Raw genomic sequence first — 57,671 nt, forward strand, 5'->3', positions numbered from 1 at the left:
TCACTCATGTTGTGCTTGCCATCTCAAAGAAACTGACTGGTACGGTTTTTATTTACGGCGCTGTTGTGATGTTTTCGCCGCTATCGTTTTGACGTCTGAATGGGTACTATGACGACCTTTCTATAAGGAGCTCACTATGTCCCAAACACTGAATGCCGATCAGGAACTGCTCTCGGACGTTGTTGCCTGCCAGTTGGTTATCAAACAAATTCTGGATGTCATTGATGTTATTGCCCCGGTAGAAGTTCGGGAGAAAATGTCCAGCCAACTGAAAAGCATCGATTTCTCCAGTCATCCTGCAGGTGCCGATCCGGTTACGATGCGTGCAATTCAAAAAGCGGTTGCATTGATCGAACTGAAATTCACTCCGCAGAATGAGTCTCACTAAAATAAACCGTTGTTTCAGATTTGAGAAAGGTTTTTTGTGCCTCCGCAATGAGAGGCGCAGTTTGACGGTGAGTCAGGAGTGGACCAGATAGCGATGTGCTGCATCGCTATCTGGTCTAAAGCAAGGGGAAATCGCCGATCAATGCTGCTGGTAATTCACCACGTTTAACAGATGTTTATCCATTTGCACCATACATAATCCAGCGCGTTTGGCGCTGCGCACTTCATCAAGGATCGTTTGTAACAGCACGCCATCCTGCTGCTGTTCTTTTTCCAGTTCGTGAAGAAAATCAATGGTAGGCGCATCGTTTAATGCTTCTGCTTCGTCTGCTAAGCGCGACAACGTTCTGGAACGCTGCTGATATTCATCCAGCGTTTTCTGAAATAATTCTTCCAGAGACGTCAGTTCATCGCCGGGCACATCAATGGCTTTAACGATAGGGTTTGCCCCCGCGTTTTTCATAAAATTAAAGACGCGCATCATTTGCGTGACGTTACTTTGAGCCTGCGTGCGCAGAAACGTCGCGGTGCCTGTCAGACTGTGCTCGTAGCACCATTCGCTGAGGTGAAGGTAGAGATTCGACGCATAAAACTCGAGGTTCATTTGCGTGTTCAGTTTGTGAACAATTCCAACTGCAGCCATATCAATATCCTTATTTCCAGAAAGGAGGATGTACGTCACTCACGCCAGTACAACGGGCTGTCGTTGCACTTCACATCGACGTACATGTAATACTGTTAGCAGAATAAATCCGTTCCGCCGGTCCTTTATGTGATCCAAGAGGCAATACGTTGCCTGTCGAAAATAAGCATAACGCCAGTATGGGTATAAGAAAATCCTTAAATCTTCGTATTTATGTTTTTTTACATATTGTCATGCCGTTATATTCGTTTTCGCGGTGAGATAAATAATGGGATTTTATTTAATGTGCTGATATTAATGCATTTAATGGTAAATTTCCTGTGCGAAACGTGATTTTAACGTCAGGGTATTAATTTCATTTTTGCGCCAGATCAGTTTTGCAGAATTCCAAAAATCAACCCGCCGTAATAATTTGGTATTTCATGTTGGGTTTATCTGAATAACCCGACGTGTGGTGCTGAGATGAATGTGAGAAAAAGGTGACGGACAGTGAATATGTCAATGTTGCGGAATTCGGGGACAAGGACGCACTGGCTGACCTTATGGATTAATCTGCTATATCCCGTTTTCTGCGCCAAAAAAATGCTGCTTTTTTATGTCATTTCCCACTGAATTTATGTACGCAATTACTGTAATTCTGTGGTGTGATGCCGCTCTCTTATGGAGAATCAATTTCCCGCTACAACTACTCCAGCACTGGCGTTGATCTTATCAATAAAAGGTAATGCCTTGTTTTACGTCCGAATTACAAAAAATAGTCTGATATTACCCTACATAAAAGAACGTTAAAGCTGGAGTTAACCATGCACAAATTCACTAAAGCGTTGGCGGCCATCGGTCTGGCCGCGGTTATGTCACAATCCGCTATTGCTGAATCCATGAAGCTCGGTTTCCTGGTCAAACAACCGGAGGAGCCGTGGTTCCAGACAGAGTGGAAGTTTGCGGATAAAGCGGGCAAAGATCTTGGTTTTGAAGTGATTAAAATTGCGGTGCCGGACGGAGAGAAAACCCTTAATGCCATCGACAGCCTGGCGGCAAGCGGGGCGAAAGGGTTTGTTATCTGTACGCCGGATCCGAAACTCGGGCCTGCCATTATGGCCAAGGCACGTGGCTACGACATGAAGGTTATCGCCGTGGATGACCAGTTCGCCAATGCCAAAGGTAAACCGATGGATACCGTGCCGCTGGTGATGATGGCTGCGACCAAAATTGGTGAGCGCCAGGGACAAGAGCTGTACAACGAAATGCAGAAGCGCGGCTGGGATGTGAAATCCACCGCCGTCATGGCCATCACCGCGAATGAACTGGATACCGCGCGCCGCCGCACGTCAGGTTCAATGGCCGCGCTGAAAGCTGCAGGCTTCCCGGAAAAACAGATCTACCAGGTACCTACCAAATCGAATGACATCCCCGGCGCATTCGACGCCGCAAACTCCATGCTGGTTCAGCATCCTGAAGTGAAACACTGGCTGATTGTCGGCATGAACGACAACACCGTACTGGGTGGCGTTCGCGCGACGGAAGGTCAGGGCTTTAAAGCACCTAACGTGATTGGTATCGGCATTAACGGCGTTGATGCGGTGAGCGAACTGTCGAAAGGTGAAGCGACCGGATTTTATGGTTCATTGTTGCCAAGCCCGGACGTTCACGGCTACAAATCCAGCGAAATGCTCTACAACTGGGTGACCAAAGGCGCGGAACCGCCAGTCTTTACGGAAGTGACGGATGTGGTGTTGATCACCCGCGATAACTTTAAAGAAGAGCTGGCGAAAAAAGGGCTGGGCGGTAAATAACGCCACAGACAGTGAAACGCTTATCCGGTCTGCAATCGTCAGACCGGATAAGGCAACACCGCCATCCGGCTACAGGCCAGAACGATACTGACTCACGGAGACTTTATGCAACAGTCTACCCCGTATCTCTCATTCCGCGGCATTGGAAAAACCTTTCCCGGCGTAAAGGCGCTCACGGATATCAGTTTCGACTGCTATGCCGGTCAGGTGCATGCGCTGATGGGCGAAAATGGCGCCGGGAAATCAACACTATTAAAAATCCTCAGCGGCAACTATGCGCCAACCACGGGGACGCTTGTGATCCGTGGACAGGAAGTCTCCTTCGCGGACACGACCACCGCGTTGAACGCGGGTGTCGCCATTATTTACCAGGAACTGCATCTGGTGCCGGAAATGACCGTCGCCGAGAATATCTATTTAGGCCAGCTTCCGCACAAGGGCGGAATTGTGAATCGCTCGCTGCTGAACTACGAAGCGGGGCTGCAGTTAAAGCATCTGGGGATGGATATCGATCCTGCCACCCCGTTGAAATACCTCTCCATCGGCCAGTGGCAAATGGTGGAGATTGCGAAAGCGCTGGCGAGAAACGCCAAAATTATCGCCTTTGATGAGCCAACCAGCTCCCTTTCTGCAAGGGAGATCGAGAATCTGTTTCGTGTCATCCGCGAACTGCGCAACGAAGGGCGCATCATTCTGTATGTTTCGCACCGTATGGAAGAGATTTTTGCGCTCAGTGATGCCATCACCGTGTTTAAAGATGGTCAGTACGTCAAAACGTTTACGGATATGCAGCAGATTGATCACGATGCGTTGGTGCAGGCGATGGTGGGACGTGATCTCGGCGATATCTACGGCTGGAAACCCAGACCGTACGGCGCGGAACGTTTGCGTTTGCATGAGGTGAAAGCGCCAGGCGTGCGCACGCCGATCAGCTTGTCGGTGTGCAGCGGCGAAATCGTGGGTTTATTCGGGCTGGTGGGCGCCGGGCGTAGCGAACTGATGAAAGGGCTGTTCGGTGGAACGCGGATCACGCAAGGTCAGGTTTTTATTGATGAACAACCGATTGATATCCGCAAACCGAGCCATGCCATTGAAGCCGGTATGATGCTGTGCCCTGAGGATCGCAAAGCGGAAGGGATCATCCCGGTGCATTCGGTACGTAACAACATCAATATCAGCGCTCGCCGTAAGCATGTGCTGGGGGGATGTCTGATCAACAACGGCTGGGAAGAAACCAACGCTGACCACCACATTCGTTCGCTCAATATTAAAACGCCAGGCGCAGAGCAGTTAATCATGAATCTTTCCGGCGGTAATCAGCAGAAGGCCATTCTGGGGCGCTGGTTATCGGAAGATATGAAGGTGATTTTGCTTGATGAACCTACGCGCGGTATCGATGTGGGCGCGAAGCATGAAATTTACAACGTGATTTATGCGCTGGCGGCGCGCGGCGTTGCCGTGCTGTTTGCTTCCAGTGACCTGCCGGAAGTGCTTGGTGTTGCCGACCGCATTGTCGTGATGCGGGAAGGTGAAATCGCCGGCATGTTGCTTCATGAACAGGCGGATGAACGGCAGGCGCTGAGCCTTGCTATGCCTAAAGTCAGCCAGGCTGTAGCCTGAATAAGGAGAGTATGATGTCTTCCGTTTCTACATCGGGTTCTGGCGCAGCGAAGTCGGCGCTAAATCTTGGCAGAATTTGGGATCAGTACGGGATGCTGGTGGTGTTCGCCGCATTGTTCCTGGTGTGCGCCCTCTTTGTGCCAAATTTTGCCACCTTCATTAACATGAAGGGGCTGGGGCTGGCGGTATCCATGTCGGGTATGGTGGCGTGCGGGATGCTGTTTTGTCTGGCATCCGGTGACTTTGACCTGTCGGTCGCCTCCGTCATCGCCTGCGCAGGGGTGACCACCGCAGTGGTTATCAATATGACCGAAAGCCTGTGGATTGGCGTGGCAGCAGGACTCCTGCTGGGCGTGCTGTGCGGTCTGGTCAATGGCTTCGTGATTGCCCGTTTAAAAATTAACGCGCTGATCACTACGCTGGCGACCATGCAGATAGTGCGTGGTCTGGCCTACATTATCTCGGATGGTAAAGCGGTCGGTATTGAAGATGAGCGTTTCTTCACCCTGGGGTATGCCAACTGGTTAGGCCTGCCAGCGCCCATCTGGTTGACCGTCGGCTGCTTCATTATTTTTGGCTTACTGCTCAACAAAACGACCTTTGGTCGTAATACGCTGGCCATCGGTGGTAATGAGGAGGCGGCGCGTCTGGCAGGGGTGCCGGTTGTCCGCACCAAGATTATCATCTTCATTCTTTCTGGCCTGGTCTCGGCAGTCGCAGGGATTATCCTGGCCTCGCGTATGACCAGTGGACAACCGATGACCTCGATCGGTTATGAGCTGATCGTTATTTCGGCGTGCGTATTGGGTGGCGTTTCCCTGAAGGGCGGCATCGGAAAAATCTCATATGTGGTGGCCGGGGTGTTGATTCTGGGCACGGTGGAAAATGCGATGAACCTGCTGAACATCTCCCCATTTGCACAGTATGTCGTTCGCGGCCTCATCCTGCTGGCGGCGGTGATCTTCGACCGTTACAAACAAAAAGCGAAGCGTACGGTGTGATGATAAAACGCCTAACTTTTTAGTCTAGCTTCTCCTTATCGCCAGCCGCTATATCGGCTGGCGATTGTTTTTCCAAATGGCGAGCCTGGTCACACTGTCTATACTTATATCCTCATACATCCACTATACGGCGCGATCCGCGCGTCGCACAGACCATGATGAGGAGGAGTACCGGGTGACAGCATTGCTAACCGTAACCCCCGAGCTATCTGCAAACTGTGCTTATTTTTTCGATCTCGATGGCACCCTCGCTGAGATCAAACCGCATCCCGATCAGGTTGTTATCCCCAGGGACATCCTGCAGTTATTACATCGTCTGGCAACGCGCAATGCGGGCGCGCTGGCATTGATTTCAGGGCGCTCAATGGCTGAGCTTGACGCGCTTACAACCCCATATCGATTTCCGCTTGCCGGCGTTCATGGGGCAGAGCGCCGTGATATCAATGGTCAAACCCACATTGTGACGCTTCCTGAGAACGTCGAGCGAGAAATCAGTGCCCGCCTGCATGCTGCGCTGGCTGAGTTGCCGGGCACGACGCTTGAAGCCAAAGGCATGGCTTTTGCGCTGCACTATCGACAGGCTCCTGAACACGAGGCGGCGCTGCTGGCGCTGGCTGAGCACATCACTCGCACCTGGCCGCAGCTTGCGCTGCAACCCGGAAAATGCGTCATCGAGATCAAACCGAAAGGGACGAATAAAGGGGAAGCCATTGCGGCATTTATGCAGGAAGCGCCCTTTGCCGGACGAATGCCTGTTTTTGTCGGCGATGATCTGACCGATGAAGCCGGATTTGGCGTGGTGAACCGCGCCGAGGGAATTTCTGTGAAGGTGGGAAGCGGCGCGACTCAGGCAACTTGGCGTCTGGCTGGCGTGGCGGAAGTTTGGCACTGGCTGGAGCATATCAACTGTCTGCAGCAAGAACAAAAAGCAACACATGACGGGAGAGATGGCTATGAGTCGTTTAGTCGTAGTATCTAATCGCATTGCCTCGCCGGATGACAAAGGGAGCGCCGGAGGGCTCGCGGTCGGCGTGCTCGGTGCGTTGAAGGCGGCAGGTGGGCTATGGTTTGGCTGGAGCGGCGAGACCGGTAACGAAGATCAACCGTTAAAAAAAATCACCCGCAGCAACATCACCTGGGCCTCGTTTAATCTGAGTGAGCAGGATTACGAAGAATATTACTGCCAGTTTTCGAATGCCGTCTTGTGGCCGGCGTTTCACTATCGGTTGGATTTGGTTCAGTTTCAGCGTTCTGCATGGGAAGGGTATCAGCGGGTGAATGCCTTGCTGGTTGATAAGCTGCTGCCGTTGCTGAGCGATGACGACATCATTTGGGTACATGATTACCATCTGTTGCCGTTTGCCTGCGAATTGCGCAAACGTGGCGTGAATAACCGCATCGGCTTTTTCTTGCATATTCCTTTCCCAACGCCGGAAATTTTCAATGCGCTGCCTCCGCATGACATGCTGCTTGAGCAATTGTGTGATTTCGATTTGCTGGGCTTTCAGACAGAAAACGATCGTCAGGCTTTTCTGGAGTGTCTGAAGGCGCAAACGAAGGTCAGTACGCACGGCGACAAGCATCACCGCGCCTGGGATAAAGCGTTTCGCACTGACGTCTATCCTATCGGTATTGAGCCTGATGAAATTGCGCGGCAGGCATCCGGACCATTGCCGCCGAAAATGGCGCAGATGAAGGCGGAATTAAAAAATGTGAAGAATATTTTTTCCGTTGAGCGTCTGGATTATTCCAAAGGTTTGCCGGAGCGCTTTCAGGCCTATGAGGCGCTGCTGGAGCATTATCCACAGCATCACGGTAAGATTCGGTATACACAAATCGCGCCCACATCGCGTGAGGAAGTACAGGCCTATCAGGACATTCGCCACCAGTTAGAGACTGAAGCAGGGCGGATAAACGGGAAATATGGTCAATTGGGTTGGACGCCGCTCTACTATCTCAACCAGTATTTTGATCGCAAATTGCTGATGAAGATCTTCCGTTACTCCGATGTGGGGCTGGTGACGCCTTTGCGCGATGGCATGAATCTGGTGGCGAAAGAGTTTGTCGCAGCACAGGACCCTGACAATCCCGGCGTGCTGGTGTTATCCCAATTTGCCGGGGCGGCGAATGAGCTGACCTCCGCGCTGATCGTTAACCCGTACGATCGTGATGACGTCGCCAGTGCATTAAACAAGGCATTAACCATGCCGCGTGAGGAGCGAATTTCCCGCCATGCCAGCATGCTGGAGACCATTGTCAAAAATGATATCGACAGCTGGCAGGCGAGTTTTATACGCGATCTAAAGAAGGTCGCGCCACGTAATGCGGAGAATCAGCCGCACGATAACGTGGCTACCTTTCCTAAAGAGGCCTGAGTTGCTGGGCGGCGATTAATCGCCTGCCAGCGGAACCAGCAACACATCCACCTGACTGGTACCGACAACGCTTTTCGCTGAGCAGGATGCTCGCGAAAAGAAGCTCTGATTATGGTTGCCGTAAATCACGAGATCGACGCCATGTTTACGGCAAACATCCAGAATGTGTTCGTTCAGCGCTCCGTAGGTAATAAACGTATTTTCAATGGGATACTGCGCGTCTTTACTGAGCTTATCGATAAAGTTCTGCGTTTCCTCCTGCATCACTTCACGGAGATCTTCCAGCATCGGTGCCGCAAACTGGTTATACAGTTCCGGGTCCGAGACAAGGGTAATCAGGCTAATCCGGGCGTTAACAGGGCGAGCAATAGAAACGGCTTTCGCTAACAGCTGGTGACTTTCAGGGGTGGCAGCAACCGCGACAAGAATGTGCGTGTAGCTCATAACTCGCTCCTTAAATATAAGAATTATGAGAGAACTCTTCGGCTTTCATCGGATTACCACAATACTGCAACGTTTCATAGGGTAATAGTGTGAATGCCATCATGCTTATTCATTAATTATTCTTATAAATAGAATAATCACATTCAATACGCTGAAAAACTGTTCGTGTGACTTAAGCAAAACTCGCCGGTAATGAAAACAATACCTTAACATAAATTAAACATACACTAACATTTTCCCTATCATCACCCTGTGATACTCATTAATTAGCTTTATTTTTTAATTTGTTGTTTATAAAGGTTTTTTAAAAATAACGTTTCATTTTGAATATGTGATCAAGCACGCTATTTCTCTGAGTGATATTCACGTTTGTAAACAAAATACTATTCGCTTTTTGTGCAAAAATATTCGTGCCCCAGGAATAGGAATACGGGTTGATAGGTTTAAAAATAAGCAAAATAAAAGCTGTGCTGATGGATTTATGTTAAACGTTTAGCTGGTTTATGTGATCTCTGTCACATATTCTTTAAATTCGCAGTATGGCTCCGTTGTATGTGTAACGGGTGGCGGGTAGAGTTGCGTCGAATTAGGAAAAATCTTAGGCAATTGTAAGAATTAATGTGAGCTTGTAAGGAACGCAGCTTTCTTCAAAAGGGACTGTTTGCACACCACGTTGGTGTGTTGTAACGCTGCCAGATATTTGACCTTTTGCTTTTTTTTACCGGGCCTTCCCGGCGACATCACGGGGTGCGGTTACGCCGCATAAAAATAATGTTGGTTATTATGGATGCAAATAATGCATACATCCGAGTTGCTGAAACACATTTATGACATCAATTTGTCATATTTATTACTTGCACAGCGTCTGATCGTTCAGGACAAAGCCTCTGCAATGTTCCGTCTTGGTATCAGCGAAGAGATGGCGGATACGCTGGCAACATTAACATTGCCTCAAATGGTCAAGCTGGCCGAAACAAACCAACTGGTATGCCATTTCCGTTTCGATGATCACCACACAGTGACTCGCCTGACGCAAGATTCTCGCGTTGACGATCTTCAGCAAATTCACACCGGTATCATGCTTTCAACGCGTCTTTTAAGCGACATTGATGATGCGGCGCGTAAGAAAAGGGCTTGATGATGAGCGAAAAAAGCATTGTTCAGGAAGCGCGCGATATCCAGTTGGCGATGGAATTAATCACCCTGGGCGCCCGTTTGCAAATGCTGGAAAGCGAAACGCAGTTAAGCCGTGGCCGACTTATTAAGCTGTACAAAGAATTACGCGGTAGTCCTCCGCCAAAAGGGATGCTTCCTTTCTCCACCGACTGGTTTATGACGTGGGAACAAAATATTCATGCTTCAATGTTTTGTAATGCATGGCAGTTCCTTCTCAAAACCGGTCTCTGTAGCGGCGTTGATGCCGTCATTAAAGCGTACCGCCTGTATCTCGAACAGTGCCCTCAGCCTGAAGAAGGCCCATTGCTGGCGCTGACCCGCGCGTGGACGCTCGTACGTTTTGTCGATAGCGGATTGCTGGAGTTGTCGGCCTGCAACTGCTGCGGCGGGAATTTTATTACCCACGCACACCAACCCGCAGGCAGCTTTGCCTGCAGTTTATGCCAGCCGCCATCGCGTGCCGTAAAAAGACGTAAACTTTCCCAGAATGCTGCCGATATTATTCCACAACTGCTGGATGAACAGATCGAACAGGCTGTTTAACTGATACGGTGTGGATAAACACTCCAGCAGCGGTAAGCGATTACCGCTGCTTTTTTTTATCCTGGCCTTTGAGTTAACTGCCCGACTGCGCGTCCTGTCATAGTCAATTGTGAAAGGATGATGTCGTGCTTATCTTATTAGGTTACCTGGTTGTTATTGGTACAGTTTTCGGCGGTTATATGATGACCGGCGGACACCTTGGGGCACTGTATCAACCGGCTGAGCTGGTGATTATCGGTGGCGCGGGTATCGGGGCATTCATCGTCGGCAATAACGGTAAAGCCATCAAAGGAACGATGAAAGCGATCCCGTTGCTTTTTCGTCGCTCAAAATACACCAAAGCCATGTATATGGATCTGCTGGCGCTGCTGTATCGCCTGATGGCCAAGTCACGCCAGCAGGGCATGTTTTCGCTTGAACGCGATATCGAAAATCCCAAAGAAAGTGAAATCTTCGCCAGCTACCCGCGTATCCTCGCGGATGCCGTGATGCTCGATTTTATCGTCGATTACCTGCGTCTGATTATCAGCGGCAACATGAACACCTTTGAAATTGAAGCGCTGATGGATGAAGAAATTGAGACCCACGAAAGCGAGTCTGAAGTGCCGGCCAACAGCCTGGCGATGGTCGGTGATTCCTTACCGGCATTCGGTATCGTGGCGGCGGTCATGGGCGTGGTCCATGCACTGGCCTCAGCCGATCGTCCCGCGGCGGAACTGGGCGCGCTGATTGCCCATGCGATGGTGGGAACCTTCCTCGGCATTCTGCTGGCCTACGGTTTTATCTCTCCACTTGCCAGCGTGCTGCGCCAGAAGAGTGCTGAAACCACCAAAATGATGCAGTGCGTGAAGATCACGTTGCTTTCCAACCTGAATGGCTACGCGCCGCCCATTGCTGTCGAATTTGGTCGTAAGACGTTGTATTCCAGCGAACGTCCTTCGTTTATCGAACTGGAAGAACATGTCCGTGCGGTGAGAAACCCAACGGCGCAGCAGACGACCGAGGAAGCATGAAAAATCAGGCCCATCCGATCATCGTCGTAAAACGACGAAAACATAAAAGCCATAACGGCGGGGCGCATGGGTCCTGGAAAATTGCCTACGCCGATTTTATGACGGCGATGATGGCCTTCTTTCTGGTGATGTGGCTCATTTCCATATCCAGCCCTAAGGAACTGATCCAGATTGCAGAATATTTTCGTACCCCACTGGCCACAGCGGTGACCGGCGGAAATCGTATCTCGAATAGCCAAAGCCCGATCCCCGGCGGTGGGGATGATTACACCCAGCAGCAGGGAGAAGTCAACAAAGCGCCGAACATTGATGATCTGCGAAAGCGTATGGAACAAAGTCGCCTGAGTAAATTGCGCGGCGATCTCGATCAGCTTATTGAGTCCGATCCCAAACTGCGTGCGCTGCGTCCGCATTTGAAAATTGATTTGGTGCAGGAAGGGCTGCGTATTCAGATCATCGACAGCCAGAATCGCCCCATGTTTAAAACCGGTAGCGCGGAGGTGGAACCTTATATGCGCGACATCCTGCGCGCCATTGCGCCGGTTCTGAACGGGATACCTAACCGCATCAGCCTCTCCGGTCACACCGATGATTATCCCTACGCGAATGGCGAAAAAGGGTACAGCAACTGGGAGTTGTCTGCCGATCGCGCCAATGCTTCGCGCCGCGAACTGGTCAGCGGGGGGCTGGACGATGGGAAAGTATTACGGGTGGTCGGTATGGCCGCCACGATGCGTCTGAGCGATCGCGGTCCCGAAGACGCCATCAACCGCCGTATCAGCCTGTTGGTGCTAAACAAACAGGCAGAAGAGGCCATTTTGCATGAAAACGCTGAAAGCCAGAATGAGCCGGTAAGTGTATTACAACAGCCGGCGGCACTTCCGCCGGTAAGCGTTCCCACACCGCCACCAGCCAATCCGAGGTGATAGCGTGAGCATGGATATTAGCGATTTTTATCAAACCTTTTTTGATGAAGCTGACGAACTGTTGGCTGATATGGAGCAGCACCTGCTTGATTTGGTTCCTGAAGCCCCGGATGCCGAACAACTGAATGCCATTTTTCGTGCGGCGCATTCGATTAAAGGCGGGGCGGGGACCTTCGGCTTTACTATTTTGCAGGAAACAACCCATCTCATGGAAAACCTGCTGGATGAAGCGCGGCGTGGCGAGATGCAACTCAATGCCGACATTATCAACCTGTTTTTGGAAACGAAAGATATTATGCAGGAACAGCTCGACGCCTATAAAAACTCAGAGGAGCCGGATGCCGCAAGCTTTGAGTACATTTGCAACGCGTTACGACAGTTAGCGCTTGAAGCAAAAGGTGAAACCGCACCGGCGGTGGTGAATGCGGCCAAACTGAGCGTTGTTGACAGTACAACAATGCAGGAAGAAGAGGCGACAACGCCATCCCCCGCAAACGAAGCGAGCAAACGTCGCATCGTTCTCTCACGTCTGAAAGCCAGTGAAGTTGATTTACTGGAAGAAGAGCTGGGCAATCTGGCGACCTTAACGGATGTGGTGAAAGGAAAGGATACGCTGTCGGCAACGCTTGATGGCAATATCGCGGAAGATGACATCGTGGCGGTGCTGTGTTTTGTGATTGAAGCCGATCAGATTGAATTTGAAACGGTTGCTGCCGCGCCTGTCGACGTGGAGGCTGACATTGCGGCTGCGGCTGCGGCTGCGGCTGCGGCTGCGGCCGTGATCGCCGAACCACAGCCGACCGCCGTTGTCCCTGTGGTTAAACCCGCCGCCAGTGAACCGCAGCACGCGCGCGCAGAGCGTGAAAAACCTGCCCGAGCCAGTGAGTCAACCAGCATCCGCGTAGCGGTTGAGAAGGTCGATCAGTTGATTAACCTGGTCGGCGAACTGGTCATTACACAGTCGATGCTGGCGCAGCGTTCCAACGAGCTGGATCCGGTAAACCACGGCGATCTCATCACCAGCATGGGGCAGTTACAACGTAACGCCCGCGATTTACAAGAATCGGTCATGTCGATTCGTATGATGCCAATGGAATATGTCTTCAGCCGTTTCCCGCGTCTGGTACGCGATCTGGCAAGCAAGCTGGGTAAGCAGGTTGAATTGACGCAAATCGGTAGCTCAACGGAACTCGATAAGAGTCTGATCGAACGCATTATCGACCCGTTGACGCACCTGGTGCGTAACAGTCTTGACCACGGTATCGAACTGCCGGAAAAACGCCTTGAATCCGGGAAAAGTCCGGTTGGCAATTTGACGCTTTCCGCTGAACACCAGGGCGGCAACATCTGTATCGAAGTCACCGATGACGGCGCGGGCCTGAACCGTGAACGTATCCTGGCGAAAGCTGTTTCCCAGGGCATGGTGCTCCACGAGAACATGAGCGATGACGAAGTCGGTATGCTGATCTTCGCACCGGGTTTCTCAACCGCAGAGCAGGTGACGGATGTTTCCGGCCGTGGCGTGGGTATGGATGTGGTGAAACGAAATATCCAGGAGATGGGCGGGCACGTTGAGATCCAGTCGAAACAAGGCCAGGGGACGACCATCAGGATTTTGCTGCCGCTGACGCTGGCGATTCTGGATGGCATGTCCGTGCGCGTGGCGGATGAGGTGTTTATTCTGCCACTGAATGCCGTCATGGAGTCGCTGCAGCCGCGTGAAGAAGATCTCCATCCGCTGGCCGGAGGCGAACGCGTTCTGGAAGTGCGTGGGGAGTATTTGCCGCTGGTTGAACTGTGGAAAGTCTTCGAAGTGGAAGGCGCAAAAACCGAAGCAACCCAGGGCATCGTGGTGATTTTACAAAGTGCGGGGCGTCGCTACGCGCTGCTGGTCGATCAGTTAATTGGCCAGCACCAGGTGGTGGTGAAGAACCTGGAGAGCAACTACCGCAAAGTGCCTGGTATTTCTGCGGCAACGATCCTCGGCGACGGCAGCGTCGCGCTGATTGTTGACGTTTCTGCATTGCAGAGTTTAAACCGTGAACAACGTATGGCGATCACAGCCGCCTGATTGAGTAAGAAGGGAATAATATGACCGGTATGAGTAATGTAACTAAACTGGCCGGCGAACCGTCAGGTCAGGAATTCCTCGTGTTTACGCTGGGGGATGAAGAGTACGGTATCGATATCCTGAAAGTGCAGGAAATCCGTGGCTATGATCAGGTCACGCGTATCGCCAACACGCCTGCGTTTATTAAAGGGGTGACTAACCTGCGCGGTGTGATTGTGCCGATTGTTGACCTGCGCGTGAAGTTCAGCCAGAGCGACGTCGATTACAACGATAACACCGTGGTGATTGTGCTGAATCTGGGACAGCGCGTGGTCGGGATTGTGGTGGATGGCGTATCCGACGTGTTGTCGCTGACGACGGAGCAAATCCGTCCTGCACCGGAATTCGCAGTCACGCTGTCTACCGAGTATCTGACCGGTCTGGGGGCGCTGGGCGATCGGATGCTGATTCTGGTTAATATCGAAAAGCTGCTGAACAGTGAAGAGATGGCGTTGCTGGATATTGCGGCAAATCACGTGGCTTAAAATAACGCCGGGCGGTGATGTTGCCTCGCCCGGCTGAACGCTTATCGCTTATAGCCGGGGTGACCCGGCTTTTTTATTGTTATGCTTCCTGCTCAACCAGATCCGTTTCTTCTTCCAGCAACCCTTCTTTCTGCGCCAGCATTGCCGTGGCGATCCCGTTACCTAATACGTTAATCGCTGAGCGACCCATATCGAGGAAATGGTCGATACCCATCAGTAACAGAATACCTGCAACCGGAATATTAAAGCTCGGAATAGTCGCTGCCAGTACCACCAGGGCTGAACGCGGCACACCGGCAATTCCTTTAGAGGCCAGCATCAGTGTCAGCATCAGAACGGTGACTTCAGCGAAGGAGAGGTGAATGTTATACGCCTGCGCGATAAACATTGACGCAAAGGAGCAGTAAACCATCGAACCGACCAGGTTAAAGGAATAACCGATAGGCAGTACGAATGACACGATATTACGTGAGCAACCAAACTTCGTTAACTGCTCCAGCGTTTTCGGATAAGCCGCTTCAGAACTGCTGGTGGTAAAGGCAACCAGCACTGGATCTTTCAGCATGCTGACCAGGCGGAAGACCTCTTTTTTCAGCACCATATAACCTACGGCCAGCAGCACAAAGCAGGTCAGTACGATAGCGACGTAATAACCGCCGATAAACGAGGCATAGTTGAGCAGAATACCCAACCCCTGCGTGGCGATGACCGAAGAGATAGCGGCAAAAATAGCTAATGGCGCCACATACATGACATAACCGGTGACTTTCAACATGATGTGGGAGACCACATCTAACGCAGCGACCAGCGGTGCGTTAAATTTCTCGCCCAGAGAAGCCCCGCCAATCCCGAAGAACATAGAGAAGACGACAATTTGCAGGATCTCATTGTTCGCCATCGCACCTGCGATGCTGGTTGGGATGGTATGAGACAGAAAACCTTTCAGGCTCATGCCGCCGACGGCCAGACCGGTATCCGTGGCTTCCAGTGGAATCGTCAGGTTCAGCCCGCTACCCGGGTGTTCCAGCGTCACAACAAACAGGCCGACGAGAATAGACAGGATGGAAGAGCTGATAAACCAGATCATCGCTTTGCCGCCAACGCGACCGATGGTCGAGGTTTCACCCAGACGCATAATACCGACGGTCAGTGTGCTGAAGACTAATGGTGCAATGACCATTTTAATCAGGCGCAGGAAAATATCGGTGAGCAGCGTAATATTATCCGCCCAGGCGGAAACGACACCCGGTGAGGCATAGGAGTGAATCATCGCGCCAGACAGGATGCCCGCCAGCATGAAGATCACGATAAATAACGTGAGTTTGTTTGCATTTGTCACAAAAAAAAGTCCTCTGTCAGGAATTAACATTTTTCAAACAGATGCTCATTTATTTTAATTATTAAAAGGCATCGAAATATTCATCATATAAATTGGATTAAAGCGTAAGCGGATACAACTTTTTTTAATTTTTTATTCATTTTGTTGTGGTGAAAAAACACTAAATGTGTGATGTGAATCACATAAAAGTGCTGGTTTCGCGTGTGCTCGATAACATAGTGTCCGTAAGGTTATGTTAATCATATGAAAATTATGATGTTTTCTTGTGAGCGATTTGTGGTGGCGGAACGAAACCTCGTTGAGAACGGCCAACGCCGTTGCTGTTCTGCACTGCAGCAGGGTTCACACGTCTGTTGCTGCCTGCTCCTTTGCGAATTTTCCTTTTCCTGAACGTAAAGTTATCGCGCCGGGTGCCGATAACGTTGGTAACTCGTTTTCAGGAAGGTGCCTTATGTTTAACCGTATCCGCGTTGTGACAATGCTGATGATGGTGCTGGGGGTTTTCGCACTGCTACAGCTTGTTTCCGGTGGTCTGTTGTTCTCATCTCTGCAACAGAATCAGCAAAGTTTTGTTATTTCAAACGATCTTCGACAGCAGCAAAGTGAACTCACTTCGACATGGGACTTAATGCTGCAAACGCGTATTAACCTGAGCCGTTCCTCGGCGCGCATGATGATGGATGCGTCGAACCAGCAAAGCAGCGCGAAAAGCGATCTGCTTAAAAATGCGAAAAGTACGCTGGCGCAAGCAGCAACGCATTACGCAAAATTTAAAAGCATCACCCCGTTGCCGGAAATGGCTGAAGCCAGTGACAACGTGGGTGAGAAATATCAGCAGTACCATGCGGCGTTAACGGAATTAATTCAGTTCCTGGAAAACGGCAACATGGACGCGTATTTCGCGCAGCCTACCCAGGGAATGCAAAACGCGCTGGGTGAGGCATTAGGGAAATATGCCAGCGTCAGCGAAAAACTCTACCTGCATGCATTTGATGAAAGCGCGCGGGATTACCACTTTGCTCAGTGGCAACTCGGTGTCCTCGCGGTGATTCTGGTGCTGATCCTGGTGGTGGTGTGGTACGGCATCCGCCATACCTTGCTCAACCCGCTGGCTCGCGTCATTACCCATATTCAGGAAATCGCCAACGGCAACTTAACGCCGTCATTGACCGTGCGTGGTCGCAATGAAATCGGTGAGCTGGCGAGTACCGTTGATCACATGCAGCGTTCGCTGATTGAAACGGTGACCCTGGTGCGTGAAGGGTCGGACGCGATTTATTCCGGTACCAGCGAAATTGCCAGCGGTAACACCGACCTTTCATCCCGTACTGAGCAGCAGGCTTCTGCGCTGGAAGAAACGGCGGCCAGCATGGAGCAACTGACGGCGACCGTGAAGCAAAACGCCGACAATGCCCGTCAGGCTTCGCAACTGGCGAAAAGCGCCTCTGATACGGCGCAGCACGGCGGCAAAGTGGTTGATGGTGTGGTGAACACCATGCACGAAATTGCCGATAGCTCGAAGAAAATCGCCGACATCATCAGCGTCATCGATGGCATTGCTTTCCAGACCAATATTCTGGCGCTGAACGCAGCGGTAGAAGCCGCGCGTGCAGGTGAGCAGGGGCGTGGTTTTGCCGTAGTCGCCGGGGAAGTACGTAACCTGGCAAGCCGCAGCGCCCAGGCGGCGAAAGAGATTAAAGCGTTAATTGAAGATTCTGTATCCAGAGTCGATACCGGTTCTGTCCTGGTGGAGAGCGCTGGTGAAACCATGAAAGACATTGTGAATGCGGTAACACGCGTCACCGACATTATGGGGGAAATCGCCTCGGCCTCTGACGAACAGAGCCGGGGGATTGATCAGGTGGCGCTCGCGGTCTCTGAGATGGACCGTGTGACGCAACAGAACGCCTCACTGGTACAAGAGTCGGCTGCCGCGGCTGCCGCACTCGAAGAACAGGCCAGTCGCTTAACGCAGTCCGTATCGACTTTCCGCCTTGCAACCCGCCCGGCGTCAGCTAAGCCGCGCGATACACGATTACCTGCAGGGGCTCCGGCATCCTATCCACGCCAGGCTATTGAACAAGATTCTAATTGGGAAACATTTTGACTGATCGTTAAACCGCGGCCTGCGCCGCCTGATGGGAGCGTTGATGTTTAATCGTATTCGAATTTCGACCACGCTGTTTTTGATTTTGATCCTCTGCGGTGCTTTGCAGATTGGCAGTAATGGCTTGTCCTTCTGGGCATTTCGGGACGGTTTTCAGAACCTGAATCAGGTCGAACGGAGTAATCAGCAACGCGCTGTATTGGCCCAAACCCGCGCAGTGTTATTACAGGCCAGTACAGCCCTCAATAAGGCAGGGACGTTGACCGCCCTGAGCTATCCGCCAGAGGACATCAAAGCCCTGATGACCCGTGCGCGCGAGAGTCTCACGCAGTCCGAATCGATGTTTAAACGCTTTATGGCGACATCGGATACGTCAGAGCAAGGGAAGGCGCTTTTTGGCGCGACGGAGAAAAGTTTCAACCAATGGCACAGCGATCTGGCGCATCAGGCTACCTGGCTGGAAAACAATCAGTTGTCAGATTTTCTGACCGCGCCGGTGCAGGCATCTCAGGATGCGTTTGATGCGAACGTTAACGCGTGGCAGAGCAACATTGATCGTGTGTTGCAAACCGCAGGTGACCTGAGCCAGCGAAATTACCATATGTCGGGGGTGATTTTCGCCACCATGGTCATACTGGCGGCGCTGTTAACCAGCGGTGCGTTGTACTGGTCGCGCAAGATGATCGTCCAGCCGCTGGCGATCATCGGCAGTCATTTCGACAGCATTGCCGCGGGTAATCTGGCTCGGCCGATAGCCGTTTATGGGCGCAATGAGATCTCGGCTATTTTTGCCAGCCTGAAGAAAATGCAGCAGGCGCTGCATGAAACGGTCAATGAGGTGCGCCACGGGAGCTCAGCGATGCATCGCGGTATTTCGGAAATCGCGATGGGCAATAATGATCTGTCTTCACGCACTGAACAGCAAGCGGCCGCGCTGGCGCAAACGGCGGCCAGTATGGAACAACTGACCGCCACCGTTGGGCAGAATGCGGATAACGCACGCCAGGCATCGGGGATCGCCAAAAGCGCCGCAGACACGGCGCATAAAGGGGGTGAACAGACGTCCCGGGTAGCCAGCACCATGCAGGAGATTTCTGCCAGCTCGCAGAAAATTGGCGACATTATCGGCGTCATCGACAGCATTGCCTTCCAGACCAATATCCTGGCGCTGAATGCCGCGGTAGAGGCCGCCCGGGCGGGTGAACAGGGGCGTGGTTTTGCCGTGGTCGCCGGAGAGGTGCGTAATTTGGCAAGCCGTAGCGCGCAGGCGGCGAAAGAAATTAAGGGGCTGATTGAAGAATCCGTCACCCGGGTACACCAGGGATCGCAACTGGTTGATATGGCGTCGCGCACCATGACGGAAATTGTTAGCTCGGTGACCCAGGTTAACGACATCATGGGGGAGATCGCCTCGGCATCTGATGAACAACGCAGAGGCATCGAGCAGGTCGCGCAGGCTGTCAGCCAGATGGACTCAGTCACGCAGCAAAATGCCGGGCTGGTGGAAGAAGCCGCATCCGCCACCGGACAACTCGCCACGCAGGCCGATAATCTTTCTGCCTGTGTCGCATTTTTTAAGCTTGAAGAGCAAAACGTAGCACAACAAGAATTGGCGCCGCCGAAAGCGGTGCCCGTTGTATCCTGAATGTGATTGAGAAGGCGCTATGACATCATCTCTGCCCAGTGGGCAAACGTCATTATTGTTACAGATGACACAGCGCCTTGCGCTGTCTGACGCGCATTTTCGTCGGATATGTCAATTAATCTACCAGCGCGCGGGGATCGTGCTGGCCGACCACAAGCGGGACATGGTGTATAACCGCCTGGTTCGCCGGTTGCGTACCCTGGAGCTGGATGACTTCGGTCGCTATCTCAGCATGCTGGAGGCCAATCCGAACAGCGCTGAGTGGCAGGCCTTTATTAACTCCCTGACCACCAACCTGACCGCCTTTTTCCGCGAAGGACATCATTTTCCCGTGCTGTCTGACCACGCGCGTCGGCGCAGCGGTGAATACCGCGTCTGGAGCGCGGCGGCCTCTACCGGAGAAGAACCCTACAGTATTGCCATTACGTTGGCCGATACCCTGGGGATGACCCCGGGACGCTGGCGTGTTTTTGCCAGCGATATCGATACCGAAGTGTTGGAAAAAGCGCGAAGCGGTATTTACCGCCTTGATGAACTCAAAACCCTGTCGCCACAGCAGCTACAGCGTTACTTCATGCGCGGTACCGGGCCGCATGAAGGGCTGGTGCGCGTGCGACAGGAACTGGCGAGCCATGTTGAATTTACCAGCGTGAATTTACTGGATAAAAAATACAACGTACCTGGCCCGTTCGACGCCATTTTCTGTCGTAACGTTATGATCTACTTTGATAAAACGACGCAACAGGACATTTTGCACCGCTTTGTTCCACTCCTGAAGCCTGACGGCCTGTTATTTGCCGGTCATTCAGAAAACTTTAGCAACCTCGTGCGCGAGTTTAGTCTCCGCGGACAGACGGTGTATGCGCATGCGCGTGTTAAGGATAAAGAATGAGTAAAATCAGAGTGTTATCGGTTGATGACTCCGCATTGATGCGTCAAATCATGACCGAAATTATTAACAGTCACAGCGATATGGAAATGGTCGCCACCGCGCCAGATCCGCTGGTGGCCCGGGATTTAATCAAAAAATACAATCCTGACGTCCTGACGCTGGATGTGGAAATGCCGCGCATGGACGGTCTCGATTTCCTCGAAAAGCTGATGCGCCTGCGCCCGATGCCGGTGGTGATGGTCTCTTCGCTAACCGGAAAAGGCTCAGAAGTGACGTTGCGGGCGCTGGAGTTGGGGGCAATCGATTTTGTCACCAAACCGCAGTTAGGCATCCGCGAAGGGATGCTGGCGTATAGCGAGATGATTGCGGAGAAAGTGCGTACCGCATCGCGCGCCCGTCTGGCGGCGCATAAGCCTGTTACTGCACCGGCGACGCTAAAAGCGGTGCCGCTACTCAGTTCTGAAAAATTGATCGCCATTGGCGCGTCGACCGGAGGGACAGAAGCCATCCGCCATGTCCTGCAGCCGCTACCGCTTTCCTGCCCGGCGGTGATTATCACGCAGCACATGCCGCCTGGGTTTACCCGTTCATTTGCCGAACGCCTGAACAAGCTGTGTCAGATCAGCGTAAAAGAAGCGGAAGACGGAGAGCGCGTATTACCGGGGCATGCGTATATCGCGCCTGGCGACAAACATATGGAGTTGGCTCGTAGCGGGGCTAACTATCAAATCAAAATTCATGATGGCCCGCCGGTGAACCGGCATCGGCCTTCTGTGGATGTGCTGTTTCATTCGGTGGCGAAACATGCGGGGCGTAATGCGGTGGGTGTGATCCTCACGGGCATGGGCAACGATGGCGCCGCCGGAATGTTAGCGATGCACCAGGCTGGCGCCTGGACTATCGCGCAAAACGAAGCAAGTTGTGTGGTGTTCGGCATGCCGCGCGAGGCCATCAATATGGGTGGCGTAAGCGAAGTGGTCGATCTTAGCCAGGTAAGCCAGCAGATGCTGGCGAAAATCAGTGCCGGACAGGCAATACGTATTTAATGAGGAGCAGTATTTTATGGCGGACAAAGAGCTGAAATTTCTGGTTGTGGATGACTTTTCCACCATGCGTCGCATCGTGCGCAACCTGCTTAAAGAGCTGGGATTCAACAACGTTGAAGAGGCGGAAGACGGTGTGGATGCGCTGAACAAGCTGCAGACAGGTGGATTTGGTTTTGTCATTTCCGACTGGAATATGCCCAATATGGACGGTCTGGAACTGCTGAAAACAATTCGCGCAGACGGTGGCATGTCCTCTTTGCCGGTATTGATGGTAACGGCGGAAGCGAAGAAAGAGAACATTATTGCAGCCGCACAGGCTGGCGCCAGTGGTTACGTCGTGAAGCCGTTCACAGCAGCCACGCTGGAAGAGAAACTCAATAAAATCTTTGAGAAACTGGGCATGTGAGGATGTGATGATGATGCAACCACAAATTAAACCTGTTGATGAACATTCAGCAGGGGACATCATCGCGCGCATCGGTAGTTTAACCCGAATGTTGCGTGACAGCCTGCGTGAACTGGGGCTGGACCAGGCGATTGCTGAAGCGGCGGAAGCGATTCCCGACGCGCGCGATCGTCTGGATTACGTTGTGCAGATGACCGCGCAGGCGGCAGAGCGTGCGCTAAACAGCGTTGAAGCGTCGCAGCCGCATCAGGATGCGATGGAAAAAGGGGCGAAAGCCCTGACCAAACGCTGGGATGAATGGTTTGAAAATCCCATTGAGCTGTCAGATGCCCGTGAACTGGTCACCGACACCCGGCAGTTCCTTGGCGATGTGCCTGGCCACACCAGCTTCACGAATGCCCAATTACTGGACATCATGATGGCGCAGGATTTCCAGGATCTGACCGGTCAGGTTATTAAACGCATGATGGATGTTATCCAGGAGATTGAGCGTCAATTGCTGATGGTGCTGCTGGAGAACATCCCGGAGCAGGGCGCTCGTCCAAAACGCGAAAATGAAAGCCTGCTCAACGGCCCGCAGGTTGACACGTCGAAAGCGGGCGTGGTGGCAAGCCAGGATCAGGTTGATGACCTGCTGGATAGCCTCGGGTTCTGATGTGTGATTGCCGGATGATGAGGTTTGCGCCTCTCGTCCGGCTAACGCGTGATTAATCGGTTGTTGGCGTTAAAGCCCTAAATCCCGTCTTTTTTGTCGCTTACTCTGCCCATTGTTGCATAGCGGTTCTGGCATTATTCCCCTCTATATCTCTATCCAGGGTCTGATGCGTGGCAGAAGAAAGCGACGACGACAAAACAGAAGCCCCCACACCCCACCGACTTGAAAAAGCGCGGGAAGAGGGGCAGATCCCCCGTTCCAAAGAACTCACCTCACTGCTTATTTTGCTGGTGGGCGTGTGCATTATCTGGATCGGCGGGGAGTCGCTTGCTCGCAAACTGGCCGGAATGCTGTCGGCCGGGTTACGTTTTGACCACAGCATGGTCAATGACCCGAACCTGATCCTGAGCCAAATCATCCTGTTGATTAAAGATGCCATGATTGCGCTGCTGCCGCTCATTACCGGCGTCGTGCTGGTGGCGTTGATCTCCCCCGTGATGCTTGGCGGCTTGATCTTCAGCGGTAAGTCGCTGCAACCCAAATTCTCTAAGCTGAATCCGCTACCGGGCATTAAGCGCATGTTTTCTGCGCAGACCGGGGCAGAGTTGCTGAAAGCTATCCTGAAATCCACGCTGGTCGGCAGCGTCACCGGATTTTATCTCTGGCATAACTGGCCGGAAATGATGCGCTTAATGGCGGAGTCGCCGGTCACGGCGATGGGCAATGCGCTGGATTTAGTGGGGATGTGCGCGCTTCTGGTGGTGCTGGGTGTGATTCCGATGGTGGGATTCGACGTCTTCTTCCAAATCTACAGCCACATTAAAAAGCTGCGCATGTCGCGCCAGGATATTCGCGACGAGTTTAAAGAGAGCGAAGGCGACCCGCACGTTAAGGGGAAGATTCGACAGATGCAGCGTGCGGCAGCGCAGCGTCGCATGATGGCGGATGTGCCGAAAGCGGATGTCATTGTGACCAACCCTACGCACTATTCGGTTGCGCTGCAGTATGACGAAAACAAAATGAGCGCGCCAAAAGTAATTGCTAAAGGGGCGGGGCTGGTGGCGTTGCGCATTCGTGAGATTGGCGCGGAGCACCGTGTACCCACTTTAGAAGCACCGCCGCTGGCGCGTGCGTTGTATCGCCATGCTGAGATTGGTCAGCAAATCCCGGGTCAACTGTATGCGGCCGTCGCAGAAGTACTGGCCTGGGTATGGCAGCTAAAACGCTGGCGTCTGGCAGGCGGCAAGCGTCCACCACAACCTGGAAACCTTCCGGTGCCTGAAGCACTGGATTTCATGAACGAGAAGAATACTGATGGCTAATCTGGTCGCGATGCTGCGTCTGCCCAATAATCTGAAATCCACGCAATGGCAAATTCTTGCCGGGCCGATCCTCATCCTGCTGATCCTGTCGATGATGGTGCTGCCGCTGCCGGCCTTCATCCTCGACTTGCTGTTCACCTTTAACATTGCGCTGTCGATCATGGTGCTGCTGGTGGCCATGTTTACCCAGCGTACGCTGGAGTTCGCGGCATTTCCGACGATTTTGCTGTTTACCACTCTGCTACGTCTGGCGCTCAACGTGGCGTCCACGCGTATTATTTTGATGGAAGGACATACCGGGTCGGCGGCGGCGGGGAAAGTGGTTGAGGCTTTCGGTCACTTCCTGGTGGGCGGTAACTTTGCCATCGGTATCGTGGTCTTCATTATTCTCGTCATCATCAACTTTATGGTTATCACCAAAGGTGCGGGCCGTATTGCAGAGGTAGGCGCGCGTTTTGTGCTGGACGGCATGCCCGGTAAACAGATGGCGATTGACGCCGATCTGAACGCCGGGTTGATTGGCGAAGATGAAGCGAAAAAGCGTCGTTCGGAAGTTACCCAGGAAGCAGACTTTTACGGCTCGATGGACGGTGCGAGTAAATTTGTGCGCGGGGATGCCATCGCCGGTATTTTGATCATGGTGATCAACGTGGTCGGCGGCCTGCTGGTGGGGGTATTGCAACACGGCATGAGTATGGGAAGCGCGGCGGAAAGTTATACCCTGCTGACCATCGGTGACGGTCTGGTCGCGCAAATTCCGGCGCTGGTTATTTCCACCGCGGCGGGCGTTATCGTCACCCGTGTGAGTACCGATCAGGACGTGGGCGAACAGATGGTGACGCAGCTGTTCAGTAATCCCAGCGTCATGTTGCTCAGCGCAGCCGTACTCGGTTTACTGGGGCTGGTGCCGGGGATGCCCAACCTGGTTTTCCTGATGTTTACTGCGGCGTTACTCGGTCTTGCCTGGTGGTTACGTGGTCGGGAGAAAAAAGCCCCTGAGGAGCCGCAATCGGTAAAAATGCCGGAAAACAATGCCGTAGTGGAAGCGACCTGGAACGACGTTCAACTGGAAGATTCACTGGGGATGGAGGTAGGGTATCGCCTGATCCCGATGGTAGATTTTCAGCAGGATGGCGAATTGCTGGGACGAATTCGCAGTATTCGTAAGAAATTTGCCCAGGATATGGGCTTCCTGCCACCGGTCGTGCATATCCGCGACAATATGGATCTGCAACCTGCTCGTTATCGCATTCTGATGAAAGGGGTAGAGATTGGCAGCGGCGACGCCTATCCGGGGCGTTGGCTGGCCATCAACCCGGGCACTGCGGCAGGGTCGCTCCCGGGGGAAAAAACCGTTGATCCGGCCTTTGGTCTCGACGCCATCTGGATTGAAAGCGCGCTCAAAGAGCAGGCGCAAATTCAGGGCTTTACGGTTGTGGAAGCGAGTACCGTGGTTGCCACACATCTTAATCATCTGATTGGTCAGTTCGCCGCCGAGCTGTTTGGTCGCCAGGAAGCGCAGCAACTGCTGGATCGTGTTTCGCAGGAGATGCCAAAGCTGACAGAAGATCTGGTGCCAGGCGTGATCACGCTGACTACGCTGCATAAGGTCTTGCAGAACCTGTTGGATGAAAAAGTGCCGATTCGCGATATGCGCACTATCCTGGAAACGCTGGCTGAACATGCACCGCTGCAAAACGATCCGCACGAGCTTACCGCCGTCGTCCGTGTTGCGCTGGGGCGGGCGATCACGCAGCAGTGGTTCCCGGGTAAAGATGAAGTGCAGGTTATCGGTCTGGATACGCCGCTTGAGCGACTGCTGTTACAAGCGTTGCAGGGTGGCGGTGGGCTGGAGCCCGGTCTGGCAGACCGGTTGCTGGCGCAGACTCAGGAGGCGTTATCCCGTCAGGAGATGCTGGGCGCGCCGCCGGTATTGCTGGTGAACCATGCGTTACGACCGCTACTGTCGCGCTTTTTACGCCGCAGCATCCCGCAGTTGGTGGTGTTGTCGAACATGGAACTGTCCGATAACCGTCATATCCGCATGACCGCAACCATTGGAGGCAAATAATGCGTAAGTTGCTTTGGCTGTTATGTCTTCCGCTGATGGTACAAGCCGCTGGCGAAGGCGCCTGGCAGGCAAGTGGTATGGGCATCACGTTAAACTATCGCGGTGAGGCGGCGTCGTCTGCGCCGCTGGTTGCCAGCCAGCCGGTCTCCGGTTTAATGACTCTGGTGGCGTGGCGCTACGAACTGAACGGACCCACGCCTGCCGGATTGCGGGTGCGCTTATGCTCCCAGTCTCGCTGTGTAGAGCTGGACGGGCAAAGCGGCACGACGAATGGCTTTCATAATGTCCCCGCCGTTGAACCGATGCATTTTGTCTGGGAAGTGCCCGGTGGTGGGCGTTTGATCCCGGCGCTAAAAGTTCAAAGCAATCAGGTGATCGTCAATTATCGCTAATGTTCCGTCGGCTTAACCCTGCGCGGGCTGCTGGGCAGGGGGTTGCGGCACGAACAGATGATCCATGATCTGACGCATGACCGGCGCGGCGGTTACCCCGTCGCTGCCGCCGTTTTCCAGAATCAACGCCACGGCGACTTTCGGGTTTTTATACGGCGCGAAAGCGGTATAGAACACATGGTCTCGCAGGCGAATGGGGATCATCTTCGCATTGTACGTCTGGTTTTCTTTCAGGCTAAACACCTGTGAGGTGCCACTTTTCGCCGCAATGCCATAGGGTGCAGTGTGGAAGAACTTATAACCGGTGCCGTTCGGCTCGTTTGCCATGCCAAACATGGCCTGGCGCACCAGCCCCCAATAGGGGGAAGCGGCGGAGGCAATTTGGATCGGCGCTTGCGGTGCCTGATAAGGGGTAATTGACTTGCCGCTCTCTTCATCCTGTAAGAGGTGAGGGGAGATCACTTTCCCGTTGTTAATCAGTGCGACCATCGCTTTCACCATCTGGATCGGCGTGGCAATCCAGTAACCCTGACCGATGCCGACGGAAATGGTATCCCCCTGATACCAGGCTTTTTTATGTACCCGCTGTTTCCAGTCGCGGCTCGGTAACAGACCGTTGTACTCTTCATCCAGATCGATCCCGGTCGGTTTACCGTAACCAAACTGGCTGAGCATGGTGTTAATCCGATCGATCCCCATCATATAGGCCACCTGATAGAAGAAGGTATCAGCAGACTCTTCAATCGCTTTAGTAACATCCAGCATACCGTGACCGGTCTTTTTCCAGTCCCGATAATGGCGTTCAGTGCCGGGAAGTGTCCAGGTCGGCGCGCCGAAGAAGCTGGTCTGCGGCGTGATAACGCCATTGAGTAAGGCCGACATGGCCATATACGGTTTAACCGTTGAGGCCGGAGGGTATAGCCCCTGCGTCACGCGGTTAATTAACGGCAGGTCTTTGTCCTGTAGCAGTTTGTTGTAGTCCTGATAGCTGATGCCTTTAACAAACGGGTTCGGGTCATAGCTGGGATTTGAGACCATGGCCAGTACCGAACCGTCATGGGGATCTTCCACCAGTACCGCCGCACGCTGGCCCGCCAGCAGACTCTCTATATATTCCTGCAGATGTAAATCCAGCGTCAGGTGGATGTCTTTGCCGGCAACCGGCGGCACATCTTTGATCAGACGCACGATGCGTCCGTGGTTATCCACTTCTACTTCCTGATACCCGGTTTTACCGTGTAACTCGTTTTCGTAATAGTGCTCAATCCCTTGCTTGCCGATGTTGTGGTCAGCGGCATAGTTTTCCGCCAGACCTTTTTTATCCAGCGCCTTCAGGTCACTGTCATTGATTTTCGATACATAGCCGAGAACATGCGCCAGTTCTGCCCCGTAGGGGTACTGGCGATCTTCATAGCTGTTAATGGTGACGCCGCTATAGCGAAACTGGTTAACCGAGAAGCGGGCAATCTCCACGTCGGTTAACGCGTTTTTCAGCACGACGGGACGATAACGGCTGCTGGCTTTCAGCTCATGGCGAAACTGATCAATATCATCAGGCGTCAGGTCAACGATGGGGGTGAGTTGCTTTAACAACGCATCCATATCGCTGATTTTATAGGGGGTAACGGCAATATCGTACCAGGTCACGTTGCGCACCAGCGGGATGCCGTTGCGATCATAAATCATGCCGCGCGTCGGAGCGACGGGCAGCATTTTAATGTCATTTTCATTCGAGCGGGTTGTGTAGTACTGGTGCTGACGGATTTGTAAGTTGTAGAGGTTGTAAATCAGGACGCCAAAACAGATGACCACCAGGCCAAAAGCCACTATTACCCGTCGCAGGAAGAGCTTTTCTTCCGCCTCAAAATCTCTGAATGTCATTGACCCGTACCCGATTAATTTGCCGCCTAATGATACGGAGGCAGGGTTGAGATGACAGACAAAAGATGTTCCATCTCTCTACGGAAATGTGTCATTCCTTGTGAGTTGTTACAGATAGCCTCTTACGGACATAAAAAAGGCCTGAGTCCCAGGGAGACTCAGGCCTGTTATTCTGGGATGAACTTACATACGTTCTACGGTTTCGATACCCAGCGTATCCAGACCCAGCTTCAGCGTTTTCGCTGTCAGCTGTGCCAGTTTCAGACGGCTGTTACGAATTTCTTCGCTCTCAGCGCTGAGGATCGGGCAGTGTTCGTAGAAACCAGAGAACAGCCCTGCAAGATCGTACAGGTATGCGCACATCACGTGCGGTGTACCTTCACGCGCAACAACGGTCAGCGTTTCTTCAAACTGCAGCAGACGCGCCGCCAGCTGGGCTTCGCGAGCTTCATTGATGATGACCTTAGCGTTGGCAAGCACGCTTTCGTCGATCTCCGCTTTACGGAAGACTGACAGGACACGCGTGTAGGCATACTGCATATACGGGGCGGTATTTCCTTCAAACGCCAGCATGTTGTCCCAGTCGAAGATGTAGTCGGTGGTACGGTTTTTCGACAAATCCGCATATTTCACCGCGCCGATACCTACCGCAGTCGCCAGTTTTTCCAGCTCGTCGGCAGGCATATCCGGGTTCTTCTCCGCGACCAGACGGCGTGCACGCTCCAGCGCTTCATCCAGCAGGTCGGCCAGTTTCACCGTACCGCCAGCGCGGGTTTTGAACGGTTTACCGTCTTTGCCGAGCATCATGCCGAACATGTGGTGTTCCAGCGGTACGGAGTCAGGCACATAACCGGCTTTACGCACGATGGTCCACGCCTGCATTAAATGCTGATGCTGACGGGAGTCGATGTAATACAGCACGCGGTCGGCATGCAGTGTTTCGTAACGATATTTTGCGCAGGCAATATCGGTGGTGGTGTAGAGATAACCGCCATCCTTTTTCTGGATGATGACGCCCATCGGTTCGCCTTCCTTGTTTTTATACTCATCAAGGAATACAACCGTTGCGCCTTCACTCTCAACAGCCAGACCTTTGGCCTTCAGATCGGCAACAATGCCTGGCAGCATCGGGTTGTACAGGCTTTCACCCATCACATCGTCACGGGTCAGGGTCACGTTCAGACGGTCGTAGGTTAACTGGTTTTGTGACATGGTGATGTCAACCAGTTTGCGCCACATTTCGCGGAAGTATTCGTCGCCGCCTTGCAGTTTCACCACGTAGCTGCGAGCGCGTTCGGCGAAGACTTCATCTTCGTCGTAATGCTTTTTCGCGTCACGGTAGAAACCTTCCAGGTCAGCCAGTGCCATTTCACCGGCATTTTCCTGCTGCTGTTTTTCCAGCCATGCGATAAGCATCCCGAACTGTGTCCCCCAGTCGCCCACGTGGTTTGCACGGATCACATGGTGACCGAGAAACTCCAGCGTACGGACCGCGGCATCACCGATGATGGTAGAGCGCAGGTGACCGACGTGCATCTCTTTCGCCACGTTCGGTGCCGAATAGTCAACAACGATGGTTTGCTTCTCTGGCTGCGATACGCCCAAACGTTCGGAGGCTAACGCTTGCTGGACGTGCTGAGCCAGAAATGCCGGGTCGAGGAAAATATTAATAAAGCCCGGACCCGCGATTTCAACCTTGCTGGCAATCCCGTTGAGATCCAGATGAGTCAGCACCTGCTCTGCCAGTTGTCGCGGCGCCATACCCAGTTTTTTGGCAACTGCCATCATGCCGTTGGCCTGATAGTCGCCGAACTGTACTTTTGCTGACTGACGAACCTGCGGTTCGCAATCTGCAGGCGCACCTGCAGCAATCATGGCCTGACTGACTTTTTCTGAGAGAAGAGCCTGAATATTCACCGGAATACCTTACATTTATGAAGCGGGGAGATGTACACCGCGCCAGTTTAAGAATTTAGGGCGGGAGTATACTGCAAATGCCCGTTGCCGTCAGCATCGCGAGCACCGTACGCTGGCTAAAATACAGGCAACGTCATTACGCATAATCATTCATTTTACGTTCGAAAAAATCAGCGGTTGGATGGCGCTGTGCAACAGAGTAAATTAGCGGCCTTGAATACCGATAAGAGCTCTCATTATGGCGAACTGGCAGACTATTGACGAACTGCATGATATTTCCGCAGATCTACCGCATTTCGTACTGGCGTTTACAGAACTTTCCACGCGTCTTGGCCTGGATGTTTCAGGGCTTGAAGCCGATCACATTTCTCTGCGCTGCCATCAAAATACCACCGCTGAACGCTGGCGTCGCGGGTTCGAGCAGTGTGGCGAGTTGTTGTCGGAAAATATGATCAACGGCAGGCCGATTTGCCTGTTCAAACTGCATAAGCCGGTTTGCGTGGCGCACTGGCAGTTTACGATTGTTGAGCTGCCGTGGCCGGGTGAAAAACGTTACCCGCACGAGGGATGGGAACACATTGAAATCGTTCTGCCAGGCGAGCCGGAGACATTGAATGCGCGGGCGCTGGCGCTGCTCTCTGATGAAGGGCTGAGCCAGCCTGGGATTTTCGTCAAGACCAGCTCGCCAAAAGGTGAACGTGAACGTTTACCGAATCCGACGCTGGCAGTCAGCGATGGCAACGTGACCATCAAGTTTCATCCGTGGTCAATTGAAGCGATTGTGGCAAGCGAACAACAGGAGTGAACCATGGCATTGTTGGAAATCTGCTGTTACAGCATGGAATGTGCACGCACGGCGCAGCAAAGCGGTGCGGATCGAATTGAACTGTGTTCAGCGCCGAAAGAAGGGGGCTTAACCCCGTCGCTGGGCGTGTTGCGATCGGTACGCCAGCACGTTTCCATCCCGGTGAATCCAATCATCCGTCCACGTGGCGGGGATTTTTGCTACACCGATGGGGAGTTTGCCGCGATGCTTGATGATATCGAGATGGTCAAAGAACTGGGGTTTTCAGGGCTGGTGACCGGCGTGTTGGATGCCGATGGTCATGTTGATATGCGGCGTATGGAAAAAATAATGGCGGCAGCGGGAGCCTTAAATGTCACGTTCCACCGGGCTTTTGATATGTGTGCTAACCCATTAACGGCGCTGAAGAATTTAGCTGATTTGGGCGTCGCAAGAATACTGACTTCCGGGCAAAAATCAGATGCAGTGCAAGGTTTAACAAAAATAATGGAACTTATTGCGCAGGCGGGTGCTCCAATCATTATGGCCGGAGCAGGGGTTCGCGCCGCGAATTTGCCTCTGTTTCTGAATGCAGGCGTGCAGGAAGTCCACAGTTCTGCCGGCGTCTGGTTGGCTTCTCCCATGCGTTATCGCAATGCGGGGTTGTCGATGTCTTCGGATGCGCAAGCGGATGAGTATTCCCGCTATGCGGTAGACGGGGCGGCGGTTGCTGAAATGAAAGCAATCATTGCCTGCCATCAGGCCAACTGATTTTACCGTTGCATCATGTCGCCCAATATGATGCTTGCTCGTACCAGGCCCCTGCAATTTCAACAGGGGCCTTTTTTTATCTTTCTCCGGCATATTTCGGCCTGCAACTGTGTTGGCAATAACTCTGCCCACCCCTGGGCCTCGCCCTTGCGGGCGCTGTTCACCCGGGGATTTACTGCGTCGCCACCTTGTTGCAAACCGAACTATTGTGGAGAAAATGTGCCACCCGGCAAAAATGACTAGGGTTTACGTGCAATCAAAACCGCACGCTGTGGGGCGGGGTAGCCTTCAACCGTTTTGCTGTGGTCGTTCGGGTCGAGGAAATCGGCCAGCGATTCGGTCACCATCCACTCGGTACGACGCTGCTCTTCTGTGGTGGTGACGCTCACGTCAGCGATACGCACATCGACAAAACCGCATTTCTCTAGCCAGTTTTTCAGCGCCAGCGCAGACGGAATGAAATAGACGTTACGCATTTGCGCGTAGCGATCGCCCGGCACCAGCACGGTATTTTCGTCGCCTTCAACCACTATCGTTTCCAGCACCAGTTCGCCATCTTGTACCAGCTGATCTTTCAACTGCCAGAGGTGTTCCAGCGGAGAACGGCGGTGGTAAAGCACGCCCATCGAGAAAACGGTATCAAAGGCATTCAGCGCCGGAAGCTGCTCAATCCCCAGTGGCAACAGATGTGCACGTTGATCGTTACCGAGCAGTTTACGCACCGCTTCAAACTGGCACAGGAACAGCTGTGTCGGGTCAATGCCGACCGCCAGATGCGCCCCTGCGCCAATCATGCGCCACATGTGATACCCGCTACCGCAGCCCACGTCGAGGATCGTTCGCCCGGTCAGATCGGAAAGATGCGGCAAAACGCGATCCCATTTCCAGTCAGAACGCCATTCGGTATCAATATTGACGCCGTACAGCGAGTACGGTCCTTTACGCCACGGCATCAAGTTACGCATCAGGGTATCGATGCGCTTGAGCTGACCGTCGCTCAGCGGCTCCTGGCTCTCGGCGGTAACGCTATGCAGTAAATCCAGACGGTATGGCGTCAGTTCGGGGAGAAATTCCACCGCATTTGACCATTGCTTGAACAGACCATGCTGCTCGCGCTGCCAGGTCGCAATTTGCGCCGGTAGCGTTTCCAGCCAATGGGAAAGGTGGTTTTTGGCGATAAGCTGATAAAAATTACCGAAGTCGATCATGCTGAAACCTCAGCTTTTAGCGCCACCAGGGAACCAAAGTTGAAGCACTGGAACCAAAGTTCACTGTGCTCAAAGCCCGCCTGGCGAAGACGCGTTTTATGGGTCTCGACCGAATCGGTTAGCATGACGTTTTCCAGCATGCTGCGCTTTTGGCTGATTTCCAGTTCGCTATAACCATTGGCTCGCTTGAAGTCATGGTGCATGTTGAAAAGCAGTTCACCCACGTTGGCATCTTCGAAGCTGAATTTCTCTGACAACACCAGCGCGCCGCCGGGGTTCAGGCCCTGATAAATCTTATCCAACAATGCCTGGCGCTCAGGCGGCGCAAGGAATTGCAGGGTAAAATTCAGCACCACCATCGAGGCGTTTTCAATCGTGATGTTGCGAATGTCCCCTTCGATAACCTCTACCGGCGTTGGCGCTTTATAGGCGTCAATATGGCGACGGCAGCGCTCTACCATGGCCGGGGAGTTATCGACGGCAATGATTTTGCAATTATCATGGTGAATATTGCGACGCACCGAGAGCGTCGCAGCGCCCAGAGAACAGCCCAGGTCGTAGACCTGTGAGTTGGGTTGCACGAAACGTTCGGCCAGCATCCCAATCATGGAAATGATATTGGAGTAGCCGGGAACGGAACGCTGGATCATATCCGGGAAGACTTCAGCAACCCGTTCATCAAAGGTCCAGTCACCCAGACTGGCGATAGGCGCAGAAAAAAGCGTGTCGCGGTGAGACATAACGTAAAAATCCGGGAAAAATAAAGTGGCGTATTGTGCGCTAATGCAGGGAGAAAACCAACTCCCAGGGCATATACCAAAGATTCGCCAGCACCATCAGCAACAAGGCGCACCAGGTCGCGCTCATGCCGGAACGCCGCCAGCGGAACAGCCGGTGGTGAAAACCGTAATAATGCATCAGTCGCCCGGCAATCAAAATGATCCCGCAAATATGCACCATCCACGTTTCCGCGCCGTTCATTTCCATAAAGAGCAGCAACACTAATGCAAGGGGAATATATTCCACCGCATTACCGTGAATACGGATAGCGCTTTGCAGTTCACTGAAGCCACCGTCACCATAAGCAACGCGATATTGCATGCGCAGGCGGACGACGTCAAAAGAGAACTTTATTAACAATAACGCACCCAATACGGCATAAAGCGCGCTTACCATACAAACTCCCTTTAAAATGGTTGATGGCACTGTCTATGATAGGTGGCATTTTCAGAAAAGAGAAGATTGCTGTGGAATGGACGGAGCAGTGCCTATTTCAGGTAATACACTGCGCAAATCCGCCCACAGGGTATCAACCAGCTCGGGAGCCTGCGCAATATCAGGGGTATGTAAAAAAAGATAAGGCGTAGCGGTCTGTTCCCAGAGCGGTAATTTCTTCAGCCACACGGCAAATAATGCCCGATTTTGCGCCATGTTATCGCTACCGATAAATCGCACGATAGGATGATTTGCCGTCATCACCGCATGTACCGGAACTTTGGGTTTTTTACGTTGTGCGTCGCGTATTGCTTCAGTGTGAGGAATAGCAGCGTGTACCGGACGGCTATCCAAAACGACCCGATTGACCCCACGTTGATGCAGACCACGATTGAGCTGCTTCTCTTCTTCACCTTTGGCAAAGAAATCAGGATGGCGAACTTCTACGCCGTAGGTAAACGTTTTTGGGAGTGCATCGAGAAACTGCCAGAGTGCAGGGAGATCGCGCGGGCCAAAAGTGGCAGGCAATTGCAGCCAGTACTGCCCGATACGGGCGTCCAGCGGTGACATGCGCGTTAAAAATTCCTGCACCATATCATCGCAGTTCTGCAGTGCGGCCTGATGCGAAATGGTGGCTGGAAATTTGAAACAGAAGCGAAAATCGTCCGTTGTTTGCGCATGCCAGCGAGCAACAATTTCGGCTTTTGGCAACGCGTACAGCGTGGTATTTCCCTCCACGCAGTTAAAGTGGCGGGCATATTCTTCAAGGCTGGTGATACCTAGGCGCACCCACTTCGGATGCGACCACTGCGGTAAACCGATATAAATCATAGCGCTTGCAGGATCTCGTCAACGCTGCGTACGCGCGCAATACGCGGGAAAATATTCGTCATGCTGCCCTGATGCTGGTCAGCGCTGGCGGCGCTGCAGGCATCTTCCGCGATGATCAGACTGAATCCTAACTCCCAGGCGTTACGTGCCGTGGATTCGACGCCAATGTTCGTAGAGATCCCGCACAGGACAATCGTGTTAACGCCGCGACGACGTAATTGCAGTTCGAGGTCAGTACCGTAAAACGCTCCCCACTGGCGTTTGGTGACTTCCAGATCGCTGGCGCATTTGCCCAGAGCGTGCGGATAATCCCACCAGTTAGCGGGTAACGCTTTGGCCGGTGCCTGGGCATCAACCGGTTGCTTCAGCGCTTCAGCATAATCGTCAGACCAGCCGACACGAACCATGACGACCGGCGAACCGTGCGCACGGAATTTTTCCGCGAGGCGCGCGGTGCGGGCAACCACGTCGTTTGCGGTGTGGGGACCGCCAGCGAAAGGTAAAATACCTTCCTGCAGATCGATAACAACGAGGGCCGTCGTTTTAGCGTTCAGTTCCAGCATGGTAACTCCAGTAAAAAAAGAATTCCGTTACACCTTAATCGCGATTCGGTGTGAAAGGGGCGACAATTTTTGTTATTTTTTGTGAGATTACGCAATACCCGCGTAGGAAACACGCGTACAGTCAGTACCGGACTGAGAGTCTATCCCGGTAGGCTCTTATCGTGCGGCAGAATTTCCAGTATAATAGCCGCCTTTTTTCATTCAGTTGTGACATTCAGCTAAAGCTGCGACTTCGTCATCTGCAAGACAGGTGACAATCCGCCTGCGGCAAAGTTAAGGGATATCTCATGCGTACAGAATATTGCGGACAGCTACGCCTGTCCCACGAAGGGCAGCAGGTGACTCTGTGTGGTTGGGTCAACCGTCGTCGTGATCTTGGTAGCCTGATCTTTATCGATATGCGCGACCGCGAAGGTATCGTGCAGGTGTTTTTCGATCCGGACCGTGCGGACGCGTTAAAGCTGGCCTCCGAACTGCGTAATGAGTTCTGCATTCAGGTTACGGGCACCGTGCGTGCGCGTGATGCGAAAAACGTCAACGCCGATATGGCGACAGGCGAAATCGAAGTACTGGCGTCCGATCTGACCATCATCAACCGCTCAGAATCACTGCCGCTGGACTCAAACCACGTTAACACCGAAGAAGCGCGTTTGAAGTATCGCTATCTGGATCTGCGTCGCCCGGAAATGGCGCAGCGTCTGAAAACCCGCGCTAAAATTACCAGCCTGGTTCGTCGCTTCATGGACGACCACGGTTTCCTCGACATCGAAACGCCGATGTTGACCAAAGCGACACCGGAAGGGGCGCGTGACTACCTGGTGCCTTCGCGTGTCCATAAAGGCAAGTTCTACGCGCTGCCGCAATCTCCACAGCTGTTCAAACAGCTGCTGATGATGTCTGGCTTCGACCGTTACTACCAGATCGTAAAATGCTTCCGTGATGAAGACTTACGTGCAGACCGTCAGCCTGAATTTACCCAGATCGACGTGGAGACGTCCTTCATGACCGCACCGCAGGTGCGTGAAGTGATGGAAGCGCTGGTGCGTAATCTGTGGCTGGAAGTTAAAGGTGTAGATCTGGGTGATTTCCCGATCATGACCTTTGCCGAAGCAGAACGTCGTTACGGTTCCGATAAGCCGGATCTGCGTAACCCGATGGAGCTGGTGGACGTTGCTGACCTGCTGAAATCTGTTGAATTCGCGGTGTTCTCCGGTCCTGCGAACGATCCGAAAGGCCGTGTAGCGGCTCTGCGCGTACCAGGTGGTGCTGCACTGAGCCGTAAGCAGATCGACGACTACGGTAACTTCATCAAGATCTACGGCGCGAAAGGTCTGGCTTACATTAAAGTCACCGAGCGTGCGAAAGGTCTGGAAGGGATCACCAGCCCGGTTGCCAAGTTCCTGAATGCTGAAATCATTGAAGCTATTCTGGAACGTACTGGCGCACAAGACGGCGATATGATCTTCTTCGGTGCCGACAACAAGAAAGTGGTTGCCGACGCGATGGGCGCACTGCGCCTGAAACTGGGTAAAGACCTGAACCTGACCGACGAATCCAAATGGGCACCGCTGTGGGTTATCGACTTCCCAATGTTTGAAGACGACGGTGAAGGCGGCCTGACCGCGATGCACCACCCGTTCACCTCGCCGAAAGACATGACTGCGGCTGAGCTGAAAGCGGCGCCGGAAGATGCGGTTGCCAATGCGTACGATATGGTCATCAACGGCTACGAAGTGGGCGGTGGTTCTGTACGTATCCACAACGGGGACATGCAGCAGACCGTATTCGGCATTCTGGGTATCAACGAGCAAGAACAGCGCGAGAAATTCGGCTTCCTGCTGGATGCATTAAAATATGGTACACCGCCGCATGCGGGCCTGGCGTTTGGTCTGGATCGCCTGACCATGCTGCTGACGGGTACCGACAACATCCGTGACGTTATTGCCTTCCCGAAAACCACGGCTGCTGCGTGTCTGATGACCGAAGCGCCAAGCTTTGCTAATGAAGCGGCACTGGCGGAACTGAGCATTCAGGTTGTGAAGAAAGCCGAGAATAACTGATATGACGTACAAACAGCCTGTCTCGGTGTTAGTCGTGATTTATGCAGAGGACACCGGGAGAGTGCTGATGTTACAGCGACGCGACGATCCTGATTTCTGGCAGTCGGTCACCGGCAGCCTCGAAGAGGGTGAAACCGCGTCGCAAGCCGCCATGCGCGAAGTAAAGGAAGAGGTCGCCATTGATGTTGCGCGTGAGCAACTGACCTTAATTGACTGTCAGCGCACGGTGGAGTTTGAAATTTTTAGTCATTTACGTCATCGCTATGCGCCAGGAATCGTACGCAATACCGAATCCTGGTTTTGCCTGGCTCTTCCCTCTGAACGAGAGATCGTGTTCACCGAACATTTGACCTATCGTTGGGTTAACGCAGCTGAGGCTGCACGGTTAACCAAATCGTGGAGTAACCGGCAGGCGATTGAAGAATTTGTAATTAACGTTGCCTGAAAAGGCGCGCTTTTTGGAGATATTATTTATGGCAGGTCATAGTAAATGGGCCAACACCAGACATCGTAAAGCTGCGCAGGATGCTAAGCGCGGCAAAATCTTCACTAAGATCATTCGTGAGCTGGTGACAGCGGCTAAACTTGGCGGTGGCGATCCAGATGCCAACCCGCGTCTGCGTGCAGCGGTTGATAAAGCGCTGTCTAACAACATGACCCGTGACACCCTGAACCGTGCTATCGCACGTGGTGTTGGTGGTGATGATGATGCGAACATGGAAACTATCATCTATGAAGGTTACGGTCCTGGCGGCACTGCTGTGATGATTGAATGCCTGTCTGATAACCGTAACCGTACCGTTGCGGAAGTGCGCCATGCATTTACCAAAACCGGTGGTAACCTGGGTACTGACGGTTCCGTGGCTTACCTGTTCAGCAAAAAAGGCGTGATCTCCTTTGAACAAGGCGACGAAGACACCATCATGGAAGCGGCGCTGGAAGCGGGTGCTGAAGATGTTGTGACCTTCGATGACGGCGCGATTGACGTCTACACCGCGTGGGAAGAGATGGGGAAAGTTCGCGATGCACTGGAAGCTGCTGGTCTGAAAGCCGATGCTGCTGAAGTGACGATGATCCCATCCACCAAAGCGGATATGGATGCGGAAACGGCACCGAAACTGATGCGTCTGATCGATATGCTGGAAGACTGCGACGACGTTCAGGAAGTTTACCACAACGGTGAAATCTCTGATGAGGTTGCTGCTACCTTAGAATGATGGGGTTCAGCCATAAATTAACAGGAGATGCGTGATGTCTATTATTCTCGGCATTGACCCGGGATCGCGCATTACCGGTTATGGCGTAATTCGTCAGGTAGGCAGACAGCTGACGTACCTTGGCAGTGGTTGCATTCGCACCAAAGTGGATGATTTACCGTCGCGCCTGAAGCTGATTTATGCAGGCGTGTCGGAGATTATCACGCAGTTTCAGCCTGATTATTTCGCCATAGAGCAGGTCTTTATGGCGAAAAACGCTGATTCAGCGCTGAAGCTGGGACAAGCGCGTGGGGTGGCGATTGTTGCTGCCGTAAACCAGGATCTTCCGGTGTTTGAATATGCCGCGCGGCAGGTGAAACAAACCGTCGTGGGGATAGGTAGCGCGGAGAAAAGTCAGGTGCAGCACATGGTGCGCACCTTACTTAAACTTCCGGCCAATCCTCAGGCCGATGCAGCGGATGCGCTGGCCATTGCCATTACCCACTGTCACGTCAGCCAGAACGCCATGCAAATGAGCGACGCCCGGCTGAATTTGGCGCGTGGTCGATTACGTTAGTGATAAATGAGGCTGGATATCTATCCAGCCTTTTTTTATGATAGCGCATTACCTTTTAGCCATTAACGCAGGAGCGTCGTGTGATAGGCAGACTCAGAGGCATTATTCTCGAAAAACAACCCCCGCTGGTATTGCTTGAAGTGGGCGGCGTAGGCTATGAAGTCCATATGCCGATGACCTGCTTCTATGAGCTGCCAGAATCCGGAAATGAGGCCGTTGTTTTCACTCATTTTGTGGTACGTGAAGACGCCCAACTGTTGTACGGGTTTAATAACAAACAGGAACGCACGCTGTTTAAAGAGTTGATCAAAACGAACGGCGTTGGACCTAAACTGGCCCTGGCTATTCTTTCTGGTATGTCCGCGCAGCAGTTCGTTAATGCGGTGGAACGCGAAGAACTCGGTGCGCTGGTCAAACTGCCGGGCATCGGTAAGAAAACGGCTGAGCGTCTGATTGTCGAAATGAAAGACCGCTTTAAAGGTCTGCATGGTGATCTGTTTACACCGGCGGCTGACCTGGTGTTGACCTCCCCGGCGAGCCCGGCGACGGATGATGCCGAGCAGGAAGCGGTTGCCGCACTGGTGGCGCTTGGCTATAAACCACAGGAAGCCAGCCGTATGGTGAGCAAAATTGCCCGCCCGGATGCCAGCAGTGAAACACTGATTCGTGAAGCGCTCCGCGCTGCATTGTGAGGTAAAGGATGATTGAAGCAGATCGCCTGATTTCGGCCGCCAGCACCACGCCTGAAGACCTGGTGGATCGCGCGATCCGACCCAAGTTGCTGGAGGAGTATATTGGCCAGCCTCAGGTTCGCTCGCAAATGGAAATCTTTATCCAGGCGGCGAAACTGCGCGGTGATGCTCTCGATCACCTGCTGATCTTTGGGCCTCCCGGGCTCGGTAAAACCACGCTTGCCAACATTGTTGCCAATGAAATGGGCGTTAACCTGCGCACGACTTCGGGTCCGGTGCTGGAAAAAGCAGGGGATTTGGCGGCGATGCTCACCAACCTCGAGCCTCACGATGTGCTGTTTATCGATGAAATTCATCGCTTATCGCCTGTCGTGGAAGAAGTGCTTTATCCGGCGATGGAAGACTATCAGCTGGATATCATGATCGGCGAAGGACCGGCAGCACGTTCGATAAAAATCGATTTGCCCCCGTTTACCCTGATTGGCGCGACCACCCGCGCCGGCTCCTTAACCTCTCCGTTGCGTGACCGTTTCGGCATCGTGCAGCGCCTTGAGTTCTATCAGGTTGCTGACCTTCAGCACATCGTTGGGCGCAGCGCACGATATATGGGTCTGGAAATGAGTGACGAAGGGGCGCTGGAAGTTGCCCGTCGCGCACGTGGTACTCCGCGTATTGCCAACCGTTTATTACGCCGGGTGCGAGATTTTGCCGAAGTGAAGCATGACGGCACCATCTCTGCAGAGATCGCTGCTCAGGCGCTGGATATGCTTAATGTCGATGCCGAAGGGTTTGATTACATGGACCGTAAGCTGCTGCTGGCGGTGATTGATAAATTCTTTGGTGGACCGGTCGGGCTGGATAACCTTGCCGCCGCGATTGGCGAAGAGCGCGAAACTATTGAGGATGTGCTGGAACCGTATCTGATTCAGCAAGGTTTTTTGCAACGTACGCCGCGCGGACGTATGGCGACAGTGCGCGCGTGGAATCATTTCGGTATTACTCCACCGGAGATGCCTTAAACGCTGAACTGGCCCGGTAAGCAAGCCGCTACCGGGTCATACACACTTTAGCTGGCCTGCTTCTTCATCATGCTGAAGATAAACAGCAACGCGGCGCACAGCACCACGGAGGGACCCGCGGGTGTGTCATAGAAGGCCGAGAAGGTCAGCCCGCCTGTAACCGCTATCATTCCTACCCCCACGGCAACGCCAGCCATCTGCTCTGGCGTACGTGCAAACCGACGTGCAGTTGCTGCCGGGATAATCAGCAGCGACGTGATAATCAACGCCCCGACGAACTTCATTGCGACACCTATGGTGAGCGCGGTGACCAGCATCAGCAACAATTTTACGCGTTGTAGCTTCACCCCATCGACAAACGCGAGGTCAGGGCTGATGGTCATTGACAGCAGGTTGCGCCACTGCCAGAAGAGAATCGCCAGAACGATAACCACGCCAATGGCGATGGAGATAAGATCTTCTGGCGTCACGGCAAGCAGATCGCCAAACAGGTAGGCCATCAGATCCACACGAATGTTGGACATCAGACTGACGACAACCAGCCCCAGCGACAACGCGCTGTGCGCCATAATGCCGAGTAAGGTATCAATCGCAAGGTGAGGGCGCTTTTCCAGCCACACCAGACCGGCTGCCAGCATCAGGGTGACGGCAATCACCGCATAGAAAGGATTGACATCCAGCAGCAGGCCGAAGGCGACGCCTAGCAGTGATGCATGCGCCAGCGTATCGCCAAAATAAGACATCCGACGCCAGACCACAAATGAGCCGAGCGGGCCAGCGGCACAGGCCAGCATGATCCCGGCTAACCAGCCAGGTAATAACAATTCAATCATGAGTGACCATTTCCCCGGCGTAAGACGATACGACCCTGTAAATCGTGGCGATGATTATGGTTGTGACGGTATATTCCGAGTTGTTCAGCGCCGCGTTGCCCGAACATAGAGATGAATTCCGGATGCATAGAAACCACTTCAGGCGTGCCGGAGCAGCAAATGTGATGGTTCAGACACAGCACCTCGTCTGTTTTCGCCATCACCAGATGCAGGTCATGAGAAACCATCAGCACGGCGCAATCCAGTTCACGCCGAAGCTGATCGATAAGGTCATACAACGCAACCTGACCGTTTACATCCACGCCCTGAGTGGGTTCATCCAGCACCAGTAACTGGGGTTTGTTCAGCAGTGCGCGCGCCAGCAGGACGCGCTGGGTTTCCCCGCCAGACAGTTTTTGCATTGGGGCATTCAGCAGATGCCCGGCCTGAACGCGCTTCAGCGCAGGCAGAATATCCGCTTTTTGCGTACCTGGGCGTAGACGCAAAAAGCGGCTGACCGTCAGCGGGAGCGTGGTGTCCAGATACAGTTTTTGTGGCACATAACCAATGCGCAACTGCCCGTTGCGCTTGATAACACCTTCATCAGCCGCTACAAGCCCTAATACAACGCGTACCAGCGTTGACTTTCCGGCGCCATTCGGGCCGAGAAGCGTTAAAATTTTGCCGGGTCGAAGTTCAAGCGAAACGTCAGAAAGGACGCGGCGTTGACCATAAGAGACCGAGACATTTTCCAGTGAAACCAAAGTCGTCATATCAATTTTAGTCTTGCAGAAGTTATAGAATGTTATAATATCACATTTCTCACATTCGTTACGATGATTGGTCGCATTATGTTACATAAAAATACGCTTCTTTTCGCAGCATTATCCGCTGCTCTTTGGGGTAGTGCAACACAGGCCGCAAATGCCGCTGTCGTAGCCTCGCTTAAGCCGCTGGGATTTATCGCTTCAGCGATTGCGGATGGGGTAACTGATACTGAGGTTCTTCTGCCTGATGGGGCCTCCGAACATGATTATTCATTGCGTCCATCAGACGTAAAACGCTTACAGGGCGCGGACTTAGTTGTTTGGATTGGTCCAGAGATGGAAGCGTTCATGGAAAAATCTGCCAAGAATATTCCTAATGAAAAACAGGTAACGATTGCGCAGCTGAAGGACGTGAAACCGTTACTCATGAAAGGGGCGGATGATGACGATGATGATCATGGTCACGGTGATGCGCACGGTGAAAAAAGTGACGAACATCACCATCATGGTGATTACAACATGCATCTTTGGCTCTCCCCAGAGATAGCGCGGGCTTCAGCGGTTGCAATCCATGAAAAATTAGTGGAACTTATGCCGCAAAGTCGAGCCAAACTTGACGCCAACCTGAAGGATTTTGAGGCACAATTAGCCGCAACCGATAAGCAGGTAGGTAACGAGCTCGCACCGCTCAAGGGGAAAGGGTATTTCGTTTTTCATGATGCCTATGGCTACTACGAAAAACACTTCGGACTGACACCGCTTGGTCACTTTACCGTGAACCCTGAGATTCAACCTGGTGCGCAGCGTTTACATGAAATAAGAACACAGTTGGTTGAGCAAAAAGCAACCTGCGTTTTTGCTGAGCCACAGTTCAGGCCAGCGGTCGTTGAAGCCGTTGCGAGAGGGACATCCGTTCGAATGGGAACGTTGGATCCCCTCGGAACAAACATCAAACTGGGTAAAACAAGCTATTCAGCGTTTCTGAATCAATTAGCCAACCAGTATGCGAGCTGCCTGAAAGGAGATTAATGAGGAAGTGAATACGTGCAACAGATAGCCCGCTCTGTCGCTCTGGCATTTAATAATCTGCCCCGACCCCACCGCGTTATGCTGGGGTCGCTTACTGTTCTTACATTGGCCGTCGCTGTCTGGCGGCCATATGTGTACCATCCTGATTCTGCACCCATTGTCAAAACCATCGAGCTGGAAAAAAACGAAATTCGTTCTCTGTTGCCTGAAGCCAGCGAACCTATCGATCAGGCTGCGCAGGAAGATGAAGCCATTCCTCAGGATGAACTGGATGATAAAACCTCTGGCGAGGTGGGCGTCCATGAATATGTGGTTTCGACTGGCGATACCCTGAGCAGTATTCTGAATCAGTACGGTATTGATATGGGTGATATCAGCCAGCTTGCTGCTGCGGATAAAGAGTTGCGTAACCTGAAAATTGGCCAGCAGCTTTCCTGGACGCTGACCTCGGAAGGGGATTTACAGCGTCTGACCTGGGAAGTCTCTCGTCGGGAAACCCGTACGTATGATCGTACGGAGACAGGTTTCAAAATGAGCAGCGAAATGCAGCAGGGTGACTGGGTTAACAGCCGCATTAAAGGCACCGTCGGCGGCAGTTTCGTTGCCAGTGCAAAAGATGCCGGACTGACCAGCGCTGAGATCAGTGCGGTGATTAAAGCCATGCAGTGGCAGATGGACTTCCGCAAACTGAAAAAAGGCGATGAATTCTCGGTTCTGATGTCGCGTGAGATGCTGGACGGCAAACGTGAGCAAAGCCAGCTGTTGGGCGTACGCTTGCGCTCTGAGGGCAAAGACTATTACGCGATCCGCGCGGAAGACGGTAAGTTTTATGACCGTAACGGTACGGGCCTTGCAAAAGGGTTTATGCGATTCCCGACGGCGAAACAGTTCCGTATCTCCTCAAACTTTAATCCGCGTCGCCTGAATCCGGTGACCGGACGCGTTGCCCCTCACAAAGGCGTCGATTTTGCGATGCCACAAGGGACACCGGTCCTGTCCGTGGGTGATGGTGAAGTGGTTGTCGCGAAACGCAGCGGCGCTGCAGGGTACTATGTGGCGATCCGTCATGGTCGTACCTACACCACACGTTATATGCACCTGCGTAAGCTGCTAGTGAAGCCAGGGCAAAAAGTGAAACGTGGCGATCGCATTGCGTTGTCAGGCAATACCGGGCGTTCAACCGGTCCGCATTTGCACTATGAAGTATGGGTCAACCAACAAGCGGTGAACCCGTTGACGGCAAAACTCCCGCGTACGGAAGGGCTGACCGGCTCGGATCGTAATGACTACCTGGCGCAGGTGAAAGAGGTTCTGCCTCAGTTACGCTTCGATTAATAAACACACCGACAGAGCCGGTACGCAATGCGTGCCGGCTTTTTTATTTTGTACGGGGCACGGTGCGCCGCTACACTATCAGCAGATTGACTTTTCGCTATACCAGACACTGGAAGAGCATGGAAACGAAAAAAAAGAATATTGAGTACATCCCTGAGTTTCATAAATCATTTCGTCATCCGCGTTATTGGGGAGCCTGGTTGGGCGTAGCGGCGATAGCCGGAATTGCGTTAACGCCTGCAGCATTTCGCGATCCCGTTCTGGCGAAGCTGGGACGGTTTGTTGGACGGTTGGGGAAAAGCTCCCGCCGTCGGGCGCTGATCAATTTATCCCTCTGTTTTCCTGAACGTAGCGAAGCGGAACGCGAAGCAATCGTTGATGAAATGTTTGCAACTGCGCCTCAGGCAATGGTGATGATGGCCGAGCTGGCGATACGGGGCCCGGAGAAGATTCAGCATCGCGTTGACTGGCAAGGTCTGGAAATCATCGAAGAGATGCGCCGCAACGATGAGAAAGTGATTTTTCTCGTGCCGCACGGTTGGGGGGTAGATATCCCCGCGATGCTGATGGCCTCTCAAGGTCAGAAAATGGCTGCGATGTTTCATAACCAGGGGAACCCGGTATTTGATTATGTCTGGAACACGGTACGCCGTCGTTTTGGCGGTCGTTTACATGCGCGTAATGATGGTATCAAACCGTTTATTCAGTCGGTTCGTCAGGGATATTGGGGATACTATTTGCCGGATCAGGATCATGGTCCTGAGCACAGCGAGTTTGTTGATTTTTTTGCAACCTACAAAGCGACATTACCGGCGATTGGCCGCCTGATGAAGGTCTGCCATGCCCGCGTGGTGCCGCTTTTCCCGGTGTATGATGGCAAAACGCACCGTCTGACGATTCAGGTACGTCCGCCAATGGACGACATTCTGACGGCCGATGATCACACCATCGCCAGACGGATGAACGAAGAGGTGGAGATTTTTGTCGCTCCGCATCTCGAACAATATACCTGGATTTTAAAGCTGCTTAAGACGCGTAAACCGGGTGAAATTGAACCTTATAAACGCAAAGACCTCTACCCTAAAAAGTAAAAAAGAAAGCCTCTCTGATGAGAGGCTTTCTTACATAGAGAACAAACGCGGTTATTACTCTACGGTCAGAATACGCGTTGTGTTAGTCGAGCCAATGGTGCTCATCACATCGCCCTGAGTGACAATCACCAGGTCACCGGATACCAGATAACCTTTGTCGCGCAGCAGATTAACCGCTTCATTAGCTGCCACTACGCCGTCGGTTTCGCTATCAAAGTGAACCGGCGTGACACCACGATACAGAGAGGTCAGGTTCAGCGTGCGTTCATGACGGGACATCGCGAAAATAGGCAGACCGGAGCTGATACGTGATGTCATCAGCGCGGTACGACCGGATTCCGTCATCGCGATGATTGCCGTTACCCCTTTCAGGTGGTTAGCCGCATACATCGCGGACATGGCGATCGCTTCTTCGACGTTATCAAACTGGACGTCCAGGCGGTGTTTGGAGACGTTGATGCTTGGGATTTTTTCTGCACCCAGACATACGCGAGCCATTGCCGCAACGGTCTCAGCAGGATACTGGCCTGCGGCGGTTTCCGCTGACAGCATCACGGCGTCTGTGCCATCCAGCACGGCGTTGGCAACGTCCATGACTTCCGCACGGGTCGGCATTGGGTTGGTGATCATCGATTCCATCATCTGCGTGGCGGTAATCACCGCACGGTTCAACTGACGTGCACGACGGATCAGTGCTTTCTGGATACCCACCAGCTCAGGGTCGCCAATTTCAACGCCCAGGTCGCCACGTGCCACCATCACGACGTCAGATGCAAGGATGATGTCATCCATTGCATTCTGGTCGCAGACGGCTTCTGCGCGCTCTACCTTGGCGACAATTTTCGCGTCACAGCCTGCATCGCGCGCCAGACGGCGTGCGTAGTTCAGATCTTCACCACAACGTGGGAAGGAGACCGCCAGGTAGTCAACGCCAATCTGCGCGGCGGTAACAATGTCGGCTTTGTCTTTTTCGGTCAGGGCTTCAGCGGAGAGGCCACCACCCAACTTGTTGATGCCTTTGTTGTTGGAAAGTGGGCCGCCGACGGTGACTTCGGTGAAGACTTTCATTCCCTGTACTTCCAGCACTTTTAGCTGTACGCGACCGTCGTCCAGCAGCAGGATATCGCCCGGCACAACGTCAGCGGGCAGTCCTTTATAATCAATACCGACTTTTTCTTTGTCGCCTTCACCTTTGCTGAGGTTGGCATCTAACAGGAATTTGTCGCCAATATTGAGGAATACTTTACCTTCTTTAAAGGTTGATACGCGGATTTTAGGTCCCTGCAGGTCACCCAAAATAGCTACATGACGTCCCAGTTTTGCGGCGATTTCACGGACTTTGTCCGCCCGCATTTTGTGATCTTCTGGAGAGCCGTGAGAAAAGTTCATTCGTACGACGTTCGCACCCGCAGCGATAATTTTTTCAAGGTTGTTATCGCGGTCAGTTGCTGGGCCTAACGTGGTAACGATTTTGGTTCTGCGAAGCCTTCTGGACATGTAATACTCCGTTGACTGAAACAACTAGGTGTTGCGTGAACATTGATCCGGCCGTTCTCAAACATTAACGGTAAAAATGAACGACCCGGATGATAAAAGGGTAGAACATTGTTATTGCTTTTAGCGGTCATCACTCTTGATGAGTAATTCTTTATCAAAACGCGATTCCTTGAGCGCTTCCTTGACACGCTTCAAGTTATCTCTAAATTTCGCGCCTCGGCGCAAAGTAAATCCCGTAGCCAGCACATCTATCACGGTCAGTTGAGCAAGTCGAGAGACCATGGGCATATAAATGTCAGTATCTTCCGGTACGTCGAGCGTAATTGCCAGCGTGGCTTCGCGCGCCAGCGGTGTTCCGGGAGAGGTGAGCGCAATCACCATGGCGTCGTTTTCTCGCGCCAGTTGCGCCAGTTCAACCAGGCTCTTGGTCCTGCCGGTATGAGAAATGAGCACAATAACGTCGTCGTCGCTACAATTCATACAACTCATGCGTTGCAGGACGATGTCGTCCGAATAGATCACCGGAACGTTAAAGCGGAAAAATTTATTCATGGCGTCATGGGCAACAGCGGCGGAAGAACCCAGGCCGAAAAAGGCAATTTTCTTTGCCTGGGTTAATAAATCTACCGCCCGGTTGACCGCCGAGTTATCCAGAGACTGGCGCACATGATCCAGGCTGGCCATCGCCGATTCGAAGATTTTCCCCGTGTAGGATTCTACGCTGTCATCCTCATCCACATTACGATTAACATAAGGGGTACCGTTTGCCAGACTTTGCGCCAGATGCAGTTTAAAATCAGGAAAACCGCGGGTGTCCATACTGCGACAGAATCGATTGACGGTCGGTTCGCTGACATTGGCTTCCAGAGCCAGTGCCGCAATGCTCGAATGGATTGCCCGGTCGGGTGAAGTAAGAATGACGTCGGCGACTTTGCGTTCTGATTTGCTCAGGTGTTCCAGTTTTAACTGGATTTTTTCCAGCATATTCATGATGTAGGTAGACTCATGGGCCATGGGCAAAAACGATTTCAGCGATACAGGAAACCGAGAGATAATTCTGATAGATATTACCCCTGCAACAGCAGGAACGGGGCAAAATGGACAGAAAAGTTGTTGTTTTTTTTCATTACATGATCGGAGTCAGGTTTTCTTACTTCCCCATGCGTACGAAAAAAAGCGACTTTTTTGTCCATTTTGCTGCGGTAAACGCCAAAAAAGAGGCTGTTTGCGGTAACAGCACGGCCGGATAAGCGTTTACGGTTCACTGAATCACGTAAAAGCAGTACAGTGCACTGTAATAAAATTACAACCAGTGTCTGGCAAAAGCACCAGGCACTCAACTGAGGAGAATGACATGGCGGTAACGCAAACAGCCCAGGCATGTGACCTGGTCATTTTCGGCGCGAAGGGCGACCTGGCGCGTCGGAAATTGCTGCCTTCCCTTTATCAACTGGAAAAGGCCGGTCAGATAAACCCGGATACCCGTATTATCGGGGTAGGGCGTGCCGACTGGGATAAAGCAGCCTATACCAAGGTTGTCCGCGAAGCGCTTGAAACCTTCATGAAAGAAAAAATTGATGAAGGTTTGTGGGACACCCTCAGTGGTCGCCTGGAATTTTGTAATCTGGACGTCAATGATACCGCTGCATTTACCCGTCTGGGCGAGATGCTGGATCAGAAAAATCGCACCACCATTAACTATTTCGCTATGCCGCCAAGCACCTTTGGCGCAATTTGCAAAGGGTTGGGTGAAGCGAAATTGAACGCTAAACCTGCACGCGTGGTGATGGAAAAACCGTTGGGTACATCGCTGGCGACCTCCCGCGAAATCAACGATCAGGTGGGTGAGTATTTCGAAGAGTGCCAGGTTTATCGTATCGACCACTATCTCGGTAAAGAGACCGTGCTGAACCTGCTGGCGCTGCGTTTCGCCAACTCCCTGTTTGTGAACAACTGGGATAACCGTACGATCGATCACGTCGAAATTACCGTGGCGGAAGAAGTCGGCATTGAAGGTCGCTGGGGCTATTTTGACCAGGCCGGCCAAATGCGTGACATGATCCAGAACCACCTGCTGCAGATCCTGTGCATGATCGCTATGTCGCCGCCGTCTGATCTGAGCGCCGACAGTATCCGTGATGAAAAAGTGAAGGTGCTGAAATCACTGCGCCGTATTGATCGCTCAAACGTGCGTGAAAAAACGGTTCGTGGTCAGTACACCACCGGCTTTGCTCAGGGTAAAAAAGTCCCGGGCTATCTGGAAGAAGAAGGCGCAAATAAGAGCAGCAATACGGAGACCTTTGTTGCGATTCGCGTGGATATCGATAACTGGCGCTGGGCGGGCGTTCCGTTCTACCTGCGCACCGGTAAGCGTTTACCGACGAAATGCTCTGAAGTCGTCGTCTACTTCAAAACACCTGAACTGAATCTGTTTAAAGAGTCCTGGCAGGATCTGCCGCAGAACAAGCTGACGATTCGTTTGCAGCCTGATGAAGGTGTTGATATTCAGGTACTCAACAAAGTACCGGGTTTGGACCACAAGCATAATCTGCAGATCACCAAGCTGGATCTGAGCTATTCCGAAACCTTCAATCAAACGCACCTGGCTGACGCCTACGAGCGTTTGCTGCTGGAAACCATGCGGGGTATTCAGGCGCTGTTTGTACGTCGTGATGAAGTGGAAGAAGCGTGGAAATGGGTTGACTCGATCACCGAAGCCTGGGCGATGGATAACGACGCGCCGAAGCCGTATCAGGCAGGGACCTGGGGACCGGTTGCCTCCGTGGCAATGATCACCCGTGACGGTCGTTCCTGGAACGAATTCGAATAAAAGATCACCTGCCCATTAGGTGTTATTTTACCGGTAACATGATCTAACACAGATTGTAGAATAATTTTTGCACTTTTAAGCCTCGCGTGGATTCACCCGCGAGGCTTTTTTTATTACACTGCCTGAAACGATTTTGCCCCTGAGCTACGGCTAGTAAGCGATTCAGAATAATTTAACTATCCTGAAACGCATTGTTAATCCGACCGCTCTGACAGATAAATTTTAGGAGCCTCTATGAATCCGAATTTGTTACGCGTAACACAACGTATCATCGAACGTTCTCGTGAGACACGTTCCGCCTACCTTGCCCGTATCGAACAGGCCAAAACCACGACCGTTCATCGTTCACAACTGGCATGCGGGAATCTGGCGCACGGATTTGCCGCCTGTCAGCCTGATGACAAGGCGTCGCTGAAAAGTATGTTGCGTAACAATATCGCGATCATCACCTCCTATAACGACATGCTCTCCGCGCATCAACCGTATGAACATTATCCGGCCATCATCCGCAAAGCACTGCATGAAGCCAATGCGGTGGGGCAGGTTGCTGGTGGTGTTCCTGCCATGTGTGATGGCGTGACCCAGGGCCAGGATGGGATGGAGCTTTCATTGCTGAGCCGCGAAGTGATCGCTATGTCTGCAGCGGTTGGCTTATCCCACAACATGTTCGATGGCGCGTTGTTCCTCGGTGTTTGCGACAAAATTGTCCCGGGGCTGGTGATGGCGGCGCTTTCGTTTGGTCATCTGCCTTCAATTTTTATCCCATCAGGTCCAATGGCGAGCGGTCTGGCGAACAAAGAAAAAGTACGCATTCGTCAGCTATATGCAGAAGGCAAAGTTGACCGTATGGCACTGCTTGAATCTGAAGCCGCGTCTTACCATGCTCCGGGTACGTGTACGTTCTACGGTACGGCTAACACCAACCAGATGGTCGTGGAGTTTATGGGGATGCAACTGCCGGGTTCCTCTTTCGTCCACCCCGATGCGCCACTGCGTGAAGCGCTGACGGCTGCTGCGGCACGCCAGGTCACGCGTCTGACCGGTAACGGCAACGAATGGATGCCGATCGGCAAAATGATCGATGAAAAAGTGGTGGTCAACGGCATCGTGGCGCTGCTGGCGACCGGCGGCTCTACCAACCATACGATGCACCTGGTGGCAATGGCGCGTGCAGCCGGCATTCTGATCAACTGGGATGATTTCTCCGATCTGTCCGACATCGTGCCGCTGATGGCGCGTCTGTACCCGAATGGTCCGGCGGATATTAACCACTTCCAGGCGGCGGGTGGTGTACCGGTACTGATGCGCGAGTTGCTCAATGCTGGCCTGCTGCATGAAGATGTTAACACCGTCGCCGGATTCGGTTTATCGCGTTACACCCTTGAGCCATGGCTGAATGAGGGTGAACTGGACTGGCGCGACGGCGCAGCGACGTCGCTGGACAGCAACGTGATTGCCTCTTTCGACAAACCGTTCTCTCATCATGGTGGAACCAAAGTGCTGAGCGGTAACCTGGGACGTGCGGTAATGAAAACTTCAGCTGTTCCGGTAGAAAATCAGGTGATTGAAGCGCCTGCGATTGTTTTTGAAAGTCAGCATGATGTGTTGCCTGCTTTTGAAGCGGGTCTGCTTGACCGGGATTGCGTGGTGGTGGTGCGTCATCAGGGACCAAAAGCGAACGGAATGCCAGAATTACATAAACTCATGCCGCCACTTGGTGTATTATTGGACCGTTGTTTCAAAATTGCGTTAGTTACCGATGGACGTCTTTCGGGTGCTTCAGGTAAAGTGCCTTCAGCAATCCATGTAACACCGGAAGCCTACGATGGTGGGCTGCTGGCAAAAGTACGCGATGGCGACATCATTCGTGTGAATGGACAGACAGGTGAATTGACGCTGCTGGTTGATGAAGAGGAACTTGCCTCTCGTCAGCCTCACATTCCTGACCTCAGCGCATCGCGCATAGGTACAGGACGTGAAATGTTCAGCGCGTTGCGCGAAAAGCTGTCCGGTGCGGAGCAGGGCGCAACCTGTATCACTTTTTAAGACTTATTTTGTAATCAGGCGAGAGAAAACTCTGATGAAAAACTGGAAGACAAGTGCAGAAGCAATCCTGACCACTGGCCCGGTTGTACCGGTTATTGTGGTTAACAAACTGGAACACGCTGTGCCGATGGCAAAAGCGCTGGTTGCAGGGGGCGTGCGCGTTCTGGAAGTGACCTTACGTACCGCATGTGCGATGGATGCTATTCGCGCGATTGCGAAAGAAGTCCCGGATGCGATTGTGGGCGCAGGTACTGTACTGAATCCACAGCAGCTGGCAGAAGTCACAGAAGCAGGCGCACAGTTTGCAATTAGCCCAGGTCTGACCGAGCCTCTGCTGAAAGCCGCTACCGAAGGCACGATTCCACTGATCCCAGGTATCAGCACCGTATCTGAACTGATGCTGGGTATGGACTACGGTTTGAAAGAATTTAAATTCTTCCCGGCAGAAGCTAACGGCGGCACAAAAGCGCTGCAGGCGATTGCAGGTCCGTTCTCCCAGGTCCGTTTCTGCCCGACTGGTGGTATCTCTCCGGCGAACTACCGTGATTACCTGGCGCTGAAAAGCGTACTGTGTATCGGCGGTTCCTGGCTGGTTCCGGCGGATGCGTTGGAAGCAGGTGATTACGATCGCATCACAAAACTGGCTCGCGAAGCGGTTGAAGGCGCGAAACAGTAACTGCGTAAAAGGCCCGGTGCGATAGCGCTTACCGGGCCGGTTTGCCGTACAGAACGTCAGGCCGGATGCGACGTCAGTGTCGTTATCCGGCTTTTTTTAACCTGTAACCTTAACCTGCGCTGCTGCGTTTTTGGCTTTTTCAACGGCCTCATTAACGTTTTCTGCGCTCGCCAGCACGACACCCAGACGACGTGTCCCGTCAATTTCCGGCTTACCGAATAACCGCACCTGCAAACCGCTCCCTACAGCCGCCTGAACGTTATCAAACGTGACATTCTGACTGGTCAGTTGCGGCAGAATAACCGCCGATGCCGAGGGGCCATACTGACGGATTGTGCCAACCGGGAGCCCGAGAAACGCGCGAACGTGCAGCGCAAATTCTGACAGATCCTGCGAAATCAGCGTCACCATGCCTGTGTCGTGTGGGCGGGGGGACACTTCGCTGAAAATAACTTCATCACCACAAACAAACAGCTCAACGCCGAACAACCCGTGCCCGCCGAGCGCCAGCACGACTTTACGTGCGATCTCCTGCGCGCGCGCCAGCGCCAGTTCGCTCATCTGTTGCGGCTGCCAGGATTCGCGGTAGTCGCCATCTTCCTGACGATGGCCTACCGGCGCACAAAAATGCACACCATCGATGGCGCTTACGGTCAGCAGGGTGATTTCAAAATCAAAATTAACTACACCTTCGACGATCACCCGCCCGGCACCTGCGCGGCCACCCTGTTGAGCGTACTCCCAGGCCTCGGCGAGTTGTTCGGCTGAGCGGATAAAGCTCTGTCCTTTACCGGAAGAACTCATCACTGGCTTCACGATGCAGGGAAATCCGATTTCGGCAACGGCCTCGTGAAAGCGGGATTCACTCTCGGCAAAGCGGAAAGAGGAGGTTGGTAAGGACAATTCTTCTGCTGCGAGGCGACGGATACCTTCGCGGTTCATGGTCAGTTGTGTCGCGCGTGCACAAGGCACAACGTTCAGACCTTCCTGCTCCAACTCGACCAGCATACTTGTGGCGATGGCTTCGATTTCCGGCACGATGTAATGCGGTTTTTCGTGCTCGACAACCTGACGCAGTGCGTCGCCATCCAGCATATTGATGACGTATGAGCGGTGGGCAACGTGCATCGCCGGTGCGTCGGGGTAACGATCCACGGCAATGACTTCCACGCCCAGGCGTTGGCATTCAATTGCGACCTCTTTTCCCAGTTCACCTGAGCCTAATAACATCACTCGCGTTGCTGCCGGACGCAGCGCTGTGCCTAATAACGTCATAAATTAATCCCCTGTTTTATCTGGGCGCAGTATATACGAAAACGTTTGCGTCTGTCTTTATTACCAGGTTGATTTCGTGGGTAAAAAAGAATATGCTGTATATAAATACAGGTAATTTAAGAGGCTGCAAAAATGACGGTTGAAGTTAAATACGTAGTCATTCGGGAAGGTGAGGAAAAAATGTCGTTTACCAGCAAAAAGGAAGCCGATGCGTATGACAAGATGCTTGATACAGCGGATCTGCTCGATACGTGGCTGGAGCAGTCGCCTGTCGCGCTGGAAGATGAGCAGCGTGAAGCGCTCTCCTTGTGGCTGGCTGAGCAGAAAGATGTGCTGAGCGCGATCCTGAAAAACGGCAAACTGCCGTCCCCGCAGGTGGTCGAAAACGAAGATTCGGCTGAGGATGATACCCAGGCTGCCTGAAACGACTTGCGCTCCTGACATTTTGTACCATGCTTTTCCCTGAGTCATTGTGCAATCCCCAAAAAATTTCGAGCCGTATTCATACGGCCTGAAGGACGAAAGGGATATAAGGAGAAAAGAATGTATAAAAAAAGAGCGTTGTTAAGCCTGCTGTTGTTATCTGCCAGTGTGTCAGTTTTCGCGGCAAATACGGAAAGTCAGTCAGTCAATTTTCCCAACTGTGAAGGCCTGAATGCCGAAGGCATTGCGGCCAGTGTCAAACGCGACTATCTGCAAAATCGGATTGTGCGCTGGGCTGACGACCAAAAAAAACTCGGGCAACTTGATCCGGTTGCCTGGGTGAATCCTCAGGATATCACCGGTAAAGACGGGCAATGGATGGTACCTCTTACCGTTCGCGGGAAAAGCAGCGACATTCAATATCAGGTTAAGCTTGATTGCAAAGCGGGCACGGCGGAGTACCAGTCACGTCAGTAGCTGAATTTGCACATCTTTTGAAGGTCTGAACACTTCCTGACATCCCCTCGGGTACGCTTTGATGATTATTCGTCTGTACTTGAGGGGCAAAATGGCTAACTGGCTAAATCAACTACAATCTCTTCTTGGGCAAAAAGGATCATCTGCATCATCCTCCGGTGAGCAAGGGCTGAGCAAGCTGCTGGTTCCCGGTGCGTTAGGTGGCCTGGCGGGTTTACTGGTCGCCAATAAATCCTCACGTAAGTTACTCAGCAAATACGGTACCAGCGCACTGCTGGTCGGTGGCGGCGCAGTGGCCGGCACCGTGCTATGGAACAAATACAAAGATAAAGTTCGTGTCGCTCATCAGGATGAACCGCAATTTGGCGCGCAGAGTACGCCGCTGGATGAACGTACCGAACGCCTGATTCTGGCACTGGTCTTTGCGGCAAAAAGCGACGGTCATATTGACGCGAAAGAGCGTGCGGCCATCGAGCAGCAATTGCGTGAAGCGGGTGTTGAAGAGCAGGGGCGTGTGCTGATTGAGCGAGCCATTGAGCAGCCGCTCGATCCTCAGCGTCTGGCGCAGGGTGTGCGTAACGAAGAAGAGGCACTCGAACTTTACTTCCTGAGCTGCGCGGCGATTGATATCGACCACTTTATGGAGCGCAGCTATCTGAATGCGCTGGGCGATGCGCTAAAGATCCCACAGGATGTCCGGGAGGGCATTGAGCAGGATCTCAGACAGCAGAAACAGGCATTGCCGGGTTAAATAGTTCCTGTTGAGGAGCACGTTTCGCTTGCATCATTGCTGTCTTTTGCCACCCTTATAGGATGTTTAAGCAGAAGAACAATGACATGCTACCAAAAGCTCCTCGTATTCCACATGCCATGACGCAGCATGGCGACACGCGCGTTGATAATTATTACTGGTTGCGAGATGACACCCGCTCGCAGCCAGAAGTGCTGGACTACCTGCAACAAGAAAATGCGTATGGCCGTCAGGTGATGGCCTCGCAGCAGGCATTGCAGGATCGTGTGCTGAAAGAAATTATCGACCGAATTCCCCCCCAGGATGTTTCCGCACCTTATGTGAAAAATGGTTATCGCTACCGGCACATTTATGAACCGGGATGCGAATACGCTATTTATCAACGCCAGTCGGTACTCAGTGAAGAGTGGGACGAATGGGACATCCTGCTGGACGGTAACCAGCGAGCCGCCCACAGCGAATTTTATACACTGGGAGGCTTAGCGGTTTCACCCGACAACACCATCATGGCGCTGGCTGAAGATTATCTTTCTCGCCGGCAATATGGCGTTCGTTTTCGTAATCTGCAAAGCGGTAAATGGTACCCGGAGGTCCTGGACAATGTTGAACCAGAACTGGTCTGGGCGAACGATTCACAGACTTTCTATTATGTCCGCAAACATGACACGACGTTACTCCCGTATCAGGTCTGGCGGCATACTGTCGGCTCGCCATCCACGCAGGATCAACTGGTGTATGAAGAAGCCGATGACATGTTTTATGTCAGTTTGCATAAAACCACTTCGCAGCACTATGTTGTCATCCATGTCGCCAGTGCAACCACCAGCGAAGTGTTGCTGCTGGATGCTGAACTGGCGGATGCCGAACCGCTGGTCTTTTTACCGCGGCGTAAAGACCATGAGTACAGCCTCGACCACTATCAACACGCGTTTTATCTGCGTTCTAATCGCCAGGGGAAAAACTTTGGCCTGTACCGTACCGGCGTGCGTGACGAACACGCCTGGGAAGAACTGATCCCCGCGCGTGAGAATGTCATGCTGGAAGGATTTACCCTGTTTACCGACTGGCTGGTGGTCGAAGAGCGTCAGCGCGGTTTAACCAGCCTGCGGCAAATTAACCGCAAAACGCGCGAAGTGGTTGGGATTGCCTTTGATGATCCGGCTTATGTGACGTGGCTTGCGTACAATCCCGAGCCAGAGACATCGCGTCTGCGGTATGGCTACTCCTCAATGACGACGCCGGACACGCTGTTTGAACTGGATATGGATACCGGAGAACGACGTGTGCTCAAGCAGACAACTGTCCCCGGTTTTGATGCCGCCAATTACCGCAGTGAGCATGTGTGGATAACCGTGCGTGATGGCGTAGAGGTTCCGGTATCGCTGGTTTATCACCAGAAATATTTCCTGAAAGGGAAAAATCCTTTACTGGTGTACGGTTACGGCTCTTATGGCGCCAGTATGGATGCGGATTTCAGTAGCAGCCGTCTGAGTCTGCTGGATCGCGGTTTTGTTTATGCTATCGCCCACGTGCGCGGCGGCGGTGAGTTAGGACAGC

Annotated in this window: 55 protein-coding genes (2 of these 55 cut by a window edge); 39 read left to right on the forward strand and 16 right to left on the reverse strand. The window is 52.7% G+C overall.

Features of this window, described 5'->3' with window-relative positions; all coding sequences use genetic code 11:
• Positions 1 to 8: the 5' portion of an MFS transporter gene (locus N7268_RS19330; RefSeq protein WP_260864099.1), read on the reverse strand. 1,414 nt of this gene lie to the left of the window's left edge; the window shows 8 of its 1,422 coding nt (coding positions 1-8); the start codon lies at positions 6 to 8; its stop codon lies off the left edge, out of view.
• Between the two features lie 128 nt (positions 9 to 136).
• Between N7268_RS19330 and N7268_RS19335 the strand changes: the two genes are divergently transcribed.
• The gene (locus N7268_RS19335; protein WP_005127709.1) at positions 137 to 388 is read left to right on the forward strand and encodes a DUF2766 family protein; all 252 of its coding nucleotides are present in this window, start codon (positions 137 to 139) and stop codon (positions 386 to 388) included.
• Between the two features lie 138 nt (positions 389 to 526).
• On the opposite strand, the gene N7268_RS19340 is transcribed toward N7268_RS19335, so the two are convergent.
• Positions 527 to 1,030: a non-heme ferritin-like protein gene (locus tag N7268_RS19340; RefSeq protein ID WP_260864100.1), complete on the reverse strand. Its 504-nt coding sequence runs from the start codon at positions 1,028 to 1,030 to the stop codon at positions 527 to 529.
• 803 nt (positions 1,031 to 1,833) lie between these two features.
• Here N7268_RS19340 and N7268_RS19345 point away from each other — a divergent pair.
• From N7268_RS19345 to otsA, 5 genes are all read left to right on the forward strand, one after another.
• Positions 1,834 to 2,823, forward strand: a complete 990-nt coding sequence (locus N7268_RS19345) for an arabinose ABC transporter substrate-binding protein (RefSeq protein WP_260864101.1) — start codon at positions 1,834 to 1,836, stop codon at positions 2,821 to 2,823.
• A 105-nt stretch (positions 2,824 to 2,928) separates the two neighbouring features.
• Entirely contained in the window at positions 2,929 to 4,443 is a 1,515-nt protein-coding gene (araG, locus tag N7268_RS19350) for an L-arabinose ABC transporter ATP-binding protein AraG (RefSeq protein ID WP_260864102.1), read from the forward strand.
• A 14-nt stretch (positions 4,444 to 4,457) separates the two neighbouring features.
• Positions 4,458 to 5,444, forward strand: coding sequence for an L-arabinose ABC transporter permease AraH (gene araH / locus N7268_RS19355; protein ID WP_260864103.1), 987 nt, complete (start codon positions 4,458 to 4,460; stop codon positions 5,442 to 5,444).
• A 175-nt stretch (positions 5,445 to 5,619) separates the two neighbouring features.
• Positions 5,620 to 6,423, forward strand: a complete 804-nt coding sequence (otsB, locus tag N7268_RS19360) for a trehalose-phosphatase (protein WP_260864104.1) — start codon at positions 5,620 to 5,622, stop codon at positions 6,421 to 6,423.
• Positions 6,398 to 7,819 (forward strand): alpha,alpha-trehalose-phosphate synthase, encoded by a 1,422-nt coding sequence (otsA, locus tag N7268_RS19365; RefSeq protein WP_260864105.1) that lies wholly within the window; start codon positions 6,398 to 6,400, stop codon positions 7,817 to 7,819. Before otsB ends, otsA begins: the two co-directional genes overlap by 26 nt.
• A 15-nt stretch (positions 7,820 to 7,834) precedes the next feature.
• Here the strand turns inward: otsA and uspC are convergent, their stop codons facing one another.
• Positions 7,835 to 8,263 carry a universal stress protein UspC gene (gene uspC, locus N7268_RS19370; protein ID WP_260864106.1) on the reverse strand — a complete coding sequence of 143 codons (429 nt, stop codon included), beginning with the start codon at positions 8,261 to 8,263 and terminating at the stop codon, positions 7,835 to 7,837.
• Positions 8,264 to 9,059: 796 nt separating this feature from the next.
• Between uspC and flhD the strand changes: the two genes are divergently transcribed.
• The 6 genes from flhD to cheW all read left to right on the forward strand — a co-directional run bounded on the left by flhD (position 9,060) and on the right by cheW (position 14,516).
• The gene (flhD, locus tag N7268_RS19375) at positions 9,060 to 9,401 is read left to right on the forward strand and encodes a flagellar transcriptional regulator FlhD (RefSeq protein ID WP_198903857.1); all 342 of its coding nucleotides are present in this window, start codon (positions 9,060 to 9,062) and stop codon (positions 9,399 to 9,401) included.
• A gap of 2 nt (positions 9,402 to 9,403) precedes the next feature.
• Positions 9,404 to 9,982, forward strand: coding sequence for a flagellar transcriptional regulator FlhC (flhC, locus tag N7268_RS19380; RefSeq protein WP_005127694.1), 579 nt, complete (start codon positions 9,404 to 9,406; stop codon positions 9,980 to 9,982).
• 125 nt (positions 9,983 to 10,107) lie between these two features.
• Positions 10,108 to 10,995: a flagellar motor stator protein MotA gene (gene motA / locus N7268_RS19385; RefSeq protein ID WP_198903858.1), complete on the forward strand. Its 888-nt coding sequence runs from the start codon at positions 10,108 to 10,110 to the stop codon at positions 10,993 to 10,995.
• Positions 10,992 to 11,921 (forward strand): flagellar motor protein MotB, encoded by a 930-nt coding sequence (gene motB / locus N7268_RS19390; RefSeq protein WP_260864107.1) that lies wholly within the window; start codon positions 10,992 to 10,994, stop codon positions 11,919 to 11,921. The genes motA and motB overlap by 4 nt, the downstream gene beginning before the upstream one ends.
• A 10-nt stretch (positions 11,922 to 11,931) precedes the next feature.
• On the forward strand, positions 11,932 to 13,992 hold the full coding sequence (gene cheA / locus N7268_RS19395; RefSeq protein ID WP_260864700.1) for a chemotaxis protein CheA: 2,061 nt from the start codon (positions 11,932 to 11,934) through the stop codon (positions 13,990 to 13,992).
• 20 nt (positions 13,993 to 14,012) lie between these two features.
• Complete coding sequence (cheW, locus tag N7268_RS19400; protein ID WP_198903861.1) at positions 14,013 to 14,516, forward strand: chemotaxis protein CheW; 504 nt, start codon at positions 14,013 to 14,015, stop codon at positions 14,514 to 14,516.
• 79 nt (positions 14,517 to 14,595) lie between these two features.
• Here cheW and N7268_RS19405 read toward each other — a convergent pair whose 3' ends face one another.
• Positions 14,596 to 15,855, reverse strand: a complete 1,260-nt coding sequence (locus N7268_RS19405) for a dicarboxylate/amino acid:cation symporter (RefSeq protein WP_260864108.1) — start codon at positions 15,853 to 15,855, stop codon at positions 14,596 to 14,598.
• 451 nt (positions 15,856 to 16,306) lie between these two features.
• Here N7268_RS19405 and tar point away from each other — a divergent pair, with 451 nt between their 5' ends.
• From tar to flhe, 9 genes are all read left to right on the forward strand, one after another.
• A complete protein-coding gene (tar, locus tag N7268_RS19410) occupies positions 16,307 to 17,962 on the forward strand; it encodes a methyl-accepting chemotaxis protein II (RefSeq protein WP_260864109.1) in 1,656 nt (551 codons plus the stop codon).
• A 43-nt stretch (positions 17,963 to 18,005) separates the two neighbouring features.
• The gene (gene tap / locus N7268_RS19415) at positions 18,006 to 19,607 is read left to right on the forward strand and encodes a methyl-accepting chemotaxis protein IV (protein WP_260864110.1); all 1,602 of its coding nucleotides are present in this window, start codon (positions 18,006 to 18,008) and stop codon (positions 19,605 to 19,607) included.
• A gap of 19 nt (positions 19,608 to 19,626) precedes the next feature.
• Positions 19,627 to 20,499, forward strand: a complete 873-nt coding sequence (gene cheR, locus N7268_RS19420; RefSeq protein WP_260864111.1) for a protein-glutamate O-methyltransferase CheR — start codon at positions 19,627 to 19,629, stop codon at positions 20,497 to 20,499.
• Positions 20,496 to 21,545, forward strand: coding sequence for a chemotaxis response regulator protein-glutamate methylesterase (locus N7268_RS19425; protein ID WP_198903866.1), 1,050 nt, complete (start codon positions 20,496 to 20,498; stop codon positions 21,543 to 21,545). The genes cheR and N7268_RS19425 overlap by 4 nt, the downstream gene beginning before the upstream one ends.
• A gap of 16 nt (positions 21,546 to 21,561) precedes the next feature.
• The gene (gene cheY / locus N7268_RS19430) at positions 21,562 to 21,951 is read left to right on the forward strand and encodes a chemotaxis response regulator CheY (protein WP_038641468.1); all 390 of its coding nucleotides are present in this window, start codon (positions 21,562 to 21,564) and stop codon (positions 21,949 to 21,951) included.
• A 10-nt stretch (positions 21,952 to 21,961) separates the two neighbouring features.
• Positions 21,962 to 22,606 carry a protein phosphatase CheZ gene (gene cheZ / locus N7268_RS19435; RefSeq protein ID WP_045444169.1) on the forward strand — a complete coding sequence of 215 codons (645 nt, stop codon included), beginning with the start codon at positions 21,962 to 21,964 and terminating at the stop codon, positions 22,604 to 22,606.
• Between the two features lie 170 nt (positions 22,607 to 22,776).
• Complete coding sequence (flhB, locus tag N7268_RS19440) at positions 22,777 to 23,928, forward strand: flagellar biosynthesis protein FlhB (RefSeq protein ID WP_198903868.1); 1,152 nt, start codon at positions 22,777 to 22,779, stop codon at positions 23,926 to 23,928.
• Positions 23,921 to 25,999: a flagellar biosynthesis protein FlhA gene (gene flhA, locus N7268_RS19445; protein WP_260864112.1), complete on the forward strand. Its 2,079-nt coding sequence runs from the start codon at positions 23,921 to 23,923 to the stop codon at positions 25,997 to 25,999. Before flhB ends, flhA begins: the two co-directional genes overlap by 8 nt.
• The gene (gene flhe / locus N7268_RS19450) at positions 25,999 to 26,391 is read left to right on the forward strand and encodes a flagellar protein FlhE (RefSeq protein WP_198903870.1); all 393 of its coding nucleotides are present in this window, start codon (positions 25,999 to 26,001) and stop codon (positions 26,389 to 26,391) included. The genes flhA and flhe overlap by 1 nt, the downstream gene beginning before the upstream one ends.
• 12 nt (positions 26,392 to 26,403) lie before the next feature.
• Here flhe and mrdA read toward each other — a convergent pair whose 3' ends face one another.
• Both mrdA and argS read right to left on the reverse strand, forming a co-directional pair.
• A complete protein-coding gene (mrdA, locus tag N7268_RS19455; protein ID WP_260864113.1) occupies positions 26,404 to 28,272 on the reverse strand; it encodes a penicillin-binding protein 2 in 1,869 nt (622 codons plus the stop codon).
• Between the two features lie 183 nt (positions 28,273 to 28,455).
• Positions 28,456 to 30,189 (reverse strand): arginine--tRNA ligase, encoded by a 1,734-nt coding sequence (gene argS / locus N7268_RS19460; protein ID WP_260864114.1) that lies wholly within the window; start codon positions 30,187 to 30,189, stop codon positions 28,456 to 28,458.
• A 238-nt stretch (positions 30,190 to 30,427) separates the two neighbouring features.
• Between argS and N7268_RS19465 the strand changes: the two genes are divergently transcribed.
• Complete coding sequence (locus tag N7268_RS19465) at positions 30,428 to 30,994, forward strand: VOC family protein (RefSeq protein WP_260864115.1); 567 nt, start codon at positions 30,428 to 30,430, stop codon at positions 30,992 to 30,994.
• A 3-nt stretch (positions 30,995 to 30,997) separates the two neighbouring features.
• Positions 30,998 to 31,744 carry a copper homeostasis protein CutC gene (gene cutC, locus N7268_RS19470; protein ID WP_260864116.1) on the forward strand — a complete coding sequence of 249 codons (747 nt, stop codon included), beginning with the start codon at positions 30,998 to 31,000 and terminating at the stop codon, positions 31,742 to 31,744.
• Positions 31,745 to 31,983: 239 nt separating this feature from the next.
• Here the strand turns inward: cutC and cmoB are convergent, their stop codons facing one another.
• The 5 genes from cmoB to N7268_RS19495 are packed head-to-tail and all read right to left on the reverse strand — an operon-like array spanning position 31,984 to position 35,561.
• Complete coding sequence (gene cmoB, locus N7268_RS19475; protein WP_198903875.1) at positions 31,984 to 32,952, reverse strand: tRNA 5-methoxyuridine(34)/uridine 5-oxyacetic acid(34) synthase CmoB; 969 nt, start codon at positions 32,950 to 32,952, stop codon at positions 31,984 to 31,986.
• The gene (gene cmoA, locus N7268_RS19480; protein WP_198903876.1) at positions 32,949 to 33,692 is read right to left on the reverse strand and encodes a carboxy-S-adenosyl-L-methionine synthase CmoA; all 744 of its coding nucleotides are present in this window, start codon (positions 33,690 to 33,692) and stop codon (positions 32,949 to 32,951) included. The genes cmoB and cmoA overlap by 4 nt, the downstream gene beginning before the upstream one ends.
• Positions 33,693 to 33,732: 40 nt before the next feature.
• Positions 33,733 to 34,128 carry an MAPEG family protein gene (locus tag N7268_RS19485; protein ID WP_260864117.1) on the reverse strand — a complete coding sequence of 132 codons (396 nt, stop codon included), beginning with the start codon at positions 34,126 to 34,128 and terminating at the stop codon, positions 33,733 to 33,735.
• A gap of 51 nt (positions 34,129 to 34,179) precedes the next feature.
• Complete coding sequence (locus N7268_RS19490) at positions 34,180 to 34,998, reverse strand: DUF72 domain-containing protein (RefSeq protein ID WP_260864118.1); 819 nt, start codon at positions 34,996 to 34,998, stop codon at positions 34,180 to 34,182.
• Complete coding sequence (locus N7268_RS19495) at positions 34,995 to 35,561, reverse strand: hydrolase (RefSeq protein WP_260864119.1); 567 nt, start codon at positions 35,559 to 35,561, stop codon at positions 34,995 to 34,997. Before N7268_RS19495 ends, N7268_RS19490 begins: the two co-directional genes overlap by 4 nt.
• Before the next feature lie 287 nt (positions 35,562 to 35,848).
• On the opposite strand from N7268_RS19495, the gene aspS reads away from it, so the two are divergent.
• From aspS to ruvB, 6 genes are all read left to right on the forward strand, one after another.
• Complete coding sequence (gene aspS, locus N7268_RS19500; RefSeq protein WP_198903880.1) at positions 35,849 to 37,621, forward strand: aspartate--tRNA ligase; 1,773 nt, start codon at positions 35,849 to 35,851, stop codon at positions 37,619 to 37,621.
• A 1-nt stretch (position 37,622) separates the two neighbouring features.
• Positions 37,623 to 38,066: a dihydroneopterin triphosphate diphosphatase gene (nudB, locus tag N7268_RS19505; RefSeq protein WP_260864120.1), complete on the forward strand. Its 444-nt coding sequence runs from the start codon at positions 37,623 to 37,625 to the stop codon at positions 38,064 to 38,066.
• A 28-nt stretch (positions 38,067 to 38,094) separates the two neighbouring features.
• Positions 38,095 to 38,838: a YebC/PmpR family DNA-binding transcriptional regulator gene (locus N7268_RS19510; protein ID WP_260864121.1), complete on the forward strand. Its 744-nt coding sequence runs from the start codon at positions 38,095 to 38,097 to the stop codon at positions 38,836 to 38,838.
• A gap of 34 nt (positions 38,839 to 38,872) precedes the next feature.
• Positions 38,873 to 39,394, forward strand: a complete 522-nt coding sequence (ruvC, locus tag N7268_RS19515) for a crossover junction endodeoxyribonuclease RuvC (RefSeq protein ID WP_192612497.1) — start codon at positions 38,873 to 38,875, stop codon at positions 39,392 to 39,394.
• Between the two features lie 80 nt (positions 39,395 to 39,474).
• Complete coding sequence (gene ruvA / locus N7268_RS19520) at positions 39,475 to 40,086, forward strand: Holliday junction branch migration protein RuvA (RefSeq protein WP_198903884.1); 612 nt, start codon at positions 39,475 to 39,477, stop codon at positions 40,084 to 40,086.
• Positions 40,087 to 40,094: 8 nt separating this feature from the next.
• Positions 40,095 to 41,105, forward strand: coding sequence for a Holliday junction branch migration DNA helicase RuvB (gene ruvB / locus N7268_RS19525; RefSeq protein WP_198903885.1), 1,011 nt, complete (start codon positions 40,095 to 40,097; stop codon positions 41,103 to 41,105).
• Positions 41,106 to 41,152: 47 nt separating this feature from the next.
• On the opposite strand, the gene znuB is transcribed toward ruvB, so the two are convergent.
• Complete coding sequence (gene znuB, locus N7268_RS19530; RefSeq protein ID WP_200006102.1) at positions 41,153 to 41,938, reverse strand: zinc ABC transporter permease subunit ZnuB; 786 nt, start codon at positions 41,936 to 41,938, stop codon at positions 41,153 to 41,155.
• A complete protein-coding gene (gene znuC, locus N7268_RS19535; protein WP_198903887.1) occupies positions 41,935 to 42,690 on the reverse strand; it encodes a zinc ABC transporter ATP-binding protein ZnuC in 756 nt (251 codons plus the stop codon). Before znuC ends, znuB begins: the two co-directional genes overlap by 4 nt.
• 78 nt (positions 42,691 to 42,768) lie before the next feature.
• Between znuC and znuA the strand changes: the two genes are divergently transcribed.
• The 3 genes from znuA to lpxM all read left to right on the forward strand — a co-directional run bounded on the left by znuA (position 42,769) and on the right by lpxM (position 46,139).
• Complete coding sequence (znuA, locus tag N7268_RS19540; protein ID WP_260864122.1) at positions 42,769 to 43,713, forward strand: zinc ABC transporter substrate-binding protein ZnuA; 945 nt, start codon at positions 42,769 to 42,771, stop codon at positions 43,711 to 43,713.
• A gap of 15 nt (positions 43,714 to 43,728) precedes the next feature.
• Positions 43,729 to 45,048, forward strand: coding sequence for a murein DD-endopeptidase MepM (mepM, locus tag N7268_RS19545; RefSeq protein WP_260864123.1), 1,320 nt, complete (start codon positions 43,729 to 43,731; stop codon positions 45,046 to 45,048).
• Positions 45,049 to 45,167: 119 nt separating this feature from the next.
• Positions 45,168 to 46,139 carry a lauroyl-Kdo(2)-lipid IV(A) myristoyltransferase gene (gene lpxM / locus N7268_RS19550; RefSeq protein WP_260864124.1) on the forward strand — a complete coding sequence of 324 codons (972 nt, stop codon included), beginning with the start codon at positions 45,168 to 45,170 and terminating at the stop codon, positions 46,137 to 46,139.
• A 54-nt stretch (positions 46,140 to 46,193) separates the two neighbouring features.
• Here the strand turns inward: lpxM and pyk are convergent, their stop codons facing one another.
• Positions 46,194 to 47,636, reverse strand: a complete 1,443-nt coding sequence (gene pyk, locus N7268_RS19555) for a pyruvate kinase (protein ID WP_260864125.1) — start codon at positions 47,634 to 47,636, stop codon at positions 46,194 to 46,196.
• A 120-nt stretch (positions 47,637 to 47,756) separates the two neighbouring features.
• Positions 47,757 to 48,626, reverse strand: coding sequence for a MurR/RpiR family transcriptional regulator (locus N7268_RS19560; RefSeq protein ID WP_198903892.1), 870 nt, complete (start codon positions 48,624 to 48,626; stop codon positions 47,757 to 47,759).
• Between the two features lie 364 nt (positions 48,627 to 48,990).
• On the opposite strand from N7268_RS19560, the gene zwf reads away from it, so the two are divergent.
• From zwf to kdgA, 3 genes are all read left to right on the forward strand, one after another.
• On the forward strand, positions 48,991 to 50,466 hold the full coding sequence (zwf, locus tag N7268_RS19565; protein WP_260864126.1) for a glucose-6-phosphate dehydrogenase: 1,476 nt from the start codon (positions 48,991 to 48,993) through the stop codon (positions 50,464 to 50,466).
• Between the two features lie 234 nt (positions 50,467 to 50,700).
• Positions 50,701 to 52,512 carry a phosphogluconate dehydratase gene (edd, locus tag N7268_RS19570; RefSeq protein ID WP_260864127.1) on the forward strand — a complete coding sequence of 604 codons (1,812 nt, stop codon included), beginning with the start codon at positions 50,701 to 50,703 and terminating at the stop codon, positions 52,510 to 52,512.
• A 34-nt stretch (positions 52,513 to 52,546) separates the two neighbouring features.
• Entirely contained in the window at positions 52,547 to 53,188 is a 642-nt protein-coding gene (gene kdgA / locus N7268_RS19575; RefSeq protein WP_003034901.1) for a bifunctional 4-hydroxy-2-oxoglutarate aldolase/2-dehydro-3-deoxy-phosphogluconate aldolase, read from the forward strand.
• A 96-nt stretch (positions 53,189 to 53,284) separates the two neighbouring features.
• Here the strand turns inward: kdgA and purT are convergent, their stop codons facing one another.
• Positions 53,285 to 54,463, reverse strand: a complete 1,179-nt coding sequence (gene purT / locus N7268_RS19580) for a formate-dependent phosphoribosylglycinamide formyltransferase (protein ID WP_260864128.1) — start codon at positions 54,461 to 54,463, stop codon at positions 53,285 to 53,287.
• Between the two features lie 132 nt (positions 54,464 to 54,595).
• Here purT and yebG point away from each other — a divergent pair, with 132 nt between their 5' ends.
• From yebG to ptrB, 4 genes are all read left to right on the forward strand, one after another.
• Positions 54,596 to 54,886 carry a DNA damage-inducible protein YebG gene (yebG, locus tag N7268_RS19585; protein WP_260864129.1) on the forward strand — a complete coding sequence of 97 codons (291 nt, stop codon included), beginning with the start codon at positions 54,596 to 54,598 and terminating at the stop codon, positions 54,884 to 54,886.
• A 120-nt stretch (positions 54,887 to 55,006) separates the two neighbouring features.
• Positions 55,007 to 55,363, forward strand: coding sequence for a protein YebF (yebF, locus tag N7268_RS19590; protein WP_260864130.1), 357 nt, complete (start codon positions 55,007 to 55,009; stop codon positions 55,361 to 55,363).
• Between the two features lie 91 nt (positions 55,364 to 55,454).
• On the forward strand, positions 55,455 to 56,114 hold the full coding sequence (locus N7268_RS19595; protein ID WP_260864131.1) for a tellurite resistance TerB family protein: 660 nt from the start codon (positions 55,455 to 55,457) through the stop codon (positions 56,112 to 56,114).
• Positions 56,115 to 56,200: 86 nt separating this feature from the next.
• On the forward strand, positions 56,201 to 57,671 hold the 5' portion of the coding sequence (gene ptrB / locus N7268_RS19600) for an oligopeptidase B (RefSeq protein WP_260864132.1). 605 nt of this gene lie beyond the right edge of the window; 1,471 of the gene's 2,076 nt are visible here — the first part of the coding sequence; the start codon lies at positions 56,201 to 56,203; its stop codon lies beyond the right edge, outside the window.

This window comes from Citrobacter sp. Marseille-Q6884, assembly GCF_945906775.1.
In the GTDB taxonomy this organism is placed as follows: domain Bacteria; phylum Pseudomonadota; class Gammaproteobacteria; order Enterobacterales; family Enterobacteriaceae; genus Citrobacter.

Excerpts from the sequence above, each read along its gene's own strand:
- N7268_RS19335 (WP_005127709.1), top strand. The coding sequence starts at position 137 with ATGTCCCAAACACTGAATGCCGATCAGGAACTGCTCTCGGACGTTGTT.
- N7268_RS19340 (WP_260864100.1), bottom strand. The coding sequence starts at position 1,030 with ATGGCTGCAGTTGGAATTGTTCACAAACTGAACACGCAAATGAACCTC.
- N7268_RS19345 (WP_260864101.1), top strand. The coding sequence starts at position 1,834 with ATGCACAAATTCACTAAAGCGTTGGCGGCCATCGGTCTGGCCGCGGTT.
- araG (WP_260864102.1), top strand. The coding sequence starts at position 2,929 with ATGCAACAGTCTACCCCGTATCTCTCATTCCGCGGCATTGGAAAAACC.
- araH (WP_260864103.1), top strand. The coding sequence starts at position 4,458 with ATGTCTTCCGTTTCTACATCGGGTTCTGGCGCAGCGAAGTCGGCGCTA.
- otsA (WP_260864105.1), top strand. The coding sequence starts at position 6,398 with ATGAGTCGTTTAGTCGTAGTATCTAATCGCATTGCCTCGCCGGATGAC.
- uspC (WP_260864106.1), bottom strand. The coding sequence starts at position 8,263 with ATGAGCTACACGCACATTCTTGTCGCGGTTGCTGCCACCCCTGAAAGT.
- flhD (WP_198903857.1), top strand. The coding sequence starts at position 9,060 with ATGCATACATCCGAGTTGCTGAAACACATTTATGACATCAATTTGTCA.
- flhC (WP_005127694.1), top strand. The coding sequence starts at position 9,404 with ATGAGCGAAAAAAGCATTGTTCAGGAAGCGCGCGATATCCAGTTGGCG.
- motB (WP_260864107.1), top strand. The coding sequence starts at position 10,992 with ATGAAAAATCAGGCCCATCCGATCATCGTCGTAAAACGACGAAAACAT.
- cheA (WP_260864700.1), top strand. The coding sequence starts at position 11,932 with ATGGATATTAGCGATTTTTATCAAACCTTTTTTGATGAAGCTGACGAA.
- cheW (WP_198903861.1), top strand. The coding sequence starts at position 14,013 with ATGACCGGTATGAGTAATGTAACTAAACTGGCCGGCGAACCGTCAGGT.
- tar (WP_260864109.1), top strand. The coding sequence starts at position 16,307 with ATGTTTAACCGTATCCGCGTTGTGACAATGCTGATGATGGTGCTGGGG.
- tap (WP_260864110.1), top strand. The coding sequence starts at position 18,006 with ATGTTTAATCGTATTCGAATTTCGACCACGCTGTTTTTGATTTTGATC.
- cheR (WP_260864111.1), top strand. The coding sequence starts at position 19,627 with ATGACATCATCTCTGCCCAGTGGGCAAACGTCATTATTGTTACAGATG.
- N7268_RS19425 (WP_198903866.1), top strand. The coding sequence starts at position 20,496 with ATGAGTAAAATCAGAGTGTTATCGGTTGATGACTCCGCATTGATGCGT.
- cheY (WP_038641468.1), top strand. The coding sequence starts at position 21,562 with ATGGCGGACAAAGAGCTGAAATTTCTGGTTGTGGATGACTTTTCCACC.
- cheZ (WP_045444169.1), top strand. The coding sequence starts at position 21,962 with ATGATGCAACCACAAATTAAACCTGTTGATGAACATTCAGCAGGGGAC.
- flhA (WP_260864112.1), top strand. The coding sequence starts at position 23,921 with ATGGCTAATCTGGTCGCGATGCTGCGTCTGCCCAATAATCTGAAATCC.
- flhe (WP_198903870.1), top strand. The coding sequence starts at position 25,999 with ATGCGTAAGTTGCTTTGGCTGTTATGTCTTCCGCTGATGGTACAAGCC.
- mrdA (WP_260864113.1), bottom strand. The coding sequence starts at position 28,272 with ATGACATTCAGAGATTTTGAGGCGGAAGAAAAGCTCTTCCTGCGACGG.
- N7268_RS19465 (WP_260864115.1), top strand. The coding sequence starts at position 30,428 with ATGGCGAACTGGCAGACTATTGACGAACTGCATGATATTTCCGCAGAT.
- cutC (WP_260864116.1), top strand. The coding sequence starts at position 30,998 with ATGGCATTGTTGGAAATCTGCTGTTACAGCATGGAATGTGCACGCACG.
- cmoB (WP_198903875.1), bottom strand. The coding sequence starts at position 32,952 with ATGATCGACTTCGGTAATTTTTATCAGCTTATCGCCAAAAACCACCTT.
- cmoA (WP_198903876.1), bottom strand. The coding sequence starts at position 33,692 with ATGTCTCACCGCGACACGCTTTTTTCTGCGCCTATCGCCAGTCTGGGT.
- N7268_RS19485 (WP_260864117.1), bottom strand. The coding sequence starts at position 34,128 with ATGGTAAGCGCGCTTTATGCCGTATTGGGTGCGTTATTGTTAATAAAG.
- N7268_RS19490 (WP_260864118.1), bottom strand. The coding sequence starts at position 34,998 with ATGATTTATATCGGTTTACCGCAGTGGTCGCATCCGAAGTGGGTGCGC.
- N7268_RS19495 (WP_260864119.1), bottom strand. The coding sequence starts at position 35,561 with ATGCTGGAACTGAACGCTAAAACGACGGCCCTCGTTGTTATCGATCTG.
- aspS (WP_198903880.1), top strand. The coding sequence starts at position 35,849 with ATGCGTACAGAATATTGCGGACAGCTACGCCTGTCCCACGAAGGGCAG.
- nudB (WP_260864120.1), top strand. The coding sequence starts at position 37,623 with ATGACGTACAAACAGCCTGTCTCGGTGTTAGTCGTGATTTATGCAGAG.
- N7268_RS19510 (WP_260864121.1), top strand. The coding sequence starts at position 38,095 with ATGGCAGGTCATAGTAAATGGGCCAACACCAGACATCGTAAAGCTGCG.
- ruvC (WP_192612497.1), top strand. The coding sequence starts at position 38,873 with ATGTCTATTATTCTCGGCATTGACCCGGGATCGCGCATTACCGGTTAT.
- ruvB (WP_198903885.1), top strand. The coding sequence starts at position 40,095 with ATGATTGAAGCAGATCGCCTGATTTCGGCCGCCAGCACCACGCCTGAA.
- znuB (WP_200006102.1), bottom strand. The coding sequence starts at position 41,938 with ATGATTGAATTGTTATTACCTGGCTGGTTAGCCGGGATCATGCTGGCC.
- znuC (WP_198903887.1), bottom strand. The coding sequence starts at position 42,690 with ATGACGACTTTGGTTTCACTGGAAAATGTCTCGGTCTCTTATGGTCAA.
- znuA (WP_260864122.1), top strand. The coding sequence starts at position 42,769 with ATGTTACATAAAAATACGCTTCTTTTCGCAGCATTATCCGCTGCTCTT.
- lpxM (WP_260864124.1), top strand. The coding sequence starts at position 45,168 with ATGGAAACGAAAAAAAAGAATATTGAGTACATCCCTGAGTTTCATAAA.
- pyk (WP_260864125.1), bottom strand. The coding sequence starts at position 47,636 with ATGTCCAGAAGGCTTCGCAGAACCAAAATCGTTACCACGTTAGGCCCA.
- N7268_RS19560 (WP_198903892.1), bottom strand. The coding sequence starts at position 48,626 with ATGAATATGCTGGAAAAAATCCAGTTAAAACTGGAACACCTGAGCAAA.
- zwf (WP_260864126.1), top strand. The coding sequence starts at position 48,991 with ATGGCGGTAACGCAAACAGCCCAGGCATGTGACCTGGTCATTTTCGGC.
- edd (WP_260864127.1), top strand. The coding sequence starts at position 50,701 with ATGAATCCGAATTTGTTACGCGTAACACAACGTATCATCGAACGTTCT.
- kdgA (WP_003034901.1), top strand. The coding sequence starts at position 52,547 with ATGAAAAACTGGAAGACAAGTGCAGAAGCAATCCTGACCACTGGCCCG.
- purT (WP_260864128.1), bottom strand. The coding sequence starts at position 54,463 with ATGACGTTATTAGGCACAGCGCTGCGTCCGGCAGCAACGCGAGTGATG.
- yebG (WP_260864129.1), top strand. The coding sequence starts at position 54,596 with ATGACGGTTGAAGTTAAATACGTAGTCATTCGGGAAGGTGAGGAAAAA.
- yebF (WP_260864130.1), top strand. The coding sequence starts at position 55,007 with ATGTATAAAAAAAGAGCGTTGTTAAGCCTGCTGTTGTTATCTGCCAGT.
- N7268_RS19595 (WP_260864131.1), top strand. The coding sequence starts at position 55,455 with ATGGCTAACTGGCTAAATCAACTACAATCTCTTCTTGGGCAAAAAGGA.